The 54,385-nt window shown below is 67.0% G+C and carries 55 protein-coding genes and 1 tRNA gene (2 of these 56 running past the window's edge); 30 read left to right on the top strand and 26 right to left on the bottom strand.

Translation table 11 applies throughout. The features are described 5' to 3' along the window. Together ACOZ4N_RS18305 and ACOZ4N_RS18300 are read right to left on the bottom strand one after the other, a co-directional pair. Positions 1-74 carry the 5' end (the start) of an FxsA family protein gene (locus ACOZ4N_RS18305; protein ID WP_424017797.1) on the bottom strand. It extends 469 nt beyond the left edge of the window, so the window shows 74 of its 543 coding nt (coding positions 1-74); its start codon is at positions 72-74; its stop codon lies beyond the left edge, outside the window. A gap of 64 nt (positions 75-138) precedes the next feature. Next, on the bottom strand, positions 139-1,521 hold the full coding sequence (locus tag ACOZ4N_RS18300) for an MEDS domain-containing protein (RefSeq protein WP_424017796.1): 1,383 nt from the start codon (positions 1,519-1,521) through the stop codon (positions 139-141). A 122-nt stretch (positions 1,522-1,643) separates the two neighbouring features. On the opposite strand from ACOZ4N_RS18300, the gene ACOZ4N_RS18295 reads away from it, so the two are divergent. Both ACOZ4N_RS18295 and ACOZ4N_RS18290 read left to right on the top strand, forming a co-directional pair. After that, positions 1,644-3,269, top strand: coding sequence for a DUF255 domain-containing protein (locus ACOZ4N_RS18295; protein ID WP_424017795.1), 1,626 nt, complete (start codon positions 1,644-1,646; stop codon positions 3,267-3,269). A 57-nt stretch (positions 3,270-3,326) separates the two neighbouring features. After that, the gene (locus ACOZ4N_RS18290; protein ID WP_424017794.1) at positions 3,327-4,130 is read left to right on the top strand and encodes a TrmB family transcriptional regulator; all 804 of its coding nucleotides are present in this window, start codon (positions 3,327-3,329) and stop codon (positions 4,128-4,130) included. Between the two features lies 1 nt (position 4,131). Here the strand turns inward: ACOZ4N_RS18290 and ACOZ4N_RS18285 are convergent, their stop codons facing one another. Both ACOZ4N_RS18285 and mptA read right to left on the bottom strand, forming a co-directional pair. Further along, positions 4,132-4,644 (bottom strand): AN1-type zinc finger domain-containing protein, encoded by a 513-nt coding sequence (locus tag ACOZ4N_RS18285; RefSeq protein ID WP_424017793.1) that lies wholly within the window; start codon positions 4,642-4,644, stop codon positions 4,132-4,134. A gap of 547 nt (positions 4,645-5,191) precedes the next feature. Continuing rightward, the gene (gene mptA / locus ACOZ4N_RS18280; protein ID WP_424017792.1) at positions 5,192-6,124 is read right to left on the bottom strand and encodes a GTP cyclohydrolase MptA; all 933 of its coding nucleotides are present in this window, start codon (positions 6,122-6,124) and stop codon (positions 5,192-5,194) included. Between the two features lie 205 nt (positions 6,125-6,329). Between mptA and ACOZ4N_RS18275 the strand changes: the two genes are divergently transcribed. Beyond that, positions 6,330-8,615 carry a nitric-oxide reductase large subunit gene (locus ACOZ4N_RS18275; RefSeq protein ID WP_424017791.1) on the top strand — a complete coding sequence of 762 codons (2,286 nt, stop codon included), beginning with the start codon at positions 6,330-6,332 and terminating at the stop codon, positions 8,613-8,615. A gap of 14 nt (positions 8,616-8,629) precedes the next feature. Here ACOZ4N_RS18275 and ACOZ4N_RS18270 read toward each other — a convergent pair whose 3' ends face one another. From ACOZ4N_RS18270 to ACOZ4N_RS18255, 4 genes are all read right to left on the bottom strand, one after another. Beyond that, positions 8,630-10,453, bottom strand: a complete 1,824-nt coding sequence (locus ACOZ4N_RS18270) for a histidine kinase N-terminal 7TM domain-containing protein (RefSeq protein WP_424017790.1) — start codon at positions 10,451-10,453, stop codon at positions 8,630-8,632. Between the two features lie 12 nt (positions 10,454-10,465). Then, positions 10,466-11,065 carry a HalX domain-containing protein gene (locus tag ACOZ4N_RS18265; protein ID WP_424019971.1) on the bottom strand — a complete coding sequence of 200 codons (600 nt, stop codon included), beginning with the start codon at positions 11,063-11,065 and terminating at the stop codon, positions 10,466-10,468. Positions 11,066-11,241: 176 nt separating this feature from the next. Next, positions 11,242-11,835, bottom strand: a complete 594-nt coding sequence (locus ACOZ4N_RS18260) for a response regulator (RefSeq protein WP_424017789.1) — start codon at positions 11,833-11,835, stop codon at positions 11,242-11,244. 111 nt (positions 11,836-11,946) lie between these two features. After that, positions 11,947-12,984, bottom strand: a complete 1,038-nt coding sequence (locus ACOZ4N_RS18255) for an Lrp/AsnC family transcriptional regulator (protein WP_424017788.1) — start codon at positions 12,982-12,984, stop codon at positions 11,947-11,949. A gap of 85 nt (positions 12,985-13,069) precedes the next feature. Here ACOZ4N_RS18255 and ACOZ4N_RS18250 point away from each other — a divergent pair, with 85 nt between their 5' ends. Next, on the top strand, positions 13,070-13,522 hold the full coding sequence (locus ACOZ4N_RS18250) for a MaoC family dehydratase (RefSeq protein ID WP_092688704.1): 453 nt from the start codon (positions 13,070-13,072) through the stop codon (positions 13,520-13,522). A gap of 101 nt (positions 13,523-13,623) precedes the next feature. Beyond that, positions 13,624-14,691 (top strand): anthranilate phosphoribosyltransferase, encoded by a 1,068-nt coding sequence (locus ACOZ4N_RS18245; protein ID WP_424017787.1) that lies wholly within the window; start codon positions 13,624-13,626, stop codon positions 14,689-14,691. A 5-nt stretch (positions 14,692-14,696) separates the two neighbouring features. On the opposite strand, the gene ACOZ4N_RS18240 is transcribed toward ACOZ4N_RS18245, so the two are convergent. After that, entirely contained in the window at positions 14,697-15,083 is a 387-nt protein-coding gene (locus ACOZ4N_RS18240; RefSeq protein ID WP_424017786.1) for a hypothetical protein, read from the bottom strand. Between the two features lie 336 nt (positions 15,084-15,419). Between ACOZ4N_RS18240 and ACOZ4N_RS18235 the strand changes: the two genes are divergently transcribed. From ACOZ4N_RS18235 to ACOZ4N_RS18225, 3 genes are all read left to right on the top strand, one after another. After that, positions 15,420-16,067: an RAD55 family ATPase gene (locus tag ACOZ4N_RS18235; protein ID WP_424017785.1), complete on the top strand. Its 648-nt coding sequence runs from the start codon at positions 15,420-15,422 to the stop codon at positions 16,065-16,067. 37 nt (positions 16,068-16,104) lie between these two features. After that, the gene (locus tag ACOZ4N_RS18230; RefSeq protein WP_424017784.1) at positions 16,105-16,650 is read left to right on the top strand and encodes a peptidylprolyl isomerase; all 546 of its coding nucleotides are present in this window, start codon (positions 16,105-16,107) and stop codon (positions 16,648-16,650) included. Between the two features lie 83 nt (positions 16,651-16,733). Beyond that, positions 16,734-17,075: a ferredoxin gene (locus ACOZ4N_RS18225; protein WP_424017783.1), complete on the top strand. Its 342-nt coding sequence runs from the start codon at positions 16,734-16,736 to the stop codon at positions 17,073-17,075. Here the strand turns inward: ACOZ4N_RS18225 and ACOZ4N_RS18220 are convergent, their stop codons facing one another. Continuing rightward, positions 17,076-17,273: a hypothetical protein gene (locus ACOZ4N_RS18220; RefSeq protein WP_424017782.1), complete on the bottom strand. Its 198-nt coding sequence runs from the start codon at positions 17,271-17,273 to the stop codon at positions 17,076-17,078. It abuts the gene before it with no gap. A 104-nt stretch (positions 17,274-17,377) separates the two neighbouring features. Between ACOZ4N_RS18220 and ACOZ4N_RS18215 the strand changes: the two genes are divergently transcribed. The 4 genes from ACOZ4N_RS18215 (at position 17,378) to ACOZ4N_RS18200 (ending at position 22,694) form a co-directional block, all read left to right on the top strand. Continuing rightward, positions 17,378-17,461: transfer RNA gene (locus ACOZ4N_RS18215), tRNA-Leu, on the top strand. Between the two features lie 470 nt (positions 17,462-17,931). Further along, positions 17,932-20,391: a hypothetical protein gene (locus tag ACOZ4N_RS18210; RefSeq protein ID WP_424017781.1), complete on the top strand. Its 2,460-nt coding sequence runs from the start codon at positions 17,932-17,934 to the stop codon at positions 20,389-20,391. Positions 20,392-20,611: 220 nt separating this feature from the next. Continuing rightward, entirely contained in the window at positions 20,612-22,126 is a 1,515-nt protein-coding gene (locus ACOZ4N_RS18205) for a glycosyltransferase (RefSeq protein ID WP_424017780.1), read from the top strand. Positions 22,127-22,178: 52 nt separating this feature from the next. Next, on the top strand, positions 22,179-22,694 hold the full coding sequence (locus ACOZ4N_RS18200; RefSeq protein ID WP_424017779.1) for a DUF5813 family protein: 516 nt from the start codon (positions 22,179-22,181) through the stop codon (positions 22,692-22,694). Positions 22,695-22,701: 7 nt separating this feature from the next. Here ACOZ4N_RS18200 and ACOZ4N_RS18195 read toward each other — a convergent pair whose 3' ends face one another. The 3 genes from ACOZ4N_RS18195 to ACOZ4N_RS18185 form a co-directional block, all read right to left on the bottom strand. Beyond that, positions 22,702-23,121 carry a DUF1648 domain-containing protein gene (locus ACOZ4N_RS18195; protein WP_424017778.1) on the bottom strand — a complete coding sequence of 140 codons (420 nt, stop codon included), beginning with the start codon at positions 23,119-23,121 and terminating at the stop codon, positions 22,702-22,704. 204 nt (positions 23,122-23,325) lie between these two features. Next, positions 23,326-23,556 carry an Lrp/AsnC family transcriptional regulator gene (locus ACOZ4N_RS18190; RefSeq protein ID WP_424017777.1) on the bottom strand — a complete coding sequence of 77 codons (231 nt, stop codon included), beginning with the start codon at positions 23,554-23,556 and terminating at the stop codon, positions 23,326-23,328. Between the two features lie 2 nt (positions 23,557-23,558). Then, positions 23,559-24,248 carry a potassium channel family protein gene (locus ACOZ4N_RS18185; RefSeq protein ID WP_424017776.1) on the bottom strand — a complete coding sequence of 230 codons (690 nt, stop codon included), beginning with the start codon at positions 24,246-24,248 and terminating at the stop codon, positions 23,559-23,561. A 116-nt stretch (positions 24,249-24,364) separates the two neighbouring features. Between ACOZ4N_RS18185 and ACOZ4N_RS18180 the strand changes: the two genes are divergently transcribed. Beyond that, a complete protein-coding gene (locus tag ACOZ4N_RS18180) occupies positions 24,365-24,595 on the top strand; it encodes an Lrp/AsnC ligand binding domain-containing protein (RefSeq protein WP_424017775.1) in 231 nt (76 codons plus the stop codon). A gap of 31 nt (positions 24,596-24,626) precedes the next feature. Here ACOZ4N_RS18180 and ACOZ4N_RS18175 read toward each other — a convergent pair whose 3' ends face one another. Beyond that, positions 24,627-25,646, bottom strand: a complete 1,020-nt coding sequence (locus tag ACOZ4N_RS18175) for a thiamine pyrophosphate-dependent enzyme (RefSeq protein ID WP_424017774.1) — start codon at positions 25,644-25,646, stop codon at positions 24,627-24,629. 88 nt (positions 25,647-25,734) lie between these two features. Here ACOZ4N_RS18175 and ACOZ4N_RS18170 point away from each other — a divergent pair, with 88 nt between their 5' ends. Further along, the gene (locus ACOZ4N_RS18170) at positions 25,735-26,058 is read left to right on the top strand and encodes a hypothetical protein (RefSeq protein ID WP_092688667.1); all 324 of its coding nucleotides are present in this window, start codon (positions 25,735-25,737) and stop codon (positions 26,056-26,058) included. On the opposite strand, the gene tmk is transcribed toward ACOZ4N_RS18170, so the two are convergent. Both tmk and ACOZ4N_RS18160 read right to left on the bottom strand, forming a co-directional pair. Then, positions 26,055-26,636 carry a dTMP kinase gene (gene tmk, locus ACOZ4N_RS18165; RefSeq protein ID WP_424017773.1) on the bottom strand — a complete coding sequence of 194 codons (582 nt, stop codon included), beginning with the start codon at positions 26,634-26,636 and terminating at the stop codon, positions 26,055-26,057. The two genes, ACOZ4N_RS18170 and tmk, sit on opposite strands and share 4 nt — an antisense overlap. A 43-nt stretch (positions 26,637-26,679) precedes the next feature. Then, on the bottom strand, positions 26,680-27,189 hold the full coding sequence (locus tag ACOZ4N_RS18160; RefSeq protein WP_424017772.1) for a universal stress protein: 510 nt from the start codon (positions 27,187-27,189) through the stop codon (positions 26,680-26,682). 138 nt (positions 27,190-27,327) lie between these two features. Between ACOZ4N_RS18160 and ACOZ4N_RS18155 the strand changes: the two genes are divergently transcribed. The 6 genes from ACOZ4N_RS18155 (at position 27,328) to ACOZ4N_RS18130 (ending at position 34,345) form a co-directional block, all read left to right on the top strand. Next, positions 27,328-28,206: a complex I NDUFA9 subunit family protein gene (locus ACOZ4N_RS18155; protein WP_424017771.1), complete on the top strand. Its 879-nt coding sequence runs from the start codon at positions 27,328-27,330 to the stop codon at positions 28,204-28,206. 145 nt (positions 28,207-28,351) lie between these two features. Next, the gene (locus ACOZ4N_RS18150; protein WP_424017770.1) at positions 28,352-29,533 is read left to right on the top strand and encodes a tubulin/FtsZ family protein; all 1,182 of its coding nucleotides are present in this window, start codon (positions 28,352-28,354) and stop codon (positions 29,531-29,533) included. Between the two features lie 85 nt (positions 29,534-29,618). Beyond that, positions 29,619-30,296, top strand: a complete 678-nt coding sequence (locus tag ACOZ4N_RS18145; protein ID WP_424017769.1) for a hypothetical protein — start codon at positions 29,619-29,621, stop codon at positions 30,294-30,296. Then, positions 30,296-30,922 carry a 2-phospho-L-lactate guanylyltransferase gene (gene cofC / locus ACOZ4N_RS18140; RefSeq protein WP_424017768.1) on the top strand — a complete coding sequence of 209 codons (627 nt, stop codon included), beginning with the start codon at positions 30,296-30,298 and terminating at the stop codon, positions 30,920-30,922. Before ACOZ4N_RS18145 ends, cofC begins: the two co-directional genes overlap by 1 nt. A gap of 26 nt (positions 30,923-30,948) precedes the next feature. Further along, positions 30,949-32,064 carry a 7,8-didemethyl-8-hydroxy-5-deazariboflavin synthase subunit CofG gene (gene cofG, locus ACOZ4N_RS18135; protein WP_424017767.1) on the top strand — a complete coding sequence of 372 codons (1,116 nt, stop codon included), beginning with the start codon at positions 30,949-30,951 and terminating at the stop codon, positions 32,062-32,064. Positions 32,065-32,137: 73 nt separating this feature from the next. Beyond that, entirely contained in the window at positions 32,138-34,345 is a 2,208-nt protein-coding gene (locus tag ACOZ4N_RS18130; protein ID WP_424017766.1) for a histidine kinase N-terminal 7TM domain-containing protein, read from the top strand. 12 nt (positions 34,346-34,357) lie between these two features. Here the strand turns inward: ACOZ4N_RS18130 and ACOZ4N_RS18125 are convergent, their stop codons facing one another. From ACOZ4N_RS18125 to ACOZ4N_RS18105, 5 genes are all read right to left on the bottom strand, one after another. Then, positions 34,358-35,062: a helix-turn-helix domain-containing protein gene (locus tag ACOZ4N_RS18125; protein ID WP_424017765.1), complete on the bottom strand. Its 705-nt coding sequence runs from the start codon at positions 35,060-35,062 to the stop codon at positions 34,358-34,360. A 284-nt stretch (positions 35,063-35,346) separates the two neighbouring features. Next, on the bottom strand, positions 35,347-36,702 hold the full coding sequence (gene cofH / locus ACOZ4N_RS18120; RefSeq protein WP_424017764.1) for a 7,8-didemethyl-8-hydroxy-5-deazariboflavin synthase subunit CofH: 1,356 nt from the start codon (positions 36,700-36,702) through the stop codon (positions 35,347-35,349). Between the two features lie 124 nt (positions 36,703-36,826). Then, positions 36,827-37,831: a DUF3592 domain-containing protein gene (locus ACOZ4N_RS18115; protein ID WP_424017763.1), complete on the bottom strand. Its 1,005-nt coding sequence runs from the start codon at positions 37,829-37,831 to the stop codon at positions 36,827-36,829. A 298-nt stretch (positions 37,832-38,129) separates the two neighbouring features. After that, entirely contained in the window at positions 38,130-38,654 is a 525-nt protein-coding gene (locus ACOZ4N_RS18110; protein ID WP_424017762.1) for a hypothetical protein, read from the bottom strand. Positions 38,655-38,985: 331 nt separating this feature from the next. Beyond that, positions 38,986-40,785: a histidine kinase N-terminal 7TM domain-containing protein gene (locus ACOZ4N_RS18105; protein ID WP_424017761.1), complete on the bottom strand. Its 1,800-nt coding sequence runs from the start codon at positions 40,783-40,785 to the stop codon at positions 38,986-38,988. A gap of 232 nt (positions 40,786-41,017) precedes the next feature. Between ACOZ4N_RS18105 and ACOZ4N_RS18100 the strand changes: the two genes are divergently transcribed. Further along, a complete protein-coding gene (locus tag ACOZ4N_RS18100; RefSeq protein WP_424017760.1) occupies positions 41,018-42,037 on the top strand; it encodes a phosphoribosylaminoimidazolesuccinocarboxamide synthase in 1,020 nt (339 codons plus the stop codon). Here ACOZ4N_RS18100 and ACOZ4N_RS18095 read toward each other — a convergent pair. Both ACOZ4N_RS18095 and ACOZ4N_RS18090 read right to left on the bottom strand, forming a co-directional pair. Continuing rightward, positions 42,034-42,387, bottom strand: a complete 354-nt coding sequence (locus tag ACOZ4N_RS18095; RefSeq protein WP_424017759.1) for a hypothetical protein — start codon at positions 42,385-42,387, stop codon at positions 42,034-42,036. The genes ACOZ4N_RS18100 and ACOZ4N_RS18095 overlap by 4 nt on opposite strands. 272 nt (positions 42,388-42,659) lie before the next feature. Next, positions 42,660-43,643 carry a formyltetrahydrofolate deformylase gene (locus tag ACOZ4N_RS18090; RefSeq protein WP_424017758.1) on the bottom strand — a complete coding sequence of 328 codons (984 nt, stop codon included), beginning with the start codon at positions 43,641-43,643 and terminating at the stop codon, positions 42,660-42,662. A 175-nt stretch (positions 43,644-43,818) separates the two neighbouring features. Here ACOZ4N_RS18090 and ACOZ4N_RS18085 point away from each other — a divergent pair, with 175 nt between their 5' ends. Together ACOZ4N_RS18085 and ACOZ4N_RS18080 are read left to right on the top strand one after the other, a co-directional pair. Then, positions 43,819-44,712: a GAF domain-containing protein gene (locus ACOZ4N_RS18085; protein ID WP_424017757.1), complete on the top strand. Its 894-nt coding sequence runs from the start codon at positions 43,819-43,821 to the stop codon at positions 44,710-44,712. Next, complete coding sequence (locus ACOZ4N_RS18080; RefSeq protein ID WP_424017756.1) at positions 44,709-45,368, top strand: DUF7504 family protein; 660 nt, start codon at positions 44,709-44,711, stop codon at positions 45,366-45,368. The genes ACOZ4N_RS18085 and ACOZ4N_RS18080 overlap by 4 nt, the downstream gene beginning before the upstream one ends. Here the strand turns inward: ACOZ4N_RS18080 and ACOZ4N_RS18075 are convergent. Further along, a complete protein-coding gene (locus ACOZ4N_RS18075) occupies positions 45,365-46,321 on the bottom strand; it encodes a ribonucleoside-diphosphate reductase (protein ID WP_424017755.1) in 957 nt (318 codons plus the stop codon). The genes ACOZ4N_RS18080 and ACOZ4N_RS18075 overlap by 4 nt on opposite strands. Before the next feature lie 175 nt (positions 46,322-46,496). On the opposite strand from ACOZ4N_RS18075, the gene purS reads away from it, so the two are divergent. The 5 genes from purS (at position 46,497) to ACOZ4N_RS18050 (ending at position 49,707) form a co-directional block, all read left to right on the top strand. Further along, positions 46,497-46,754, top strand: a complete 258-nt coding sequence (purS, locus tag ACOZ4N_RS18070; RefSeq protein ID WP_092688615.1) for a phosphoribosylformylglycinamidine synthase subunit PurS — start codon at positions 46,497-46,499, stop codon at positions 46,752-46,754. Continuing rightward, entirely contained in the window at positions 46,751-47,428 is a 678-nt protein-coding gene (gene purQ, locus ACOZ4N_RS18065; protein ID WP_424017754.1) for a phosphoribosylformylglycinamidine synthase I, read from the top strand. The genes purS and purQ overlap by 4 nt, the downstream gene beginning before the upstream one ends. 89 nt (positions 47,429-47,517) lie before the next feature. Continuing rightward, positions 47,518-47,811: a hypothetical protein gene (locus ACOZ4N_RS18060; protein WP_424017753.1), complete on the top strand. Its 294-nt coding sequence runs from the start codon at positions 47,518-47,520 to the stop codon at positions 47,809-47,811. A gap of 294 nt (positions 47,812-48,105) precedes the next feature. Beyond that, the gene (locus tag ACOZ4N_RS18055) at positions 48,106-48,747 is read left to right on the top strand and encodes a hypothetical protein (RefSeq protein WP_424017752.1); all 642 of its coding nucleotides are present in this window, start codon (positions 48,106-48,108) and stop codon (positions 48,745-48,747) included. A gap of 159 nt (positions 48,748-48,906) precedes the next feature. After that, a complete protein-coding gene (locus ACOZ4N_RS18050) occupies positions 48,907-49,707 on the top strand; it encodes a BGTF surface domain-containing protein (RefSeq protein WP_424017751.1) in 801 nt (266 codons plus the stop codon). A gap of 67 nt (positions 49,708-49,774) precedes the next feature. Here the strand turns inward: ACOZ4N_RS18050 and ACOZ4N_RS18045 are convergent, their stop codons facing one another. Then, positions 49,775-50,851, bottom strand: a complete 1,077-nt coding sequence (locus tag ACOZ4N_RS18045; protein WP_424017750.1) for an archaeosine biosynthesis radical SAM protein RaSEA — start codon at positions 50,849-50,851, stop codon at positions 49,775-49,777. Between the two features lie 172 nt (positions 50,852-51,023). On the opposite strand from ACOZ4N_RS18045, the gene ACOZ4N_RS18040 reads away from it, so the two are divergent. Next, positions 51,024-52,391 carry an NAD-dependent succinate-semialdehyde dehydrogenase gene (locus tag ACOZ4N_RS18040; protein WP_424017749.1) on the top strand — a complete coding sequence of 456 codons (1,368 nt, stop codon included), beginning with the start codon at positions 51,024-51,026 and terminating at the stop codon, positions 52,389-52,391. A gap of 230 nt (positions 52,392-52,621) precedes the next feature. Then, positions 52,622-53,905 carry a glutamate dehydrogenase GdhB gene (gene gdhB / locus ACOZ4N_RS18035; protein WP_424017748.1) on the top strand — a complete coding sequence of 428 codons (1,284 nt, stop codon included), beginning with the start codon at positions 52,622-52,624 and terminating at the stop codon, positions 53,903-53,905. A 172-nt stretch (positions 53,906-54,077) separates the two neighbouring features. On the opposite strand, the gene ACOZ4N_RS18030 is transcribed toward gdhB, so the two are convergent. After that, on the bottom strand, positions 54,078-54,385 hold the 3' end of the coding sequence (locus ACOZ4N_RS18030; RefSeq protein ID WP_424017747.1) for an APC family permease. 1,096 nt of this gene lie beyond the right edge of the window; 308 of the gene's 1,404 nt are visible here — the last part of the coding sequence; the start codon falls outside the window, past its right edge; it ends in the stop codon at positions 54,078-54,080.

Here is a 54,385-nt window from a genome sequence, read left to right as displayed (position 1 = left end):
CAGCCCGCGATGGCCACCAGCAGGACGATGTCCAGCAGCGGGATGAGCAGGAGGAGCCCGATGATACGGAGCATGGGGGCAGTAGCGGGCCAGCACTCAAAATAGAACCGCTTCGAGAACAGAGCCGCGCCGAGCGGATCAGGGGTCGGCGAGCGGCGAGGGGAGGGAGACGCGGATCCGATTTCCGTCCGGCGTCTCGTCGTACAGGAGCGACCCGCGCGACATCTCGACGATCCACCGGGCGATCCAGACCGACAGGCCCTCGCAGTGCTGGAGTTTCGTCTCCCGGTCGCCCTCGATGGCGTGCCGCGTCCCCTCGGGGAGCAACCGCTGACTGCCGGTCACGTCTATATGCACCATCCGGTCGGGCGTGTCGGGGCGGACCGACACGGAGAGCGTCCGCTCACCGTCGGCTTCCGCGGCGGTGGCCGTGAGCAGCTCCTCGAGGGCGATCTCCACGTCCGGATCGGCGCTCACGGTCGCAGTCGTCGGCGCGTCGACCTGCACCGTCACGTTCGACGCGTTCGCCTCGGTCCGCTCGGCAACACGGTCGATCAGTTCGGTCACGTCGAGCCGCTGGGGGTCGAACTCGTCGAGCGTCCGCTCGACGTACCGGGCCTTCTCCGCGAGGTCGAGAAACTGCTCGGCCACGTCGGTGGCGGCCTCGACGGAGTCGGCCCCCACGTCGTCCACGTGATCGTCCTCGACGAGCAGTTCGAGGTGGCCGAGCAGCACGGACATGTCGTTGCGGATATTGTGCCGGAGGACGCGGTTGATGACCGACAGGCGCTGCTCGCGGGCCTCGATGTCCTGCCGGGACTGGGCGAGTTCCTGGAGTTGTTCGAGCATCAACCACGAGTTCTGGCGCGGGCCGTCACGCTCGAAATACTCCTCCGGGGGGACGTAGTACGGATTCTCACAGAGTGTCCCACGGTAGAGGATCTGTTCGTGGGTCTGGATCGCCTTGCCGATGGTCGCGTCGTCGAACCGCGCCAGCGAGTACTGACAGAGCGCCGTGACCGGCACGTCCCGACACCGTTCGTCGAAGGAGACCTCGAAGTCCAGCACCCGGTCGAACGCACCGTCGACCTCGAAGCTCCACGTGTTCTCCCCCAGCACCCGGACGCCGTCGTAGCCCGCCTCCATGCTGTCGTCGACGGCACGTTCGAACGCCTGCAGCGTCTCGTCGGCGTCGAATCCGTCCTCCAGGTACGTCTCGGTGGCGTTCTCGATCCGGAGCTGGCCGGTCCGCTGGCGGGCCTGCACGTCGATACCGGCCGCTTCGAAGTACTCCCGCACGGCGTCGGGCTCGTTGTCGTCGGCGAAGTACAGACAGTGTTCGCCCTGTTCCAGACCGAGCCTGATGAACGCCGTCGCGACCGCGAGCTGTTCGGCCTGTGTCCGGTAGAACGACGCCAGATGTCGGCCGAGATCCGCCGATTCCAGCTGTGTCCGTACCGCCCCCGGGAGAATATCCACCCCGTCTGACCCCCCGGCCCCCAGCGGGTCGTTGGTGGTCATGTCTATTGCCCATTTTTTCCGGTACAGACGTATAGATGTTCGCAAGGAATGACGTGGGCGAGCGCGGCCCGGACACGGACGTGGGACGCAGGATACTTGTTCGGGCACGGCTACCGCCCGGTATGGACGACTCCGCGGCGCGCACCAACGTCGAGTGGCGCGAGTGGGGCCAGGACGCCTTCGACGAGGCCGCACGGGCCAAAAAGCCCGTCCTCCTCTCGCTGTCGGCCCCCTGGTGTGCCCACTGCCACCAGATGGACGCCACCACCTACACCGAGCCACGCATCGCGGCCAACATCAACGACGGCTTCGTGCCGGTTCGGGTCGACGTGGACCGACACCCGCGGGTCCGCGAGCGCTACAACATGGGCGGGTTCCCCTCGACGGTCTTCTGTACGCCCGAGGGCGACATCCTGACCGGCGCGGGCTACCTCGGCGTCGACGGCTTCCGCGAGATTCTGGACTCCGTGCGGCGCACCTGGGACGGCAAGGGCGAGGAGGCCGGTCGGGTCCCCCGCGCGCTCCGGGACGGCACGCCCCCGAGCGGCGAGGTCCGCGCCCGCATCGAGGAACACATGGTCGAGCAGTTGCTGGGAGCCTTCGACGACGAGTTCGGCGGCTGGGGCTCGGACACCAAGTTCCCCCTCCCTCGAACCGTCGAGTTCGCGCTGGTCCGGGCCCGCGATCAGGCCACGCGGACCCTCGAAGCGATCCAGACCCACCTGCTGGACACATACGACGGCGGCTTCTACCGGTTCGCCACGGGGCGAGACTGGAGCGACCCCCACCGGGAGAAACTGCTCGACGAGAACGCCGCGCTGGTCCGGGCGTTCGCCCGCGCGTACCGCTACACGGGCGAGGACTCCTATCGGGAGAGCGCCGAGACGACCGTGGAGTACCTCACCACCGACCTCTGGACCGGCGAGGCGTTCGCCGCGAGTCAGGCCAGCGACGACGAGTACTACCGGATGAGTCCGACCGACCGCGAGGACGCCGAACCGCCGAACGTCGACGAGACAGTGCTGGCGGACCGCAACGGGATGGCCGCGGGCGCGTTGCTCGCGCTCCACGCGTACACGGACGACGAACCGGCGCGCCGCTACGCCGAGCGGGCGCTGGATCACGTCCTCGACGAACTGGTCGAAGACGGCGAGGTGACCCACTACCGGAGCGACGAGGAAGTCGGCGAGTCGGGCCTCCTGGCCGACCAGACCGGCGTGTTGCAGGGGCTGACCACGGCCTGGCAGGTCACCGGGGAGTACGGCGACGCGGCGACGGCGGTCGCCGACTACGCGCTCGCGGAACTCCAGGACGAGGACGGCGGCGCGTTCCGCGACGGAACCCCCGAGGGCCCGGGACTGCTGGACGAACCGCTCTATCCGCTGGACACCAACGTCGAACTCGCGGACGCGCTGGTCGACCTGGCGGCGCTCACGGGCGAGGACCGCTACCGCGAACGGGCCCGCGAAGCCATCGCGGCCTTCGCCGGCGCGGCCGAGCGCATGGGCGTCGAGGTGGCGAGTTACGCGACGGTCGCCTCACGGCTCCAGTCGCTCCGGGTCTTCCGGATCGGCGCGCCCGCCGGGAGCGACCTCCACCGGGCCGCGCTCCGGGTCGCGGACCACGAGGCCGTCGTCGTCCCCGCCGCCGCGGACCTCGACGGCGAGGCGGAAGTCGTCGACGACGGCACGGTGACCGGCACCGCGGAAACGCCGGACGGCCTCGCCGAACTGGCGACGAGTTCATAAAAACCACTGCGGTAAACCTGCGATGCGTTTATATCCCCGGCAGTCGACCGCCATACAATGGCAAGTCTGAGAGACCTCGGGTTGTCGGAGTACGAGGCACGCGCCTATCGCGCGTTGCTGAAGACGGGGCCCACAACGGCCAAAGAGTTGTCCCGCGTCAGCGACGTGCCGATGGGCCGCATCTACGACGTGCTCAACAGCATCGAGACCTACAACCTCGTGCGGAGTCAGAGCGCGAGCCGGCCCAAGAAGTACGTCGCCGTCGAACCCCAGACCGCGCTGGACCGCCTGCTCGAGGACAAGAAGCGCGAACTCGAGGAGAAGGCCCAGCAGTACGAGGGGATCGTCGACGAACTCGTCGGCGAACTCGAGAGCGCCGAACCGGTCGAGGAGACGTTCTGGACCGCGGCGGTCGGCCCCGACGAGACCGTCGACCTCCTCGTGGAGCGGCTCGCGGCCGCCGACGAGCGCATCATCATGGTCGCCTCGTCCTCGTCCCAGCAGTTCGACATGGACACCGTCGGCGACCTGATCGTCGAGGAACTCGGGAACGCACTGGACCGCGGCGTCGACGTGTCGCTGTTGATGCGCCCAGAGCTGGTCGACGAACTGCCCGAGAGCGTCGGCGAACGCTACCGCTCCCACCTGGCCCGCCACGAACAGTTCTCCGTCCGCACCTCGCCCAACGTCTCGGGTACCTTCGAACTCATCGACAACGCGGAGGTCTGTATCGAGGTGCCACACCCGCTCAACGCCGACGAGACGTTCGCCGTGATCGACCTGAAAGACCGGGAGTTCGCCGCCAACGTCCGCTCGGAGTTCGACCCGCGGTGGGACGAAGCCGAACCGCTCACCCTCTAGCTCAGCGCCCCCGCCGCCGGACCGCGTAGATCACCGTCGCCGGGAGCCCCCAGAAGTAGCCGAAGGCAGACACGACGACCCAGTGCGTGTCGATGCCCGGGAGCGACGGCCGCGACATCAACATCGTGACGCCGAACACCAGCAGCGGCACGTAGTACACGCGACTCGGCCGCCACGCGTACTCACTGGCGGCCACTCGCTCGTGGTAGACCTGGAACGCCAGGATCACCGTCGTGAGCGGGAACAGCACCACCGCGAGCGCCGCGTACACCCACCAGGGAAGCAGGCGCCAGACCGGCACGAGTACCGTAATCTCCGGCCCCGACGGCATCGACAGCGAGAGCCCCGGTTCCGCACCGGCCGCTGGCACTCCACCGTCGGCTTCGGCCTCGGCGTCGGCGTCACAGTCGTGCTCGTCGGGCAGTCGACAGTCCACACAGTACGCGTCCCCACAGTCCCGGCAGTCGTAGGTGTTCGACACCTCGGTCTCACACGACGGACAGACAGCCCCCATATACCACTCAATTCAGACTGACGAACAAGAAGTTTGCCCACCCACCTTTTTCCCGGTCGGGTTCGCGCAGAGCGCGAACCGCTCCCGGCAAAAACGTGGGCGAAAAAGGCGGGACCTCGCTTCGCTCGGTCCCGGGAACCGGCGGCCTTCGGCCGCCGGATGCTAGTTGTCCCCGTTCACTTCCGCCTTCAGGTCGCCGTACTCTGCTACCCGCTCGGCGTGAGCGTTGCACTCCACCTTTTTCCGCCTCGGGTCGCTTCGCGACCGCTCGGCGCAAAAACGTGGGCGAAAAAGGCGCGAGCGCCTCCGGCGCTCGCGAAGAACCGCGCTCGCTCCGCTCGCGCGGACGCTCGGTTCAGTCCTCCCCGTTCACTTCCGCCTTCAGCGTCTCGTACTCCGCCACCCGTTCGGCGTGGGCGTCGCACTCCACCTTTTTCTGCGTCGGGTGGCTCGCGTTGCTCGCCACCGCTCCTTGAAAAACGTGGGCGAAAAAAGGGGATCTCACGGCGTTCGATCCCGGGAACCGGCGGCGCTCGGCCGCCGGATGCTAATCGTCCCCGTTCACTTCCGCCTTCAGCGTCTCGTACTCCGCCACCCGTTCGGCGTGGGCGTTGTGCTGGTGGATGGACTCGTCGTTGGACTGTTTCATCGTCACGATGGCGTCGTCGGGCAGGTCGGGGAACTCCTCGACGACCCCTTCGGCCATCGCGCGCACGCAGTCCTCGACGAACTTGGCGTCCTTGTGGGACTCGTATGTCATGTGATCCTCGTCGGGTCGCTTCGCGAGGTTGTAGATGCGGGCGCTCATCGAGTCGCGCGCGACGCGGATGATATCGTTGAGGTCGGCCTCGGGCGCGCCCTCGCTCTCGACGGTCAGGGTCGCGTGGCCCCGCTGTGAGTGGCCCGGCTGGGGCACTTCTTCGAGGAACTCGTCGATGACCTCGTCTTCCACGTCGAGGCCGCGCAGCGTCTCGCGGGCGCGGGAGGTACTCATCCCCTGCGAGCAGGGACAGACGGTCATGCCGGTGACGCGGGCCCCGATCTCCTCGTGGGTCCCGTCCTCGGTCGCCGTGGCCGAGGCGATGATGTCGGCCGTCGACTGGGTCGGGCGGTCGGACTCGGGCGTCCGCTCGCGGGTGACGTACTCGGCCTCCATCCGGACCTCGGCCTTGGTGGTGTACTCGTGTTTGTCGATCAGCCGCTCGGCGGCGTCACCGCACACGTCCTCGACGCGGTGGACCTCCTGGGCGACCGCGGCTTCCAGCGTCTCGTCGACGACCTCCATGTTCCGGGACATGTCAGCACCCTTCCGCCAGGACGGCAGGTCGACGAACACGTCGAATTCGGCCATCAGTACGATGGGGCGTTCGTCGGTCCGGCCGAGCTTCACGAGCTTCTCGACGCCAGTGACCCCGACACGGTTCAGTCCGACGGACACGTCCGGACTGCTCGCCTGAACGTCCGGCAGTTGCTGACTCATTGGGACTTCCTTAGGACCGAACCTTCGTTAGGGCTTTCGAAAACGACCGTTGGTGCGAGACAAACCCCGAACCCGACCAGCGGTGCCTACGAGGAGTGAGTACGGCCGGCTCCGTCCCGCTTGTCCCGAACGCGTTCGGACGGGTTCGCAGTTTCTTGGAGCGCCGCCAACCCTTCATGCCGTCGCCGGAAAGACCGCCGTCTGTATGCAAGTCACGCGTAAACATCTCGCGACGGCACTGGTCGTCGCCTTCGTGTTCAACCTCGTCGTCATGGGTGCGGGCGCGTGGTACTCCACCACCAACGCGCCGCCCATCCCACAGGAAGTCGTCGGTCCCGACGGCGAGCGAATCACGACCAAAGACCAGGTCCAGGCGGGCAAGACCGTCTTCCAGTCGGACGGGCTGATGAACCACGGGTCGATCCTGGGCAACGGCGCGTACTACGGCCCCGACTACACCGCCGACGCGCTCGACCTGAAGGTCCACCACATGCGCGAGTACTACGCCCGGGAGGAGTACGACCGGTCCTACGCGAACCTCTCGGCCGGCGACCGGGCGTCGGTCAACGCCACGGTGCAGTCCGAACTGGAGGGCAGCCGGGCCGGCAACGTGGTCCAGTACTCCGCGGCGGAGGCCTACGCTCACCAGCAGGTCCGCCAGGAGTACGTCGAGCGGTACCACGAGGGTGAACCCCACCGCGGCGTCCCCGCGGACATGATCGACTCCGAGGAGCGCGCCCGGCAGTTCGCCGACTTCGCCATGTGGACCGCCTGGGTCGCCCACACCGACCGCCCGGGCGGCGAGAACTCCTTCACCAACGAGTGGCCCTACGCTCCCGGCGCTGGCAACCAGCCCCCGGCCAGCGCGATGACCTGGAGCGTCATCGCGATGGTGTTGCTCGTCGCCGGTGCCGGCGCGGGCATCTGGCTCTACCGGGCCGTCGACCTCACCGAACCCGAATCCGAGGGCGTCACGATCCCCGATCCCGACGACGTGACCATCCTGCCCAGCCAGATCGCCGCGAGCCGGTTCGTCGTCATCGGCGCGCTCCTGTTCATGGCGCAGGTGCTGCTGGGCGGCCTGCTCGCACACTTCTACATCGAGCGCGACGCCTTCTTCGGCCTCGGTGAGATCTTCGGCTTCGAGATCCTCCAGTGGCTCCCCTTCGCGCTGGCCAAGACCTGGCACATCGACCTGGGGATCCTCTGGATCGCGACGCTGTGGCTCGGTGCCGGCATCTTCCTGCCGGCGCTGCTGACCGGCTACGAGCCGTCGAACCAGGCCCGGTACGTCAACGGCCTGCTCGTGGCGCTCGTCGTGGTCGCCGTCGGCGGCCTCGCGGGCATCTGGCTCGGCGCGCAGGGTTACATCGACGGCGCGCTCTGGTGGATCGTCGGCAACGAGGGCCTGGAGTACCTCGAAGTCGGGCGGCTCTGGCAGGTCGGCCTGCTCGCCGGCTTCGGCATCTGGGCGGTGCTGGTCTGGCGCGGCTTCCGCCCGCTCTTGCGCCGCGAACAGCGCTTCGGGCTGGCACACATGATCCTCTACGCCGGCGGCTCCATCGCCCTGCTGTTCTGTGCCGGCATGCTGTACACCCCCCAGACCAACATCGTCGTCACGGAGTTCTGGCGCTGGTGGGTCGTCCACATGTGGGTCGAAGGAGCCTTCGAGTTCTTCATCGTCTCCATCGTCGGCCTCGTGCTGGTGTCGATGAACCTGCTCCGGAAGAAAAGCGCCGAGAAGGCGGTCATGTTCCAGGCCCTGTTCGTGATGGGCACGGGCGTCATCGGCGTCTCCCACCACTACTGGTGGGTCGGCCAGCCCGACATCTGGGTGCCGGTCGGGAGCGCCTTCTCCACGCTCGAACTCATCCCGCTGGTGTTCATCCTCTACGAGGCGCTGGGCCAGTACCGCGTGATGGCGAGCTCCGGCGAGGGCTTCCCCTACACGCTCCCGTTCATGTTCATCGTCGCCAGCGGCGTGTGGAACTTCGTCGGCGCGGGCGTGCTGGGCTTCTTCATCAACCTCCCGCTGATCAACTACTACGAACACGGCACCTACCTCACCGTCGGCCACGCGCACGCCGCGATGTTCGGTGCCTTCGGCTTCCTCGCCATCGGCATGGCCGTCTACATGCTCCGGCTCACCACCCGCTCGGGCGCGTGGTCCACCCGCCGGCTCCGCTGGTCGTTCTGGCTGTGGAACCTCGGCCTGGCGCTGATGGTGTTCGTCTCCGTCCTCCCGGTGGGCTTCCTCCAGCTGGAGGCGGTCTTCACGGCGAGCTACGACGCCGGCCGGAGTCTGGCCTTCTACGAGCAACCCATCGTGCAGGCGCTGTTCTGGGCGCGACTGCCGGGTGACACGATGATCATCCTGGGAACTGCCATCTTCGGCTACGACGTGGTGGCGAAACTCCGCAACCAGACGGGAGCCGAGACGCCCAGTGAAGGGGGCCAGCCCATCGCCGACCGCGTGCTGGGCGACGACTGACGGCCCCTGCGCCGTCAGCTGTGTACGTCCCGGGTCTGTGACTCGACCGTGGGCTCGGCGTCCTCGGCGTCCACGTCGCTTCCGTCGGCTTCGGCCGTGACGGCCTCGTCGGCTTCCTGTCCGTCGGGCTCGTCCTCGGCCACCGGCAACCGGATCGTCACGATGGAGCCCCGCGGGTCGTTCTCCTGGAACTGGACGGTGCCGCCGGACTCGGTGACGATCCAGTTGATGATCCACAGCCCGAGCCCGCTGATGTGCTGGAGCTGGGTCTCCCGACCGCGCAACAGGACGGCACGCTCCTCCTCGTGGATACCCGGCCCGTTGTCGAGGATCTCGATGGCCACCTCGTCGTCCTCGACCCACGCGGAGACGGCGACCTCGATGAGCGGTTCCGGGTTGTCGTTGTGTTCGATGGCGTTCTCGACCGCGTTGCCCACGGCGTCGGCGAAGAACTCGATGGCCGAGACGTGCGCCGTTTCGGGGAGATCGGTCTCGATCTCGACGTCCGGCCGGTCGGCCTCGAAGTCGTCGACGACGGTCTCGATCACGTCGACCGCATCGAGTCGGCGGGATTCGACGTGTTCGCTGTCCAGCGCCTGTTCGAGCTGGCGGGCCTTCTCGCTCAGGTCGATCAGGCCCGAGATGTGGCTCTCGATGGCGTCGACCCACTCGGCGTCGGGATTGTTCTGCTTGCCCAGTTCGGCGTACCCCAGCACGACGTTGGCCTCGTTGCGCAGGTCGTGCCGGAGCGCGCGGTTGAGGACGTTCAGCCGCTGTTCGCGCTGGCGTTGTTCGGTCACGTCACGGAGACTGACGAGGTGGCCCGTCAGCAGGCCGCCTGCCCGTCGCAACGCCGTCACTTGCACGTCGTAGTACCGGAGCTTCCCGTCCCGTCGAAGCGCCAGTTCCGTACTGACGGCTCCGGTCTCCGGGTCGGCGTCCGCGGCCTCGGCGACGACAGACTCCAGATCCGGGCACACCTCCGCGACCGGCCGGCCGACCAGCGACCCGTCGGTGTCGTCGACGATCCGCTCGGCGCGCTGGTTGTAGTCGATGACTCGCCGGTCGTCGTCAAGGACGAACACCGCCTCGACGAGGTTGTCCATCAGTTCGTCCCGGGCGACCTCGCGGGCGACCGGCACCATCTCCAGCAGTCGGTGGCGGTAGATGGCGACCACGAACGCCGCCGCGGTGACCGAGAAGGCGGCCGGCGTCGGGTCGAAGGGAAAGGAGACGACGTTCCCGAGATAGAGGGCGTTGGCGATCCAGGGCGTGAACGTCCCCACGAGGATGGCGATGGCCTGGCTCCGATAGACGTTCTCCGAGACGACGAGCATCCGAACGAGGAGATACGAGCCCACGACGAGCAAGGCGTAGGAGTAGGCCGTGTGGACGAGAAACCACGACCCGGACAGCGCCGGCGGCGTCGCGACGGCACCGGCCCGAAACAGCTGTGACCGCGCCCACATGAGGTGGTGGAACGGGTTGGTCCAGATGAGCAGTTGCGTGATCGCGGGCACGACCAGCAGCGGCCCCGGTCCGTACCGCGTCAGCGGCGTCTCCTGGCCGGAGTACGATTCGGCGAAGTAGAGAAACAGGACCGGCAGCGTCGCGATGGCCAGATAGGTGGCGTTCGCGAACACGCGCTGGCCGACCACGTCCGTCCGGGCGAATTCGAGGCCGGCACAGAACGTCCAGAAAGCGGTGGCGGCCAGCAGGCCGACCAGCGGTCGCGTTCCGGTCGTCATCCGATCCCGGTACACCCACGCAGCGAGCCCGGCAACGACTACGGCGACACCTGTATAAAGGAGTGCGAATGGTGTGTATTGCCAGGCCATGTGTGGGCCGCTCTACGGCTGCGACGGCGAATCCATCGAGTCGAGGTCGGGTTCCGGCATCCTGAACAGCGCGCCGAACTCGTCTTCTTCGAGATCGCCGACTGCGTCGTCGAGGTTGGCTTCGAGTTCTTCGATCTCGTCGGTCAGTTGCTGATACTCCTCGTTGGTTTCGAGTGCGGACCGGCTCTTCGAGGTTTCGAGCGCCGCGCGCTTCGAGACCAGCGAGAAGTACTCCTGGAACGTGTCGTCGTACGTCGAGTACGTCAGGAGCTGTTCGACCGTGTCGTAGAGGTCGTCCCGCGAGACTGGTTTGACGACGTACTCGTCGAAGCCCATATCGAGGATATCGAAGTCGGGATCGACCGCCGTCACCATCGCGACACGGCAGTCGTAGCCCTCCTCGCGGATGTGTTCGAGGACTTCGTCCCCCGACATCCCCGGCATTCTGCGGTCGAGCAACACGGCGTCGACATCGTCGTCGAGTTCCTCGAGCGCCTCCGATCCACTGTACGCCGTCCGGACGTCGTACTCATCCTGTAGGTGAGCCGCATACACGTCCGTGACGGCGGACTCGTCGTCGACGATGAGGACTGTTGTTTCGCCCAAACCTATCCACTCACTGTAGGAAGTGGTGAACAGTAGCAAAAAAGTTTCCGCCCGGTGTTCAGAAGTGAAAACCAGACACGGAACTGGAGATAGATCCGCAAACGAGTGGGGAGAACCGCCCCATCTCCAATTATCGAGTGCAGTAACGGGTGAAATGGCGGAAACGACCGGTTTCGGTCGTGTTACTCCTCGGTCACGGGACGCGATCCGTCGTGGAGTTCGCGGAACACCGTGGCGAACGCTTCGTCGTCGAAGCGTGCGACGGTGTCTTCGAGGTCCTGTCGAACGCGGTCGCGCTCCTCGCGGAGGTCGTGGAACTCGTCGCTGTTTTCCAGTTCCGTGTTGCTCTTGTTGGCCAACAGCGTCGCGTACTTCGAGGTCAGCGAGTAGTACCGCTGGAGTTTCTCCTCGTACTCGGCACAGACCAGCAGGCGCTCGATGGTGTCGAACAGGTCCTCACGGGAGACCGGCTTGATGACGTAGTCGTCGAACGGCATCTCGATGATGTCGAAGTCGGGATCGACCGCCGTCACCATCGCGACGCGGCAGTCGTACCCTTCCTCGCGGATCTCCTCGAGGACGTCGTCGCCCGACACGTCCGGCATCCGCCGGTCGAGCAAGACGACGTCGATGTCCGGTCCGAGCGCTGTCAGTGCCTCCTCACCGCTGTAGGCCGTCCTGACGTGGTACTCCTGTTTCAGCTGGGCGGCGTAGGCATCGGCCACGTCTGGTTCGTCGTCCACCACCAGCACGGTGGGGAGGTCACCTGTACTCATCCAATCGCTAGCCAATACACGCTAACAGAAGGATAAGACTTCCGGGCGTTTCGGCCCTGAGAAGCACACATCTGGTTGATAGTTCCCATCGCGTAACCGTCGCTGGCTTCCCTACTCTCCCACGATGTCGTCGTACCGCGCACCCGTCTGTTTCAGGGTCTCGGTCGAGTAGAGCCGTTCGTGATCGACGGGGAGGTACTCGTCGGCGAGTTCGTCGATCTTGGCGTCGACGGCCTCGGCCTCGCGGCCGTGGATCATCGTGAACAGGTTGTAGGGCCAGTCCTGCTCGGGGCGCCGTGGCCGGTGATAACAGAGCGTGACGTACGGGAGCGACCCGACGGTCTCGCCCCAGGAATCGAGGTTCTCGTCGGGCACGTCCCAGACGACCATGCAGTTGTTGTCGAACCCCGTCGTGACGTGGTTGACGACACAGCCGATGCGTTTGATACAGCCGTCTGCCCGCAGTGTCGCCACGCTGTCGAGTACGTCCTCGACCGACGCGTCGACCGCGGCCGCCACGTCCCGGTAGGGTGTCTCCGAGAGGGGGAAGCCGTCCTGAATTTCGAGCAGGAGTCGCCGGTCCAGCGCCGAGAGGTTGGCCGCGGCGTCCTCGCTGATCCGGGTCGCCGAGGCGTCGGTCTCCGAGATGCTCTCCCGCGCGAATCGATCCCCGTTCACGACGGGAAACTCCAGATCGATGTAGTAGTCGGTCAGCATCGGGAGGACGAGTACGTCGAGGCCGGTCCGGGCCTCGATGTCCTCGATGATGGCGTCGCGTCGCGCCCGGGAACCGGCGGTGACGACGAACCACATGTTCCACTCGTGTTCGCGGCGGTAATTGTGGTTGACCTGCCGGTGGTCGTTGATCACGTCGGCCACCTCGTCGAAGCGGTCGGCGGGGGCCGAGACGGCCGCCAGCGTGGACGAGCCGATCACCGGCGGGTTGAGAACGGCACCGAACCGGCGGAAGACGCCGGCTTCGCGGAGGTCCCGAACGCGAGCCAGCGCGTCGGTGGCCTCGATCCCCAGGTCGTCGCCGACGACCTCGAACGGGCGTTCGGTCACGGGGAACCCGCTCTGGTAGCCGTCGACGAGTGCCGCGTCCACGTCGTCCAGCGCCGCCCGCCAGTCACCCGACTGGAGACTCATTGGCCACTCTTTGGGCCGTTCCAGTGTAACGGTGTCGCTTCTCGGGCACGAAACCGCTAAGTCGCCGGCGCGTTTGGCCTCGGCAATGCCCACGTACTACGAAGATATCGAGGTCGGCGACACGGAGGCACACGGTAGCTACGAGGTCACCGAGGACGAGATCGTCGAGTTCGCGGAGCAGTACGATCCCCAGGAGTTCCACACGGACCCCGAGGCCGCCGAGGACACGATGTTCGGCGGACTCGCCGCGAGCGGCTGGCACACCGCCGCCGTTTGCATGCGCCTGCTGGTCGAGACCATGGAGAAAGCCGGGTGGGCCTCGCAGGGGGCCCGCGGCGTGGACGAACTCCGGTGGATCAAGCCGGTCCGACCGGGCGACGAACTCTCCATCGAGTACGAGGTCGTCGAGAAACGCGAGGGCGACCGCCCCGGCGTCGGCGAAGTCGACAGCCGGCTGACCGGCTACAATCAGGACGACGAACCGGTCATCACCTGGATCGGCCTCGGGATGATCGAGAAGCGAGCGGCCGGCGAGTAGGCAGTCGCTACCCGGATCGGACAGTTCGGAACGGGATTTTCGAACGGACCGGCAGCGACGGCTTCGTGAACTATTTCGCGCTGGCGTGCCGACTGTCGGGTATGGCACAAGCGAGCCAGCAGTTCGGCGAATGGCCGCTCAAACGGTTGATGACCGAGGTCGTCGGGTCCGGCCACAAGTCCGCCGAGGACATGGACCGCGACCAGGCCCGGGAGGCGTTCCAGCGGATCCTCGCCGGCGAGCCCGACCCCACGACGCTCGGGGCGTTCTGGCTGGCCAACCGCTGGAAGCGCAACAGCCCCGAGGAACTGGCGGCCTACACCGACGTGATGCGCGAGGAGTCCGTCGAAGTGGCCGCCCCCGACGCCGACCCCGTCGACTGCGGGGCCAACTACGACGGCAAACACTCCACGGCCATCCTGGGCGTCGCCGCGGGTGCCGTCGCCGCCGCCGCGGGGACGCCCGTCGTCGTCCACTCCGGGGATCGGGTCCCCACCCAGAAGCTCGACGCGTACAAGCACGTGCTGGACGAACTGGGCGTCCGCACGGAACTGGACCCCGAGGAGAGCGCCGACATGGTCGACGAGACCGGCTTCGGCTACTACTACCAGCCCGCGTTCAACCCCGGCGTCGACGACCTCTGGGAGCGCCGTGACATGATGGGCGTGCGGAGCTTCGTCAACACCATCGAGACGCTCGCGAACCCGGCCGACGCCGACGTGCATCTGGGCAGTTTCTACCACCTCGCGTTCGCCGAGAAGATCGTCGACACCTTCCGCGCGGTCCAGGCTCAGGACGTGTCCCGCGTGCTGATGTTCCAGGGCCAGGAGGGCTACGACGACATCCGGCCCGGGTCGACTGTGGTCGCAGAATGGTCCGAGGGTGAGGAGCTGGACGACTTCGAGATCGAGACGGCGAACTACGGGATGGACTTCAGCGGCGAGGATCTGGAGGTCGAGGACATCGCCGCGGAGTCGGCGACGATCACCGAGGAGGTCCTGGCGGGCGAGCGCGACGACCAGTTCGCCGACGCCGTGGCGGTCAACGCCGCCCTGCGCATGTACGCTCGCGAGGACGTGGACAGCCTCGAAGACGGGCTCGAAATCGCCCGCGAGACCATCGAGAGCGGTGACGCCGAAGCGGTGCTGGACGACCTCCGGGCGTTCTGACCCCCTCAGCGACCGATCACGAACCGGGCGATAGCGTAGTCGGCCGGGACGACGACGCCGAACGCCAGCAGGACGGCACCGTCGCCGCCCAGGGACGGTGCAGCGAGGAGGATCACGGCGAGCAGTTGTGCGGCGACGGCGATACCGGCGACGAGACCCCAGCCGACGGCACGGGGCAGATCGTAGCGGTTCGGCCAGTAGGCCCGGTAGACGAACGGCGGCATGAAGACGATGGCCAGCGTCGGGAAGATCGCGGGATACGTGATCGTCCCCAGTCGCTCGGTCAGGACGTAGACGACCGGGAGTGCGATGGCGGCGCAGACGGTGATGATGGCCTTCTCCGGCGTCAGCCACTCCGTCGGCCCGGACGCGTCGGCCTCTCGGTTGCTCATGTCGGGCACGTCGGGGCAGGCACGTAAAACAGGCACTGTCTGGGTTGGGCAGGTGCGGTGGCGGAGTCGGTGCGGGTGCGGTGCAGTTGCGGAGGGCACGAGCATCCGCGGCGCGAAGTCGTTCGAAAGGCGCGGAGCGCCTTTCGTGATCACGAGAGAGCGTTGCTCTCTCGGACGACGCCGCGGTTCACCGCGAGCGCGCCGTCGGCGCGACTCGCGGGAGGTTTTTCGCCCACGTTTTTGCGAGGAGTGGTTGCGCGCCGCAGGCGTGCAACCCGACGAATTAAAAAGGTGGTGGACGGCAGGTTTATCGGTCCCAATCGCATGGGTGGGGCCATGAGCGACGACGCGACACCGAGCGGGCGGCTCTCGACGGGCGTGGACCTGCTCGACAGCGGGCTCGGCGGGGGCGTACCGGCGGGGAGTCTCGTCGCGGTGTCGGCACTGCCGCGCGCACAGAGCGAGCCGCTCCTGTACGCGATGGCGGCCGCGAACTCGACGCGGTACCTCTCGGCGCTCCGGCCGGCGGAGGAGGTGGCCGACGCGCTGACGACCGCGGTCCCGATGGGGAAGGCGGCGCTGGACGTGGACGTGCGTACCGTCGACGGCGACGACGTGCTGGGGTCGCCCGAGGAGTTCCTGGGTGGGCTGGACGCGGGCTCGCTGCTGGTCGTCGATCCGACGACGGAACTGGAGCAGGGCGACCGGCATCGGTACAGCGAGTTTCTCGATACCTGCAAGCGGGCCTTGCGGATGACCGACAGCGTCGGGCTCTTTCACTGCCACGAGAACACGCCGTCGGTCCTGCGGCGGGACATGACGCTGGCCCGGGCCGATCAGGTGTGGGACGTGCGGATGGACGTGGTGGACCGGTCGGTCAAGACCTGTCTGGCGGTCACGAAGGTCCGGGGCGGGACGCCGTTCGGGCTGGTCGAACTCACCTTCGACGAGGGGGGCGTGACCGCGACCGTGGGTCGGGACTAACACCAGACTTTTCTCCCGACCGCGCGGAGTGGAGGTCATGAGTGACCTTGCAGTGACGCTGTCCACGAACCACGGCGACATCGAGATCGACCTGTTCGACGAGCGCGCGCCCAAGACGGTCGAGAACTTCGTCAACCTCGCGGAACACGACCCGGCGGCCGACGACGAACCCGCGCCGGAGACGACGACGTGGGAGGACCCCGAGACCGGCGAGATCCGCGGTGACTCGCTGTACGAGGGCGTCACCTTCCACCGGATCATCGACGGCTTCATGATCCAGGGTGGGGACCCGACCGGCACCGGCCGCGGCGGCCCCGGCTACCAGTTCGACGACGAGTTCCACGACGAACTGACACACGACGGCCCCGGCAAGCTCTCGATGGCCAACAGCGGCCCCGACACGAACGGTTCGCAGTTCTTCATCACGCTGGACGCCCAGCCCCACCTGGACGGCAAACACGCCGTCTTCGGCGAAGTCACCGACGGCATGGACGTGGTCGAGGAGATCGGCAACGTACCGACCGACGGGCAGGACAAGCCCCACGATCCCGTCGAGATCGAGAGCGTCACGATCCACCGATAGATCGCCGTTCGTCCACTTCTGACGAATCTTTCTGCCGGATCGAAAGCGACAACGGAAAGACCGACTAGGGCCAAGCCAGAGATATGAGCGACGCGGACGGACCGGTGGACCCCAGCGAGATCGGCGAGCAGGATGCGCCGCCGGTCGCGGAGAAGCCGTACAAGATCATCTTCGAGGCGAACAAGTGCTTCGGCGCGGGCAAGTGCGCCGAGTACTCGGACAACTGGAACCTGGACATCTCGACGGGGATCGCCAAGCCAGAGACGTACTTCTTCGGCGAGGAGGACCTCGATCACAACATCGCCGCCGCGGAGGCCTGTCCGGCGAAAAAAGACAAGGGGATCATCCACGTCGTCGACCGCCGGACGAACGAGGAGATCGCGCCCGATCCCGAGGGCGACGGGACGCTCAGCGTCGACTGGTAGTCACTTCTGGGTGGTCTCGTCGCGGAGCCCTGCTGCGTCTGCGGCGCGGTACACCCCGGCGTTGCGGTGCTGGTCGGCGTCCTCGACGAGGCGGCCGTTCTCGCGCTGGCGTTCGATCAGTGCGACGAGGTCGGTCGTGGTCATCGCTTCGCCCTCGTGTTTGACCTCGGCGACGACTGTGTCGGAGATATCGGGCATGGGCGGGTAGGGAGCAGTGGTGGATAAGCCGCTGGCCGGCGAGTGCAAGCAGGGCTGTGGCGGACCGAAACCGACAAACCCCTCACGGATGGAGGGACGGATGTGCGAGGGTAGCCAAGCCTGGAAACGGCGGCGGACTTAAGATCCGCTCCCGTAGGGGTCCAGGGGTTCAAATCCCCTCCCTCGCATGGAGTCGCGGCGCAGTTCGCGCCGCGACGGAATCGTCGGTTGGATTTGAACCCGGGGAGTCGCAGCACCCGAGCGGAGTGAGGGTGATCGTCTCCACTCGGTTCAAATCCCCTCCCTCGCATGAGATCGCGCCACACTTCGTGGCGCGACGGAATCGTCGGTTGGATTTGAATCAGGGAGTGAGAGGTGAGTGAGCGGAGCGAGCGAACGGGAACGACCGTGGTTCAAATCCCCTCCCTCGCATGAGGCCGCGCCACACTCCGTGGCGCGACGGAATCGTCGAGTGGATTTGAACGAGGCCAGTCGCACGCTCGACCGAAGGGAGAGACCGTCTGGACGTTGTTCAAATCCCCGCCCTCGCATGCGGCCGTGCCGGCTGAATCGGAATTTTTCGGCGCACGAGAACGCGATTTTTCGTGTTGATATCAGCGGAGTAACCATTATCGGGGTCGAACCGAGTGGGTCGGATATGGAACGGAGAGCCCCGAGCAGACGGACGGTGCTTCGCTGGGGTGGACTCGTGGGGACGGGGGCGGTGGCGGGTTGTGGTGAGGTCGTGCCGGACGATCTGGGAGGTGGTGACGGCGCGGGGGGCGACGGAACAGGGACGGCGGGTCGGGACGTCGAGGTGAGTGGGGAGTTGCCGGTGTCGCTGTCGGTGCGGACGACACAGCCGTTGCTCGCCGGTGACGAGACCGGGCAGTTTGCGGGGTACGTCGTGGTCGAAGCGACGCCGGACGCCGACATCGAGAATCCGTCGTTCGACGTGCGTCTGGAGGGTGGGCGGATCGAGCGACCGCTCCCCGGGAACTTTCCCGCCGGCGTGACCAGCACGGCGCGGGCGGCGGCGGGGGCCGGGACGGACTGGGGCGGACCGGGGACGCGGACGTTCGGCGTCGCGGTCGAGCCGGATCCGGACGCGGATTCGGTGGCGGTGACCGCGCGGGTGACGGGGGTCACGGACGACGATTACGAGCGGACGGCGGAATTCACGATTCCGGTGACGACGCCGTCGACGAGCGTCTCGCGCGAGCGCCTGGCCGAGGCGGCGGACAACCGCGCGACGGTGGCCCGGAACTTCGCGCGAGCGCTGGACGAGCGCGGGGACGATCCGTACCGGGAGGAGTTGCGCGACGCGATGACGGCGGTCTGTCTCGGGAGCGCACAGCTGGTCGGCGAGGCGATGCTCGGGTCGGCGGTCGGGGCGGCCGGTGGCGCGGTCGGGCAGGTCACCGGCGACGTCGCCGGTGCCGTCTGGGACGTCGTCACGTTCTACAAGTCCCCCTTCGAGTTCCTGATCGAGGGGCGGGTGCCACGGGACCTCACCGACGTCGACCGAAACGAGATCGCCGCCGAACGGTTCACGCCGCCGTTTTACTCGACGTTGCTCGATCAGGGGACGGCCGTGTTCGAGACGTTCGAGGCGCAGTTCGCGACCGGGTCTCGGCCACAGCGAGCGGGGCGACTCGGGGCGCTCCTGTTGCACGCGGTCGCGGACCTGGCCGAACGGGAGGCCAGCGGCTGGCGCGCCGGGCGCGACGACGAAGCGACGGCGCTGATGCGCCAGCAGGCGAGCCTCCTCGGGCCGACCGGTCGAGTGCCGGAGCTGGACGAAAACGAACTGTTCGGATCGCACACCGAGGATGGCGAATCGCTGCCGTCGGAACTGGCTGAACTCGACCACGACGACAACTTCGCCAACCGGGTCTTTCCGCTGTCGGACAGCAGCGGCGCACGGCGGTACTATCCCCGGACTGCGGCGGTCGCGCACACGATGCGGCAGTTCATGCAGGGGGAGAAGAAGCGACTCGAACGGCTCCGGGAGGCCGTCGAGAACGGGCTGTTCGAGGCGGCGGACGACGAGCCGGCGGCGACGGGGTACGCCACGGAGTTCACCGACGGGCTGGACGGCTGGACGGTCGGGTTACATCCGAACGCGGACGACCGCGTCACGGCGGGCGACGCGAACTGGTCGGACCGCCACGGCGGGAGCGTCGCGCTCCACGTGGATGGTGGGCCGAACCACGTCGGCGTCTACCGTGCGTTCGACGGACTCGGCGAGGGGGATCGGATCGTCGCCACCTACGAGAGCCCGAATCTGGACGGCGAGCCCGGCGGGCCGCGGATTCTCCTGCACGAGGGGGACGGGAGCACCCAGCTCGACCGGGACAACGGGGGCGGTGACGCGCGGGAGTCCCCGCCAGACGGCCGTCTGGAGGGTGTCGTGCCCCGTGACATGGCCGACGGGACGGACGTGGAGATCAGGCTCGGCGTCTGGCCGGGCGAGATCGACTGCTACGTCACCCGCATCGGGATCGACGGCGACGTGACACCGAGCAGTGAGACCAGCGAGGACGAGGACACTGCAGTGGCGACCCGGTTCCGCGACGAGTTCGAGGACGGGACGTATACGGACACCTGGCGTCCGGGGGAAATCGACGACGACACGATCACCGAGACGGACGGGCATCTGTTGATCGCCTCGCCCAAGGAGTACAACGACGGACCGAAGCCGACGACCCGGAAATCGTTCGAGACGACCGGCCGATACCGGATCACGGTTCGGATGCGGACCGACATCACCGACTACTGGGGGTACGGGTTCGCGTTGCGTTTCGACGACGGCTGGGTGCTCTGTAAGGAACACCGCTGGGCACGCAACGACAGGCTGTTTCTCGGCGTCCGGGGCCGAGACGTGTCCAGCCGCACCCGGAAACTGGCCCGGGCGACCCGCTCGACCGACTGGCAGCGCTACAGCATGACCGTGGACTTCGACGCCCAGCGCGTCGTCGAGGTCACCCGTGACGGGGAGACGTTCGACGTGGATATCCCGTTCGACGGGCTCGACGACGACAGTGTCAGTCTGACGCTCGGTCGCGGTCGGGGCAATCGCGCCCGCTACGACTCCGTCTCCGTCGAGCGACTCTGACGGAAATATTTCTGCCATCCGATAGGTTTTCCGGACCGTCTGACACAGAGTCGGGGGTCGAAAAGACGCCGTATATCAGTGTTGTGGCCGGTTTTCTATCGGGAGATTTAATCGAAACCTTCGAACGGCCAGTAAATTGAAATAGAACGTGTAGTGTAAATTAGTACGAATGCACCGTCGGGGGACCAGGGGATGAGAGAGACATCTATCGGGGTCGAGCATGGGGAATAGAGAGCGAGTAGAGTACGGGGTTCTGGTCGTCGCGATCTTCGCGTCGTTCGGGATTCTGTACCGGTTGATCCCGCGGGACGTGTTCCTGCTCTGTGGGGTGGTCGGGGTCGGCGGGGCGCTCGCCAGCGTGGTCCCGATCTACCTGCGGGGCAAGCCGGGGCGGCGGACGAGTCTCAGAGTCGCCAGACTCTGCCTGGTCGGCGTGCTGGCGGTACCGTACGCGTACGCGGTCACGAACGCGACGGGCGGGCCGCTGTCGCTGTTCTCGGCGCTTTTGATCTGTGCGCTGGCGACGGTGTTTTTCTACTACGCGTTTACCCTGCCGCTGGTACTCGTGAGTTACGACGGGGCAGAGGCTCCGGAAGCGGAGCCGCCCTATCCGTCGGTGAGCGTCATCGTGCCGGCGTACAACGAGGCGGGGTGTATCGGGCCGTCGGTCGAGGCGCTCTGTGACTGTGACTACCCGGCGGAGAAGACCGAGATCATCGTCGTCGACGACGGGAGTACCGACGCGACGGCGTTCGAGGCGAACGTGTACGCCGACGAGCAGGTGACGCTGCTCCGGAAGGAAAACGGGGGGAAACACTCGGCGCTGAATCACGGCCTCGACCACGCCAGCGGGGAGATCGTGGTCACCGTCGACGCCGACAGCCTGCTGGAACCGTCGGGACTGAGACGGATCGCGGGGGCGTTCCAGGCCGACCCGGCGGTCGGGGCGGTGGCGGGCAACATCACCATCGCCAATCGCGGGCAGTTCATCACGGAGCTACAGGAACTGGAGTACGTCGTCGGCATCCAGTTGTTCCGGCGGGCGTTCGACCTCTGTGACACCGTCACCATCGTCCCGGGCGCGTTCGGGGCCTACCGGCGGAGCGCACTCGAAGACGTGGGTCGGTTCGACGACGACACGCTGACCGAGGACTTCGACGCGACGATCAAGGTGCTCAAATCCGGACGGATCACCAGGGCGAACGAAGCACTCTGTCTCACGGAGGCCCCCGAGACGTGGCGGGACCTCTACAACCAGCGCCTGCGGTGGTACCGCGGGCGGACCCAGACCCTGCTGAAACACCGCGACGTGTTCGGGTCGCCGCGCCACGGTATCCTCTACAGCCTGGCCTTTCCCATCGAGTTGTTCTCGAACGCGTTGCTCCCGTTCGTCGGCATCCTGATCGTCGTCTCCATCGTCGGGGAGCTTCTGTTCGGGTCGGTGATGCAGGTGCTGGCGCTGTTTGCCTTCTTTACGCTGTTGCAGTTACTGGTCTCGGCGCTCGCGGTCCGGATCGGTGACGGTGACCTGCGGCTGGCCGCGTTCGCGCCGCTGTTCGTGCTGGGCTACCGGCAGTTCCTCGACGCGGTCATGCTGAAGAGCGTCCTCGACGTACTCGCCGGGCGCGAGATGGGCTGGACCGGGCCCGAGCGGTCGGGGGAACTCGCGGCCGCGCTGGACCGCGGGGAGGACGAGGATCCGGGCGAGACCGTCGAGGGACCGACGGGGGACTGAACGGCGGCCCGACACAACGGGCTTTTGCCGCCCGCTCGCGTACGAGCCTGTAATGACCGACGCGATTCCGGAGCGGGCCGAGCGGGCGTTCGAGGGCCACGACGCCTTCGAGCGCGACGGCGACGGCTACCGGGTGACGACGACGCGATTCGACGGGCACGTGACGGCCGAGGAGACCGACGACTGGGCACTCGCCTACCGGCTCGTGGTCCGGACGCCGATGCTCTCGGCGGCCGTCGACGGCGACGTCGGCGACGCGGTGGAATCGGGCTGGTTCGACACCTTCGAGCGCCGGCTGGAAGACGCACCGTCGGTGACGCGGGCGGACGTGGACCTCGACGCGGTGACGCTCGCCGAGGAGGCGGACGAGGCCGTCGCCGCGTTCGAGTTCGAGTTCGGGAACGCAGACCGCGCGCCGGACGTGGCGAAGGCCTTCGCGGAGTACGTCGAGGGCACCTACGTCGAGGGCGTCGTCCCGGGGTACGACTACGAGGGCGTCGTCGCGGACCTCATGGGCAAGGCGGCGAGTCAGGGCGGGGACGGCAGTCGCGGCGGCACGCCGCTCTGACGGGGGCTCAGATCCCGAGCCCGTACTCGCGGACGATGCCGTAGCCAGCCACCAGCGCACCCCACACCAGGACACCGACCAGTACGAGGTCGAACGGGACGGCGTAGCCGAGGTTCCACGCGAGGACGAGCCCCTGGACCGCCGCGAGCAGGAGCATCGTCGCGACCGTGATCCCCGTCATCGTTCGCGGATCGGTGGGTGGGTCGACTCGCGCCGCCCACTGCATCACGAGGTGGGTGAGGATCATCACGACCGGTATGGCCGCCACCGCGACGGGTTTCGGGGCGAAGTTGTCGGGCTGTCCAGTGGCCGAGAAGTGAATCGCCATCTCGGCGGGGAGGCGGGGGTAGACGACGACACCGGCTAGCGCGGTGAGCAGCGCCAGTCCGCCGGTGATGGCATCGAGGCGGGTCAGGGACCGGGCCATGTCGGACGGTGTCGGCTGGCAGGAACAAGTGCGTACCGGAGGGGTGGCGGTGCGGTTGCAGTGCGGTCGCGGTGGCGGTGCGGTCGCTGCCAGCATCCGGCGCGCGGAGCGCGCCGCAGGCGCGACTCGCGGGGAGTTTTTCACGCACGTTTTTGCGAGGAGTGGTGCCGCGCAAAGCGCGGCACCCGACGAAGTAAAAAGGTGCTAGTCCATCGCGATGTAGGTCTGCGTACTCTCCACGCCGTCGATCTCCTGGATGCCGGAGGCGGCCACGTCCTTGACGGCGGCGGGGGAGTCGACCTCGACTTTGGCGATGAAGTCCACGTCGCCGGCGACGATGGAGGACTCGACGACGCCGTCGACGGCGTCGATGTCGGCCTTGATGCGGTCGGCGTCACCGGCGTGGGCCTTGACCATGACGTAGGCGACGACCACGGTCAGACACCTCCGGCGGCCGCGGCGCGGCCCTGACTGTCACCGACGACGATGCGGCGCACGTCGTCCAGCACGCCGAAGTCCGCGAGGACGACCAGTCGGTCGCCGGCCTCCAGCGAGGCGTCGGCGTCGGGGAGGCCGTAGGCGGCGTCCTGCTTGCCGAAGGCCAGGACGCGGGACTTGGCGGGCAGTTCGAGTTCGCTGAGGGTGTACCCCTGCATCGGCGAGTCGGCGGTGACGGTCAACTCGACCATCTGGAGGTTGCGAGCGATGTCGGCGACGGCGCGGATCGACCCGCCCATCAGCGCGTTCTTGGCGGCGATGGCACCCAGCCGCTCGGGGTAGATCACCTCGTCGACCTCGGAGGCGTACTTCCGGTAGATGTCCTCGCGGTAGTCCTCGTCGATGCGCAAGACCGTGCGACAGCCGTGGTGTTTGGCGATCATGCAGGCGATGAAGTTGTCGTTCAGGTCGCCCGAGAGCGCGCCCAGGGCGTCCGCGGTCGCGAGGTCGGCCTTCGCGAGCACTTCCTCGGTCGAGCCGTCGCCCTCGATCACGTCGAACCCTTCCTTGCGGGCGCGGTCGACCGAGGTCGGGTCGCTCTCCACGACGACGACCTCGTGGCCGCTCTCCTGTAAGACGCGGGCGGTCCGGAGCCCGACGCGACCGGCACCCACGATAACGAATCTCATATGGGACATTCTGCCACGGGACGGCTTAAAGCTATCCCGGCGACCCGTCGATTCGGGGACGTGGCGGCGTCGCGTCCGGATAAAAGCTTTTGATGTGTGGTAGAGTAGCAAGGGCCATGGTCCGGGCCTACATCATGGTGAAGACGGCGGCGGGCAAATCGGAGGCGCTCCTGGAAGCGACGCGGTCGCTCTCTGGAGTCACCGAGGCACACATCGTCGCCGGGAAGTACGACATCATCATCGAGGCCCAGGGCGAGGAGGTCTACGACGTGATGCACTCGGTCGCGACGGACGTGCGCGACCTCGACGGCGTCGCGGACACGCGGACCTACATCTGTCTGGAGTAGTCGGTCGGCGGTGATCGCCGGGGACGGCCCGTCACTCGCCGCCGTGTCGGTCGCGGACTGCCTCGCGCTGGGACGCCAGCCGCGGCGGCAGTGTCCCGTACGCGAACTCGAACACGTCGCTCGGATCGGGGGCCGGTACTGCTTCGGCGGCCGCGACCGCCCGGTCGACCGCCCGCTCGGCACCCTCGCGAGCGCGGTCGCGGAATCGCTCGTCGACGACGCCTTCGTCCAGACAGAACTCGGCAAAGCGGTCGATGGGGTCCCGGGTGCGCCAGTCGGGCAGGGCCGGCTCGTCCCGGTAGCGGTCGGGGTCGTCGCTGGTCGTGTGTGGCCCCTGCCGGTAGGTCAGGCTCTCGACGAGGAGCGGCCCCTCGCTCGTGACGCGGTCGAGCGCGTCGGCGACGACCGCCCGGACCGCCAGCGGGTCGTTGCCGTCGACCTGTCGCCCCTCGAAGCCGTAGGCCTCGGCCTTCGCGGCGATGGAGGGGGCGGCGGTCTGGCGCTCCCGGGGCGTGCTGATCGCCCAGCCGTTGTTCTCGCAGAAGAACAGGACCGGCGCGTCGAACACGCCCGCGACGTTCATCGCCTCGTGGAAGTCGCCCTCGCTGGTCGCGCCGTCGCCGAGATAGGCGAGGACGGCGTGGTCGGCGTCGCGGTAGTCCGCGGCCATCCCGACCCCGACGGCGTGGGGGAGTTGCGTGGCGATGGGCACGGCCTGGGGAAAGACCGGCAGGTCGTGGTTCGAGTGGAACTCGGGGTGGCCCCGCCGAAAGCGGAGGAGATCGGTCGCCGGGACGCCACGGGCCAGCTGGAGGGCGTTGGCCCGGTAGGTCGGAAAGAGCCAGTCGTCGGCGGCCATCGCACGGGCGGCACCGACCTGCGAGGCCTCCTGCCCGCGGAACGGGGGGTAGCCGCTCATCCAGCCCCGGCGCTGGAGGGCCAAGGCCCGGTCGTCGAAGACGCGGGCGCGGATCAGCTCCGCGAGGAGCGTGCGGGCGGTGTCGGCCTCGCTCGGGCCCGCGATGGATCGCTCACCGACGACCCGGTGCATGGCCTCACACAGGACGCGACGGCGCTTAAACGCGGGGGCCGGCTCGGGAATCCGACACCCCCAAGGCGTCCCGGGCCGTACGCGGGGTATGGTCTCGGCCGTCGACATCGCCGGGTTGCTGGTCATCGTGGGACTCAACACTGCCATCGCGGCGCTGGCGACCCGGTTTTTCCGCGTCCGGCTGAACACGCAGTGGGGCAGTGCGCTCTACGCCGTCGTCCTCACGCCCGTCCCGCTGGTCGGGACGACGATCCTGCTCGGGTCGGTGCTGGGCCCGAACCTCGGGAGCGCCAGCACCGTGCTGGCGTTGACGGTGCTGGTGCCCCTCGCGGTCGGCATCGCCTTCGACTTCTTCTGGATGCCGGCCCCCGACGACGTGAGCGTTCCGGACAACCGGCGGCAGCGAACCTAGCGCCGGCGCTCGATCTCGTCGCGCGCGGTCGCGAGGACCGCCTCGGGTGACCGGGTGGCGTCGATCCGGACGAACCGGTCCGGGTCGGCCTCGATCAATCGTTCGTAGTTGTCCTGCACCCGGGCGAGATAGTCCGCGGCCTCGAACTTGTTGGTCGCGCCGCTCCGGTCGGCACCCGTCTCGGGGTCCACGTCGAAGTAAAGCGTCAGATCGGGCGCGCGCGTGAACGGTTCGTGGACGCGCTGGACGTAGGCCATCGGGTCGTGGATGGTCCCGTCGAGGGTCGCGCCCTGGTAGGCGTACCGCGAATCCGAGTAGCGGTCGGAGATCACCAGATCGCCGGCCTCCAGCGCGGGCCGGACGACCCGCGAGAGGTGGTCGGCGTGGTCGGCGGTGTAGAGGAACAGTTCCGCGAGCGGGTCGGCGTCGTCGTCGCCGATGGACCGGGCGACGGCCTCGCCGTACCAGGAGTCGGTGGGCTCGCGCGTGAAGGTGACCCCGCCGTCGAGTTCGTCGTGCAGGCCCTCCCAGACGGTGGTCTTGCCGCTGCCGTCGATCCCCTCCAGCGTGATGAGCATACGAGTGCTGGGCGGTCGGTGCTTGTAAATCGGCCGTTCCCGGTCAGTCCGGGAGGTAGAAGTCGGATTTGCCCTTCCGGTGGGGCGAGGCGTCTTTGAGCTTCGCGATCTTGGCGGGGCTGCGGTCCCGGACGATGACCACGTCGTAGGACTCCTCGGCGGCGACGCTACTGCCGACGCTTGACAGCGAGGTGACCAGGTGGCCCGCGTTCTCGCTGCCGATGAACACCATCGAGGCGTCCTCGTGCTCGGCGACCTTCCGCAGGCGGTTCGCGATCTCACCGGAGGGTGCGCGCTTGTCGACGACGCGGTGCCGGAAGTTCGCGGTCGGGCACAGGTCGGTCACCTGTCGGTGGAGCCGCGAGACGACGGTCTTCAGCTCCGGGTCCTCGTTGGCCTCGATCCAGTCGTGGTCGCGCGCGTACTCGGCGTTCCCCTTCGGGATCACGCTGACGGCCAGCACGTTCTCCTCGAAGACGATCCCGAACTCCGTGGCGCGAACCAGCGCCGCCTCGGCCAGCGGCGACCCGTCGAACGGAACGACCAGTGTCATACCCGAAATCCCTCGGCGGACCTGATATACCTGCGGACGGTTCTCGGCCCCTGAAAACACCGCCTCGTCCGCCCATCGTCGGGTACCTGACCAGTCGCACGATACTTTTAAACATATATAAAACGAACAGTAGCCCGTATGAACGTTCTCGTCGTCGGCGGCAGTGGTTTCATCGGGACGAACCTGAGCAGGGAGCTAGACGACCGCGGCCACGACGTGACGGTCCTCTCCCGGGACCCGTCCGGGGAGGGCCTCCCAGCCGGGGTCGACACGGTGTCGGGCGACGTGACGGCCTACGACTCCATCGAAGGGGCCTTCGAGGGCATGGACGCGGTGGTGTACCTGGTCGCGCTCTCGCCGCTGTTCAAGCCCAAGGGCGGCAACGAGAAGCACTTCGAGATCCACACGGAGGGGGCGCGCCACGTCGTCCAGGCGGCCGAGGAACACGGCGTCGACCGACTCGTCCACATGAGCGCGCTGGGTGCCGATCCGGACGGGCCGACGGCGTACATCCAGGCGAAAGGCCAGGCCGAGGATATCGTCACCGCCTCGGAACTCGACTGGGTGATCTTCCGTCCCTCGGTCGTGTTCGGCGAGGGCGGCGAGTTCGTCTCGTTCACGAAGAAACTCACGCCGCCGGGGCTCGCGCCGCTGCCCGGCGGCGGCAAGAAGACGAACTTCCAGCCGGTCTGGGTCGGCGACCTCGTGCCGATGCTGGCCGATGCGGTCGAGGACGACGAGCACGTCGGCGAGACCTACGAGATCGGCGGGCCCGAAGTGCTGTCGCTCCGGGAGATCGCCAAGATGGTTCGCGGGAGCGTCATCCTCCCCGTCCCGATGGGGCTGGCTGGCGTCGGCCTCAAAGTCGCGGGCTCGCTGCCCGGGTTCCCGATGGGCGGCGATCAGTACCGGTCGCTGAAGTTCGACAACACGACCAGCGACAACGACGTGGCGGCGTTCGGTGTCGACGGCCAGGACCTGACCACACTGGGAGAATACCTGGACACACGGGCGTAAGCACCCATTTTTCGGGACGCTAAGCCCCGATTAACCGGGCTGCTTTCAGGCGGTTGTGTGTTGAACTCGGCATTCTATTTGCTGATATTTGGGGGTAAAACTTATAGCCGTAATGTGACTGTTTCCTCTCACACGGAGACGAGTCATGAAACTCGCGATGATCGGTTTCGGCCAGGCGGGCGGGAAAATCGTCGACAAGTTCCTGGAGTACGACGAGCGAACCGGGAGCGGGATCGTCCGCTCCGCGGTCGCCGTCAATACCGCTAAAGCCGACCTACTTGGACTGGAGCGCGTACCGGAAGACAACCGGGTGTTGATCGGACAGGCCCGGGTGAAAGGACACGGTGTCGGTGCCGACAACGAACTCGGTGCCGAGATCGCGGAGGAAGACATCGACGAGATCCAGGGTGCAATCGACAACATCCCGGTTCACGAAGTCGACGCCTTCCTCATCGTCGCCGGTCTCGGCGGCGGGACCGGGTCGGGGGGCTCCCCCGTCCTGGCGAAACATCTCAAACGCATCTACACCGAGCCGGTGTACGGACTGGGCGTGTTGCCCGGCGGCGACGAGGGTGGTATCTACACGCTCAACGCCGCGCGATCCTTCCAGACGTTCGTCCGGGAGGTCGACAACCTGCTGGTGTTCGACAACGACGCCTGGCGGAAATCCGGCGAGTCCGTCCAGGGCGGTTACGACGAGATCAACGACGAGATCGTCAAGCGCTTCGGCATCCTCTTTGGCGCTGGGGAGGTCGAACAGGGCGGTGCAGTCGCCGAAAGCGTCGTCGACTCCAGCGAGATCATCAACACGCTCGCGGGCGGCGGCGTCTCCACTGTCGGGTACGCCGCCGAGGAAGTCGAACCCGAGCAGGGCGGCGGCGGGTTGCTCTCGCGGTTCAAGGGCGACGACTCCGACGACGGGATGGACACCGCAAACACCACGAACCGCATCACCAGCCTCGTCCGCAAGGCGGCGCTGGGGCGGTTGACGCTGCCCTGTGAGATCGACGGGGCCGAACGGGCACTGCTCGTGTTGAGTGGCCCGCCGAAACACCTCAACCGGAAAGGCATCGAGCGCGGCCGGAAGTGGCTCGAAGAGCAGACCGGCAGCATGGAGGTCCGCGGTGGCGACTACCCGGTCCCCGAATCGGGCTACGTCGCCAGTGTGATCTTGCTGTCGGGCGTCCACAACGTGCCTCGCATCAAGGAACTCCAGCAGGTGGCCATCGAGGCCCAGGACAACATCGACGAAATCCGGCAGGAAAGCAAAGCGAATTTAGAGGAGTTAGTCGAGGACGATGATGATGAACTCGATCCCCTGTTCTAAACGGAGTATCGTATTCGTACTACTCGCGGTCGCGGTCGTGGGCGCGGTGGGGACAGCGGCGGCTGTCACGGTCACGGAGGACAACGTGCCCAGCGAAGTCAAAGCCGAAACGGGCACGAGCGTGACGGTGACGCTGGACGATCCCTACGAGGGTGCGCCCAGCGAGTGGACGCTCCGGGCCGAGACGAACCTGACCGGCGAGCGCACCTGGCAGATCAGCAAACGGAAGTTCGGTTCCGGGAGCATCGAGAACGAGTCGGGGTCGGGCGGGAGTATCGAGACCACGGTGAGCCAGAGCAACGACGACGAGTCGATCACGCTCACCATCACCGGCACGATGCCCAACCGGTCGGTGTACAACTACGACCCCCAGCAGAACCTCTCTGCGATCACGCTCTACCGCGTGACCGACAGCGGTGAGACGAAGGTCGACACGATCAACGTCCCCTACTACACCGCAAAGAGCAAGGAGGCGCGCAAGCAGATCGACCAGGCCAAGCAGGCCATCGACGAGGCCGGGAGCGTCCCGGATTCGGCCCGGACCGACTACCAGAGCGCAATCGAGTTCTACAACAGCGGGCAGTTCGCGAGCGCGATCCGGGAGGCAAACAGCGCACAGGAGGCGGCCCAGCAGGCCGAGCAGTCCCAGCAGACGACCCAGTTGCTCATCTACGGCGGCGTGGGCATCCTCGTGCTGGCGCTGATCGGCGGCGGCGTCTGGTACTGGCGCAACCAGCAGGACGACTACGACAAACTGCGCTGATGGACGTTCTCGTCCCCCTGGCTGTCGACGAGCCGAAAACCCGGCTCGCGGGGACACTCACTGCTGCCGAACGGACGGCGTTTGCTCGCGCGATGTGTGCGGACGTACTCGACGCGATTCGCGAGAGTGGCCACGACCCCGAGGTCCTCGCGACGGCGGCCGTCGACGTGGACGCCCCCGTCAGGATCGACGACCGACCCCTGACCGAGGCCGTGAACGCCGCGCTCGACGATGCCGTCGACGGCGGTGCCGAGCGCGTGGGGATCGTCATGGCCGATCTGGCGCTGGCGACGCCGGCCGCGCTCGACCGACTGTTCGCGACCGAGGGCGACGTGGTGCTGGCCCCGGGTCGTGGCGGCGGGACCAACGCCATCGTGACTCGCCACCCCGAGTTCCGGACGGACTACCACGGCGCGTCGATCCGCGACCACCGGCGAGCGGCCCGGGCGGTCGGTGCCGACGTGACCGAGGTCGACAGTTTCCGGCTCGGGACCGACGTGGACGAGCCCGACGACCTCGTGGAGGTGCTGTTGCACGGCGAGGGACGGGCCCGGGAGTGGCTGGTCGAGGCGGGGTTCGTGGTCGACGCGGACGGGCGCGCGACCGCGACGCGCGCACAAGAGTGAAGGGGCGGGGACCCCGACTGGGATCTGTGATTCCGGGGACCGACGAGTACGGCGTCGACGTGACCGTTGCCGACGAGGACATCGAGCGACTGCTCGACGTGACGCCCGCGGACGTGGACCCGGCCCCCGAACTCTCGTTCTGCCGGAACGTGTTCGTGCCGCTGACGACGGCCTGTCGGTACACCTGCACGTACTGCACCTACTACGACCCGCCGGGGCAGGCCACGCTCCTGAGTAAAGAGGAGATCCGGGAGACGGTCCGGCGCGGGGCCGACGCCGGCTGTACGGAGGCGCTCTTTACCTTCGGCGACGACCCCGACGACCGGTACACCGAGATCCACGACCGGCTCGCGGAGTGGGGCCACGACTCGATCCACACGTACCTCCGGGAGGCCTGCGAGATCGCGCTGGAGGAGGGACTGCTCCCCCACGCCAATCCGGGCGACCAGACCCGCGAGCAGATGGCCGAGGTCGCGGACCTGAACGCCTCGATGGGCGTCATGCTGGAGACCACGGCCGAGGTACAGGCCCACGGCGGCCCTCGTGCAAAGAACCCGGGGCAGCGGCTCCGGACCATCCGGACGGCGGGGGAACTCGGCGTGCCCTTCACTACGGGCATCCTCGTCGGGATCGGCGAGGACTGGGCGGACAGGGCGGAGTCGCTGCTCGCGATCCGCGAGCTCGACGAGCGCTACGGGCATATTCAGGAGGTGATCGTCCAGCCGGTCGTCGACAACGAGCGCTGGCGCGGCGGCTCACCGACCGTCGACACGCTCCGGCGCACGGTCGCGATGGCCCGGGACTGCCTGCCCGAGTCCGTGAGCGTGCAGGTGCCCCCGAACCTCGCGCCCGCCCGCGAGGTGGTCGACTGCGGGATCGACGACCTCGGCGGGGTGTCGCCGGTCACCGTCGATCACGTCAACCCAGACTACGAGTGGCCGGGGCTGGACGAACTCCGGGCGGTCGCCGACCACGCGGGCGTGCCCCTGCGGGAGCGCCTGCCCGTCTACGACCGCTACGCGACCGACGAGTGGCTCTCGGGTCGGATCGCCGACGCCATCGACGCCCCCGACACGGCGGGCGAGCGGTTCCGGGCCGTCCGTGACCGCGGGACGAACCCGACGAGCGTTTCGTCCGATTGATACTGGTCCGACGTTTTCGGCTCCCCTCCCCGATATCTGCGATTATCAGCATCGGAAACGGAACACGAAGTTGATGCTTGCGCAGTCGAAAGTGGGGGTACTCAGCGGTCGGTCGCTGGCACCGAAGATGGCCTGGGAATTCACGCCGTACACGATCCCGTTCGCAGTGACGGTACTGTGTAGTCTCGTATTCGGCGGGTACCTGGTGTACGACGCGCGCCGCCGGGGCTGGGACACGAGCGTGGGTTCGCTCGCCGTCGTCAGCCTCGGGACGCTCGTGTGGGCGGGCGCCGCGCTGGTGCAGGTGTCGGCGACCTCGTTTTCGGTGATGGTCGTCGCCGAGCAGTGGACCTACGTCGGGACCCCTATCGTCGTGATCGGCTGGTTCGTGTTCACCGCCAGCTACACCGACTACGACGACCTGCTGACGGTGCCGGTGGTCGGGTCGCTCACGGTGGTCCTCGGTGTCGGGACGGTTCTCGCGCTCACGAACGGCCTGCACCAGCTCATGTGGGCGGCACCGGCCGTCGTCGACCACGGCTCGTTCAGTTCGCTGACCTACGAGAAGACGGTGGCCTACTACCTGTTCATCGGCGTCGCGTTCGGTGTCGCCCTGCTCGGCGTCGCCCTGCTCGGGCGCTTCATGCTCACCTCGCCGACGCTCTACCGGAGCCAGATGGCGGCGCTGATCGTCGCGGCTGCCGCACCCATCGTCGTGAGCCTCTGGGTCGTCCTCGGACTGGGGCCCCACGCCACGGTCGAACTCTCGCCCATCGCGTTTACCTTCTCCGTCGCCGCGTTCATCTTCGCGATCAAACGCTACCAGTTGCTCGACCTGGAGCCCATCGCCCGGACGCGCGTCGTCGAGAGCATGCGCGAGGGGTACGTCGTCCTCGGCGACGACGAGCGGATCGTCGACCTGAACCCCTCCGCCCAGTGGCTCCTGGAAACCGACGAGCGCGTGATCGGGGCCGACGTGCGGACCGTCCTTCCCGAGATCGAACCGCTCCTCGACGGCGACGACGCGACCGGGACGGAACTGTCGGTCGAGGTGGCCGGCGAGCGCCGCTACCTGGCGGCCAACCGCTCGGCGCTGTCCGAGACCGACGAGGGACTGGGGAGTCTGGTCCTCCTGCGGGACGTGACCGAGCGCCGTCAGGTCGAGAAACGCTATCAGGAGCTCATCGAGCACTCGATGGACGTGATCGCCGTCCTCGACGAGGACTGGACGGTCACCTACGCCAGTCCCTCCCACGAGACGGTGCTGGGGATCGACCCCGACACGATCACCGGCGAACGCGTCGCCGACCACATCCACCCCGACGACCGGCCACAGCTTCGCGAGCGGTTCGCGTCGCTCGCCGAGGACCCCGGCGCGACCCTGCGCTTCGAGTTCCGGATCGTCGACGCCGACGGCGAGTGGCACGTCCTCGAAGGGATGGCGCGGAACCTGCTCGACAACGCCGTCGTCAGAGGCATCGTCGTCAACTCCCGGGACATCACCGACCGGAAGCGCCGCGAACGGGAACTCGAACGCCAGAACGAACGGCTCGAAGACTTCGCGAACGTCGTCTCCCACGATCTCCGGAACCCCCTCCAGATCGCCGAGGGCTACCTCGACGAGGCCCGCCGCACCGGCGACGAGGACGCCTTCGACCGGGTCGAGACCGCCCACGACCGCATGGAGACGATCATCGACGACGTGCTGGAGTTGGCCCGACAGGGACGGACCGTCGGGGAGACCGAACCCGTCTCGCTGGCGACCGTCGCCGACGAGGCGTGGGCGACGGTCCGGACCGACCGGGCGACGCTCACGGTCGCCGACGACGCCCGCGTCGAGGCCGACCCCGACCGACTGCGCCGGCTGTTCGAGAACCTGTTTCGGAACAGCGTGGAACACGGCGGCCCCGGTGTGAGCGTCACGGTCGGACCGATCCGGGCCGAGAGTCCGGATGAAAGCGAGAGGCAGCGAGTGGACGGCGACACCGGGTTCTACGTCGAAGACGACGGCGTGGGGATCCCCGAGTCCGAGCGCGAGACCGTCTTCGAGTCCGGTTTCACGACCGAGACGGGCGGGACGGGATTCGGCCTCACCATCGTCAGGGAGATCGCCGAAGCCCACGGCTGGGACGTGTCGGTGGCCGACAGCACGGTCGAGAACGCGACTGCGGTGGCCGACGGCAGGTCGGCGACGAACGAGGACACCGAGCGAGACGGTGACCGCGGCGGTGCCCGGTTCGAGTTCCGACCGCGGGAGGACGCGGCGGCCGACGTGCCGTAGTTCGACCCGCGTTCAGAGATCGCTCACGGAGCTGGCCGCGTCGTCCCTGTCGAGGTCCGGGGTGCCGTCCAGCGCGCGGAGTTCGCGGAACACGGTCGCCTCGATCTTCCGGAGGTGTTCGCCGACGTTGGCGGCCGAACAGTCCAGTTCGTCGGCCAGTTCCTGGTGGGTCGCTCGCCGCGGGTCCGCGTAGTAGCCCTGCTCGACGGCGACCGTGAAGATCTCGCGCTGGCGCTCGGTCAACTTCTCCAGCAGTTGCGCGGCGTCGGGGTAGGAGGTGCCGGTCCGGACGATCTCCACGTCGATGGCCTCGGGCAACTCCGCGAGTTTCTCGCGGAACCCGCTGTCGTGTCCGACGTAGGTCACCTCGACGGTCTTCTGATCGACGATACTGATGGGCCACTTGACGAACACGTCGGAGGAGCGGCGGGTCTGCATCAGCGTCCGCGCGAACTCCGTCGGATCGATGGAGAGGTAGGCGTACCACGTGCGCTCCCCGGAGAGACTGCACTCACGAACCGGGTCCGCGGCGCCGACGATGGACTCGAACCGCTCCCGATCACCGTTCCCCTCCGCGAGGACCACGAGGGTCCCGTCGTCGAGGAGATCCGCCCGGTGGACCCGCTGGACTGACACCACGGGGTCGGCCAGCAACTCCCCCACGAACGGGTGGAACTGCGGCGCCTCCAGCGAGAGCCGAACCGTTACGTGTCGCATCGTGGCATCGTACTACCAACTGTGAGATATTTCTTTTGCCGGTGCAAAGTGGAGAAGGGGGGGATGGGGAATCGATCGGCGGCGACAGCCACCGAATCAGGGATTCCTGGGCCGTACACTCCAATTGGCCCGTCCGCACCTCCCGGATAGAGGTGGATCTCTATTGGATTTTGACCCGCCTATCCAAAGTGGATTTATATGCATTCGTTCCTGAAGGAATGTGCTTATAAAAGAGTGCGATGTGCGAGCGGTCTCCCGTTCGTGGTCGGATCGCCGACGATCAATCAGTGGTCCGGGACGAGTGGCGTGCCGTCGGCCTGGGGACCGAGCCTGGGGCCGAGCTGGTCGGCACCGGGGTCGACGCGGCGGCGCTGTTCGTAGTCCGTCGAGCGTTCGACGGGGATGCGGCCGATGGCGGCGATCATGTCGGCGTACTCCCGGACGGAGCGACACTCGCCGAAGCCGCCGCCGGCGCGTTTGGTGATCTCCTCGGAGAGGATCGTCCCCATGAAGTCGTCGGCCCCGCAGGTGAGCATCTTCAGCCCCTGAGCGTCGCCGTACTTGACCCACGAGGACTGGACGTGTTCGATGTTGTCAAGGTAGAGCCGCGAGACGGCGATCATCAACTCGTCCTCGTGTCTCGTCGCACCGTCGGTCACCATCCCGCGCTCGGCCAGGGGCGTCTCCTCGTGGACGAAGGAGAGGGGGACGAACTCCGTGATCGCCCCGGTCCGATCCTGGAGGTCCCGGACCCGATCCAGATGCAGGGCGCGGTGAGCCTCGTTCTCGACGTGGCCGTACATGATCGTCGCCGTCGTGTCGAGGCCGACGGTGGCGGCCGCCTCCATGGCTTCCAGCCACTCGTCGGTCCCGATCTTCCCCGGACAGATGACCTCCCGCACCTCGTCCACCAGGATCTCCGCGGCAGTCCCCGGCACCGAGTCCAGTCCGGCCGCTTTCAGCCGACGGAACACCTCCTCGTAGGACCAGTCGGTGCCCCGGCGGGCGTGGTAGGCCTCCTCGGGCGTCATGGAGTGGACGTGGACGCCGTCGACGCTCATCGCCGCGATCTGGTCGACGTAGTTTCCCGGGTCTTTCTCGTACTCGGCTGGTGGGCGGTAGTTCAGATCGCCCCGGTCGCTCGATTCGAGGATCTCGCGGTGTTCGGAATCGAGCGCGAAGGCGGGGTGGAGGCCGGAGACGGAAGTCACCTCGTAGATGCCGCGTTCGACGGCGTCGGCGACGATCTCGCGGGATTCGGCGGGCGTCTTCGTGAACCCGCCGTGATCTTCCTGATAGCTCGTCCGGAATTGTTCGGAGCGGTCCTTGAAGTTACAGAACAGACAGCCGGTGTTGCAGGCGGTGGTGACGTTGTTGTTCAGGTTGGCGACGAAGGTGACTTCCTCGCCGACCACCTCGGCGCGGCGGCGGTCGGCGGCTTCGAGGACGCGCTCTTTGCGTGCCCGGTCGATCCCCGACCGGTCGGTGCCGGTAGTGAGGAGTTCGATGGCGTCGGCGACGGCGAGCCGGTCGCCGGCCCGGGCCTTCGCGAGCGCGTTCTCGAACGACTGGTCGGTCTCCGGGCGGTGTTCGAAGTCGAACTCGCCCCGCGGGACCGACGGCGTGACCGCATCAGGCATTGACTCGTGGCAGGGGCGGAACCCCCATATACGTGGCGGGAGCGGTAAGGCACCCCTCCGGACCCCGCCTGGGATGCCGCGTTCCCGTGCCGGGATCCGAACCCACCCCACGGTTCGGTCGGCCTCAGACGACCCCGAGCAACCGAAGCACGGGGACCGAGAGGATCGCCGCGGTGAGCACCGTCGCCGCGGTTACCCTGATCCGGTTCCCGTACTGGTCGAGGTCGTCGCCGTCGGCGGTGACGATGGCGAACAGCACGAGCGGGTGCCGGAACGGGCTCGGTGGCCTGGCACCGACGATCCGCTCGCGCAGGTACCGGTACTCCCGATACGACCACCAGCCGTAACAGAGCAGGCTCGCGACGAGCCCGACCCACGACACGAACAGCACGAGGAAGGGAAAGCCCACCGGACCCAGCAGGTCGGCCTGGATCGACACTGGCGGGCCGAACACACGTCCTTTCACCGCCAGGAACGCCCCGACGCCGGCGAGGACCGAGAGGGCTCCCAGGCCGGCCAGGCCCGCCAGCAGGCGCTTCAGGAGCCCCTGGAGGCGGTCGTGGTCGATCCCCAGCACCGGGCCCGGACGCGCGGGTGCGTCGGCGGCGTCCGGCGAGCGGAGGTCGGTCCCGCGGCCCGGCGTCAGGTTCGCCGTCGCGGCCGAGAGCAGGATCCAGAGGAGGGCGAACCCACCGATGCCGAGAAAGAGCAGCGGCGTCTCTGTCGTCCGCCGTTCGAGAAAGGCCTCGTCGGGCGACTCGGGCGGGACGTAGGCGGTCGTCGACGCACCGACCGTGTAGGGGTCGAGCACCGCCCGGGCCTTCGCTCGGTCGGCGTAATCCTGTGCGAAACCTGGGAAGAGGTTCGTGCTGGTGTAGTTGGTGCCCTCGTACCGGTACTCGAAGGTGACGCCCGGTTCCCACTTGTCCTGGCCCTGATCGTACTCGACTTCGTGGAGCGACGTGTTCGTGACCGTCGCCGTCACCGGTTGCGAGTTCGCGATGGTCCGGGACTGTTCGGCGTAGGTGTATCCGCCGTAGCCGGCGACCGCGGCCCAGAAGACGGCCGCGACGAGGAGGCCGCGGCTGAACTCCAGGTCACGGTCACCGACCGAGAGCGTCAGAGACATGGCCGGCGCAGTGCGGTGCGGGCGGAGGTGGAGGGCTGATCGGCGCGGAGACGATACCACGGCCGCGACCATATCCGGTCGCGTGGTCGTGCGCTGGTATCGGACGGGGACCCGACAGTCAGCATATCAGGAGCATACGAGAACGCGGATTTAGTCGCTTCGGTGGGACGGTCGGCGTTGCGCGGCGGGTGCTGGTGTTTAGTACAAGACGAACGGTGTACCACTATAGCCAATAATTTATATAGACTCTGTCAAGGCAACCGCTCGAAATATAGAGGATGAGTTTAGCAGAGTGAGATCAGAGTTGCCCGTGGTTAGCCTCTATCGAGACACCATCAATGTCTAATGTCGCTTCCGCCTCCACTTCGTAAGGGGTTGACCCATCTTCAACCAATACAGTATACTGGAATGTCATCGCAGAATAATTCGTTACGTAATCATGAATCCCTTTGCTGGCCGGCAGTTTATGCATGATGCGAATTTTATCGTTTGACAGCGCAACCACTTTGTTCTCATTTTTCTCTCGGTATTCTAGCCGGACATTACCGCTCCCAATCTCCGACGGATTAACCGTCTCAGTCCTACCACCAGCTGTTGTGAACTCAGCGTGTTGAAGAACCGGTTTAGCAAGGTGCCCGTCACGCCGACCATCATTTAATGCGGTGAAATCCCAATTGACCACGACTATTCGATCTTCATTTTTTATACTTCCTAGATCGTTGGCATGTCGTTCGATACGGATGTCTGACCGGGGAGTTTGGAATTGCTCGATGATGGGTTTGAGCAGGCGGAGAACTGACCCGAAAAGTGGCAGCGACGACATTACATAGTTTTGACTGAGTGGTGACTTGTCTCCTTCGGCAAACCGTTTTCTTAGAATTCGGCTTTGGTAACCACACGATTAGTCTCTCTAGAAGATTCGTACATTATATTCATCGGATTTATATAAATATCAACAAAATCTGGCAAAACCCACAGCGGTACGTTGGCACTCCAACTCTATCGGCAGTTGCACACTATTCCCGGTCTAGCATCCGCGCGCCTACGGCGCGCGGTTCTCGCGAGCGCGGCATCGCCGCGCTCGCGCCTTTTTCGCCCACGTTTTTGCCGCGAGTGGTTCGCGCTTCGCGCGAACCCGAGCGGGAAAAAGGTGGTTAGTCGTCGTCAGCCCCGATCCCGAGGTTCAGATCGGTCGCCTCCTCGTCGTCCACGTCGGCGTCGGGGATGGCGGCCTCCAGTTCGATGGTGACGGTACAGCCCCGGTCGGTGTTCTCGAACTCGATGGTGCCCTGCGAGAGGTCGACGATCCAGTCGACCAGCCAGAGGCCCACGCTGGAGCCGTGTTCGAGGGCGGTCTCCTCGCGGCGTTCGAGGACTTCGATCTCCTTGTAGGGGATGCCGGGACCGTTGTCGGCGACGCGGAGGGTGGCGTGGTCGTCGCCGCAGTCGGCGGTGACGACGACCTGTGGATCGTCGGCGTCGTTGTGCATCGCGGCGTTCTCGATGACGTTCTCGACGGCGTGGGAGACGGCCCAGTGGGCGTGGACGGGGCAGGCGTCGGGGAGGTCGGTCTCGAAGGAGACGCCGGGGAACTCCCGGCGGGTGGTCTCGATGGCGTCGGTGGCCATCTCGGCCACGTCGAATTCGCTGCGGGTGCGCTCGCCCGAGAGGAGTTTCTCGACGGTTCGGGCCTTCTCACTGGCGTCGAGTAAGTTGTCGCTCTTGTCCATGATCGTCTGGAGCCGCTCGGCCTGCAGGCCGGAGGTCTCCTCGGCGAGCATCTGGGCGTTGGCCTTGACCACCGAGAGGTCGTTGCGGACGTTGTGCCGGAGGACGCGGGAGAGGACCTGCTTGAGCAGGTCGAGTTCCTGCTGTTTCTGCCGGAGGTCGGTCACGTCGTAACACAGCACCGTCCAGCCCAGGTGGTCGCCGTCGTCGTCCAGTCGGGAGACACGGACGACGAAGGTGCGGGAGACACCGTTGATCGCGGTCGTGAACTCGTGGCCGTCGAGCAGGTCGGCGACCCCGGCGGGCGAGGCGGCGGTGCCGGCCGTCCCGCCGCGGACGCCGGGGAGCGACTCGGAGAGTTCGACCACGCCGACGATGCCGCGGCCGACGGCTTCGTCGGTCAGGCCGAGGACGAGTTTCGCCGCCTCGTTCAACTCGATGACGGTCCCGTCGACGCTGTAGACGAGGATGGCCCCGTCGATGGCCTCGATGAGGCTGTTCTCGGGCAGGGACACCACGTCGTAGTTGCCGAAGCGGACCACCCCGAGGACGACGAAACTGTTGGTCAGGACGTACACCAGCGGATGGGGCTCGTACGGAAGGTCGAGGAAGGCGAAGCCGACGGCAAAGAGGAGCCCGGCCGTGCCGCCCAGGACGAGCATCGTGTTGCGCCAGCGGTAGAGTCGCTGATCCGAGCGCAACGTGAAGGCGACGAGCAGGCCGACGCTGACGACCAGCAGGCCCAGCGAGTAGAGGCTCTGGGCGAGCGCGGCCGGCCCGGTCGTGAAGACGATGGGCGAGAGGAACGCGTCCGTGGCTCCGACCGACGCCGACGACCAGTACAGCGAGTGCAGTCCCGGCACCGCCGGCGCGGTGTTGGTCACGAGCAGGCCGACGCTGACCGCCAGCGGCCCGCCGGCCAGCGCGAGCGTCGACCGACGGGCCAGCACCGCCCGTTCGGTCCAGGCGACCACGAACACGTACCAGAGGAAGACGACGACCGCCGCGAGGACGCCGAACAGCTTCCAGAAGATCACCTTCGTCGTCACCGTGGGCGCGACCAGCGAGAGCAGGTACAGCAGTGACTGGAGACTGCCAAGCACTGCGGCGGCGAGCAAGTACTCCAGCCCCCGGACGTTCCGGTTCGTCCAGTACACGTACGCGAAAGCCGCCATCACCACCATACTGAACAGGTACCAACCCGCCCACAGCGCGTTCGCCAGCATCCGTGCTATCGACCATCGGCCACAAACCACCTTGTAGGTTCGCCCCGAATTTTCAGTTTTGATTCCACACCGGAACCGCGTGCAATCACGACGGCCGGTCGGCGAGTCGGCGTCGATGCGGCCCCAGGAAGCCGGCGATAGTAACCCCTTAGTGACGCCGCGGGGACCTCCAGATAATGACTCCTGTATCAGCCACGCCCGCGGTCGGCCGCGGACCGACGGGGTGGGACCGATGACGAGCGTCAAGGACTTCCGCGTCGACCAGCCCGCCACGGCCACCGACCTGGGCCGGGGCGCGTTCGTGTTCACCGACGACTACTCCGTGTTCGACTGGGGGAAGATGCCCGACGACATCCCGAACAAGGGGGCCAGTCTCTGCGCGATGGGCGCGTACAACTTCGAGTTACTCGAAGACGCGGGCATCCCGACCCACTACGAGGGCGTCGTCAGCGGCGGCGAGGCCGTCCCGCTCGCCGAGGTCGCCGAGCCGCCCCGCGAGATGGCCATCGAACTCACGCAGGTCCCGGACCTGCCCCACGACGGCCGCGAGTACGACTACGACGCCTACTACGCCGAGGCGGGCGAGAACCACCTGATCCCCCTCGAAATCGTCTTCCGCAACACCGTCCCCGTCGGATCGAGCCTGCGGTCCCGCGCCGACCCCGCCGACTTCGGCCTGGACCACGACGAGTGGCCCGACGAGGTGGTCGACCTCCCCGAGCCGGTGGTGGAGTTCTCGACGAAACTCGAGGAGTCCGACCGGTACCTCGACCGCCAGGAGGCCGACCGGATCGCCGGCCCGGTCGACATCGACGAACTGGACGCCCTCGCGCGTTCCGTCAACGAAGTCGTCACCGAGCGCGCCGACGAGGTGGGCCTGATCCACGAGGACGGCAAGATCGAGTGTTTCCACTACGACGGCGAGATCCGGGTCGCCGACGTGGTCGGCACCTTCGACGAGAACCGCTTCTCCTACGACGGCCAGGAAGTCTCCAAGGAGGTCATCCGACAGTACCACAAGCGGACCCAGCCCGAGTGGGTCGAGGCCGTCGCCGCGGCCAAAGATCAGGCCAAAGCCGAGGACGTGGCCGACTGGAAGGCGCTCTGTGAGCGCGAACCCGAACCACTCCCGGATCACGTCGTCGACGCCGCCAGAGACCTCTACACGGCCGGAACGAACGCCTACATCGGTCGAGAACTGTTCGACGCGCCGCCACTCTCCGCGGCCGTCGAGACCGTCCAGCGCCTCTAGGAACCCGATCCGGACCCGGACACCCGGGGTCTGAAGAACCGTGCGGAGATCGGACCGGCGATACAGAGGACCCCGCCGATCGCCGTCGGAACGATCCACAGCGGTGCGCTCCAGATCAGGTGGAACGTCGTGACCGACAGCGCTATCGCGACGACGCCCCCGACCGGCGCGAGTTTCGGCTTCGAGAGCGCGAGCAGCCCCATCCCGGAGATGCCGACCCCCATGTTCATCACGAACAGGAGCGGCACGATGAACCCGAATCTGTCGTCCTGCGTCAGATAGCCCACGGTCAACATCCCGGCGAAGATGAGGACGACACCCCCCAGTTCGGTCAATTTGTTCGACACCATCGTTCCTGTAGTTTTTACACCCGACTTAATAAATGCACCCGATAAAATGCGGTATTTAATTATGGAGCAGATGCGGTTCAGCGTCCGGCGGTTCGCCGCTCGCCCGTTCGGAGGCCGCCCTGCGGTCGGCCGACCGTCGTTCCCGGCTCGCTACCGCTCGCCGTTCCACTTCGAGGCTGACTCATTCACTGCGTTCAACATCGTCAGCCTCGCCGCTCACGGGTCACTTCGTTCCCCGTTCGCGATTCCGAGGCCGCCTCTTTCGCTAGCGCTCAATCGTCGGCCTCACTCTCCTCTCCACCCTGACTCGCCACGATCTCGCCGAGTCCGTCGATAGGCCGGTCGGGATTGGCGTCGTCGAGCACCTCCGGCGACCCCAGTTGCACGTCGTCGGTGTCGAGGTCGTCGCGGAGCGTCGTCCGGCCGCGGTGGACGGAGACGGCGTCGTTGAGGTGGAGTTTGATCGCCTCGATGAGCGCCTCGGCCTCCAGCGGCTGGCCGATGCGCTGGAGGTCCTCCTCGCTGGCGTCGTCGGGGACGTTGAACGCCCGCTGGGTGATGATCGGCCCCTGGTCGAGGTCGGTCGTGACGTAGTGGGCGGTGACGCCCGCGATGCGGACGCCCTCCTCGATGGCCTGCATGTACGCCGACGCGCCGGGGAACGCGGGGAGCAGGGAGGGGTGGACGTTGATGATCCTGTTCTCGTAACGAAAGACCACGTCCGGGCTGAGAATGCGCATGTACCGGGCCAGCACGACGAGGTCGACCTCGTACTCCTGGAGGAGGTCGAGCAGGTGGTCCTCGTCGGGCGTCCCCTTCTCGTCGCCGATGTCGTGGAAGGGCACGTCGTACTTCTCGGCCAGCGGCCGCAGGTCGGGGTGGTTCCCGATGACGACGCTCACGTCCGCGCCCAGGTCACCGTTGGCCCAGGACTCGAAGATTGCCTCCAGACAGTGTGACTCCTTGGTCACGAGGACGGCCATGGTCTGGGTCTCGCGCTCGGCGGGGAACCGCACCTGGATGTCGACGCCGAGTTCGTCGCCGAGTTCGTCGGCGTCCTCCCGGAGTTTCTCCTCGGTACAGACCATCTCGGAGGTGTCGACGTGCATGGTCATCCGGAAGACGCCCTCCCGGACGGCCTGGTCGAGGTCCTCGATGTTGATGCCCCGCTCGAACAGCAGCGAGGTGACGTTCGCGATGAGGCCGGTGTCGTCTTCGCCGACGACGGTAATCTCAGTCAGTTTGTGTTTCTTCACGGTGACCACCTGCTAGCGTTGGCGACGACTGCAGTCATGCTCTCTCTCGGCAACGCCCGGCGAAAAAAGTTGTTTTTCGCGGTACTGTCGGCCCAGACACACAACGGTCGTCTCGGGAGCGTGAGGGGTGCCATAGACATTTGTACGTGGCGCAGTTAGCTCTGTCCAGTAGGGTATGCCGGTCACTGTGCTGTACGCCGACGGCGACGAGGAGAGCCGAACGGCCACAGCGAAGGCACTGTCGACGGCCGGGCTCGACGTTCACGAGGCCGCGACCCTCGACGCGGCGACGGAGACGCTGGCGACGACTGCCGTGGACTGCGTCGTCACGGCGTACGACCTCTCCGACGGACACGGGCTGGAACTGTTCGCGACGGTCCGGGAGACGACGCCGGACACGCCCTGTATCCTCTTTACCGACGTGACGACGAGCGAGATCGACACGACGGCCTTCGAGGGACTGGTCGCGGAGTACCTCCCGAGCGGGACTCCGAACGCGGCCGAGCGGTTGCGGGAGTTGATCGACGAACTCGTCACGCGCCGGAGTCAGGTCGGGTACCCGCTGCCCGACGACGAGGACGCACGGCTGGCGGCGCTCGAACGGTACGACGTGGAGGACGCTGCGACCCAGGCGGCGCTCGACCGCCTGACGAAACTGGCGGCCCACCACGTCGACGTGGACAAGGTGTTCATCGGCGTCGTCGGCGAGCACGAAGAACGGTTCATCTCCTGCCAGGGCGCGGATCTCGACCCACTGGAACGGGAGAACACGATGTGTACCCACGCGATCATCGAACCGGACGTGATGGTCGTCGAGGACACCCACGAGGACGCGCGGTTCGAGCACAACGACGCGCTGGACCGGCTGGACATCCGCTCGTACGTCGGGGCACCGCTGCACAGCCCCGACGGCGCGGCACTGGGGAGTTTCTGTCTCACCGACGACGAGCCGCGGGAGTTCACGGACGACGAGATCAGCTTCATCAGATTGCTGGCCGACGAGGCGGCCGAACAGCTCAATCTCAGACGGAAGCTCCGAGCGGCCCAGAGGGAGGTCGAGGACGGATGAGCCAGGACGCACAGCAACGCTATCAGTTCGAGGAGTTGCCGATCGAATCGGTTCGACCGGGGACGAACCTGCTGGTCGCAGGCCCGCCGTTCGCCGGGACGAAAGCGGTCGCGCTGCGGATGCTGGCGGCCGGCGAGCTGGCCGACGAGGGGCTCGTCCTGGTCGCCGCCGACGACACGGCCGAGACGATGCTGGAGGACTACACCGCGGTCGGCGGCACGTTCGACCGGGGGCGGATGGCCGTCATCGAGTGTGGCTCGCCGGGCGGCGACAGCGACGACGAGAACGTCCGGACCGTGCGCTCGCCGAGCGATCTGACCGGCATCGGCATCGAGTTCTCCTCGCTGTACGAGGGGCTGTACACGGAAGGTGTCGAGCGCGTGCGGATCGGGCTGTTCTCGATCTCGACGCTGTTGATGTACGCCGACGAACTCCAGCCGGTCTACCGGTTCCTCCACACGATCACCGGCCGCGTCCGGTCGGCCGAGGGGCTGGCGACCTGCGTGATCGACCCGACCGCACAGGACGAACAGACGATCAGTTCGGTCGAACAGACGTTCGACGGTCGCGTCGACGTGCGCCAGACCGACGACGGCGACCACCAGCTCCGCGTCCGTGGCCTCCCCGACCAGCCCGACGGCTGGCGAACCTTCTAGTCGGCGCTCGTACCACCGCGGTCCTCTTCCAGGGTCACCAGCTGTTCGACCGGCGGCAGTTCGGCGTCCTCCTCGGTCAGCACGTCGATCCGGCGACGCACCTTGTCGGTCGCGTACTCGACCAGCGGCGTCGGGTCCACCTCCTCGGTCCGCGTCGCCTCGACGGCCTCGGAGACGAACGGCAGGAGGTCCATGAGCGTGTCCTGCACGACGGCCTCGTCGACACCCTCCTCGTGGATGAGGTGCCGGACTTTGTGCATCCCGAAGCCGACGTGGCGGCCCTCGTCACTGCGAATGTAGTTGATCCCCTCGACCAGCCCCTCCAGTTCCGGCGTGTCGACGCCGTCGTCGTAGACGTCCGGGCCATCCTCGCTGAACCGCGCCGAGATACCGTAGTAGCCGGTCTGGGCCAGCACGCTCTCGACGGTGAGGTGGTAGTGACAGTAGGCTTTCGCGCGGTTCTCGGGCGTGTCGTCGGTCAGGAGCCGCTCCATCGCGTCCTCGGTCCGGTCGAACAACTCGACGTAGCCCTCGGGGAAGTACCGCTGGTCGGTCGGCTGGGTGACCTCGGCGTCGTCCTCCTGTTCGGCGACGGGGTTGATCACCTCGCGCCAGTAGCGGTCGAAAAACTGCGTGTGTTTGGCCTCCTCGTAGATCTGCGTGGAGAGGAACATCTGGTCGTCGATGTCTTCGAGGACCATCCCGAGCGGCATCAGGTCCTCCGTGACGGCCTCCTCGCCCGCGCCGAACAGCGCGAGCGTCGTCCGCAGTGCCTCGAAGCCCTCCTCGTCGCCGTCGAACGCCAGCAGGCGCTCGCGGTCCTGTTCGAGCAGTTCCTGCGGGATGTCCTCGTAGGGGTCCCAGTGTCGGTAGACGGCGTTGCGGAAGTACCCCCCGGCAAAGGAGTCCGGATCGATGCGCATGTCGCGACTGGTGTCCCTGATCTGTGTCATGGGATGGTACTTGCCCACACGACACTCGGGGTTAACCCTGGTGCCCCAGTGACGAGGACGTTTTAAACAGACCGACACTCGGTGAGTTTCTTTTGGACCGGTCTGCCGGGAAAGGAACACAGTCGGCCGGCGGAGATAACAAGCGTTAACGTCGGTGGTCACGGCACTCCCGACAATGACTGCGTACACCGCGACCGTGACGGTCCGGCTGAAACGCGGGGTGCTCGATCCGGAGGCCGAGACGACACAGCGCCAGCTCGAACGGCTCGGGTTCGATCTGGCGGACCTCCGGTCGGCCGACCAGTTCGAGATCGACGTGGATGCGAGCGACGCCGACGCGGCCGCCGAACGCGCCGACGAGATGGCCGAACGCCTGCTCGCGAACCCGACCATCCACGACTACGAGATCGACGTAACCGAACGGGACGCATGACGGTATCGGTCATCCAGTTCGGCGGGTCGAACTGCGACCGCGACGCCGTCCGCGCGCTCGACGAAATCGGCGTCGACGCCGAACTCGTCTGGCACGAGGACGGCCTCCCCGAAGACACCAGCGGCGTCGTCTTCCCCGGCGGCTTCTCCTACGGCGACTACCTCCGGGCCGGCGCGATGGCCGCCCGCTCGCCCATCGTCGAGGAGGTCCGCGACGTTGCCCGCGAGGGCACGCCAGTGCTGGGCGTCTGCAACGGCGCACAGATCGGCTCCGAGTCCGGTCTGACCCCGGGCGCGTTCACCACCAACCGGAGCGCGCGCTTCCAGTGTGAACACGTCCACCTCCGCGTCGAGAACGCCGACACCCCCTGGACCGCCGCCTACGACGAGGGCGAGGTCATCGAACTCCCCATCGCCCACGGCGAGGGGCGCTTCGAGGTCGCGGACGAACGGCTGGACGAACTCGAAGAAGCGGATCGGATCCTGTTCCGGTACTGCGACGAAGCCGGCGAGGTCACCGAGGACGCCAACCCCAACGGGTCGAAACACAACGTCGCGGGCGTGCTGGGCGAGCGCGACTCCGTCGCCGTGCTGATGCCCCACCCCGAACGGGCCGCACTGCCCGACATCGGCCCCACGGACGGCCAGGGCGTACTGGAAGGCTTCGCGGAATAGGCGCTCTCGGCGGCCGAGAATCCGTCGTTCGTTCTCTTTTTCCGGGAATCCACGGCAGACTGAAACCTCCACGACCCCCAGTTTCGAGTATGGCGACGACAGACGAGACCGTCGAGACCGAGCGCGTCTGGCTGGTCGAACGCACCTACGGGGACGACGAGCAGAACATGATCATCCTGACCTACGCCACGCCGGACGGCCGGCGGGACTACCGGAAGGAGCGGGCGCTCCCGAGTTTCACCGGCCCCGGCCGGTCGACGCAGGTGTCACTGGTCGTCGAACCGGGCAACCTCGGGACCGTCGACGACCCCGACACCAGAGCGCGGTACGCCGGCGAAGTCGAACGGATGCGCGAGAAACACGACCCCGACGACACGCTGTAAGGCGGCCGCTCGGCCGTCCGGAGGCCTCCCTGCGGTCGGCCTCCCGGCTCGCGGGTCGTCCCTCCCCGTTCGCCCAGTCCGAGATTCTCCCTGCGGTCGAATCTCCCGCCTCACGGGTCGTCCCTCCCCGTTCGGCCGCCGCCTCACGGCTCGCGTTCCTCCCCGTTCGGCCGCCGCCTCGCGGGTCACGATGCTCCCCGTTCGCCCTCCGCCTCGCGGGTCGTTCCTCCCCGCTCGGCCGCCGCCCAGCACACTTATCCGTCGGCTGACCGACATACCGACAGGTGACTCCCCGTGTCGAACATCGCACTCACAGCCGTCCTGTTGCTCGTCGGAATCGCGCTGACCGTCGGCGGCGTCTTCATCTACCGAACGGGACTGAAGCTGTTCGGGTTCCTGCTGGGCGGCGGCGGGGGCTTCTTCGCGGCCAGTACCGCCAGCCTGGGACCGATCCCCACCATCGCCGTAATCCTCCTGCTGGGCTTCGTCGGCCTCGCCATCGCCAACAAGGTGTACCTCGTCATGCTCGTCGTCCCCGGTGCGGTGACGGGGTTCGGCGCGGCGCTCGCGCTGACGGGGACCTCGATGAACCCGCTGACGAACCTGCTCGACCCCGTGATCCTCGCCGGGCCGGTCATCGGAGCGGTCCTCGCAGTGATCCTCCAGAAGGTCGTCGTCGTGTTCGTCAGCGCGGCCTGGGGCGCGGTGCTGATCTGGGCCGGCCTCGACGCGAGTGCGATCGTCGACCCGCTGGCGAACCTCTCGGTGCCGACACCTCCGACCTGGACCGGCGCGCTGATCGCCGTCGGCGTCGTCGTCCAGATCGCCACCTGGGCACTGCTGCGCCACTACGACGACGACGAACTCAAAGCGAAGATCAAGGGCCTGCTCGGTCGTGGCTCCGGCGGCAGTAGTCAGCCCGAAGGCGGCCTCTGACTGCGGTACGGGCCGACGCCGTTCGAGAGTTCGGAACAGTTTTCATCACTCATACTGAACGTCGGTTTGAATGACTCGTCGCCCTGAACGACGCGTCCGGCGGGCCTCCACCCGCTTCGAGTACCGCCAGTCGACCACCGTGGTCCGGAAGGTGCAACTGTGACGGACCGCCGTCTCGCCGCCGTCGCCGTCGTGATCGTCGCCGTCACGGCCGTCGGCACTGGCATGGCGCTCGGCGTGTTCGACGGTGGCCCAGCGGACGACGCCACCGACGGGACCGGGCCGAACGAATCAACCGTCGGCGACGACCCTGAAGTCGCACTCGTCACCGGTGACGACGACCGAATCCAGGTCGTCGGGACCGGTGGGCAGACGATACGTGGAACCACGGACCTCCCGCCAGGGAGGGCAGTCGAGTTCCGCGTCACGTCGACGGGACCCCAGCCGTGGGCCCGGACCGAGACGGTGAACGTGAGCGAGAACGGCACGTTCGCCGCGGAGATCGGCCTCTCGCTGGCCGACTGGAACGAGACGTTCCAGGTCGAAGTGGTCGACGCCGAGAACGGAACGCGACTGGCGAACGCGACCGGCGTCGTCGTCGCCGACGAGTACATGTCAGGGAGTCCAGCCGTCGCGCTCGGGCGGTCGAGTGGGAGCGTCATCCGCGTCGACGCGGCCCGGAATCGGTCGATGCGCGGCAAGACCGACCTCCCGGCAGGCACGGAGCTGGAGGTCGATTTCCGGTCGACCGGGTCCAACCCGTTCCTCGAGGACTTCGAGGCGACCGTCGACGCGGAGGGGACCTTCGGCGGGACCGTCGACTTCGGCGACGTGCCCGCGAACACGAGTTTCATCACCACCGTCTCGTACGCCGAGAACGGCACCGAGATCGTCGACACGCCCGGCGTGACGGTGCCACCGGGCATGTCGCACCCACGTCAGCGTTCAGAGACCAACTAGCGAGGCCTGCGGTCGGAGCTGTCGTTCGCGGAGACGAGCACGCGTTTCCCCGACGAGTGTGCTCGACTCACCGCACGAGCGGCTGGTTGTAGCCAGTCTCCCGCTCCAGCACGAGTTCCCAGGTTCGCTCGCACGCACAGGAGACCTGCTCGAACACCGACGGGTCCTGCCGGAGGTCGAAGTCCTTGATCGCCTTCTGGACGCGGTCGTCACACTCGCCGCAGTTGTGGGCGCCGCGGTCGCTCCCGTGGCCGACCGGGTCCGAGACGACGATGACGTCCTCGTCTGCGGTCGATTCCAGCACCTCGGCGACCGACCAGAGCCACGGCGGGCGATAGCCGCCCTCGTGGTAGAGGTCCTCGACCATCGTGTGGCGCTGGACGTTCGTGGGGTTCATCGAAACGGTGTGACAGCCCTCGACGGCGGCGCACTTCCGCACCGAGCGTTTCATGTCTTCGAGGGCATCCGGTTCCGAGAGGAAGGGCGGCTTCATCAGGAGGTAGGCCTTGATCCCCGCACCGGCCTCGCGGGCGTCGGCCGCGGCGCGTTCGAACTCGGAGAACTCGAAGTACTTGTTCACGCAGTCGCGGCGGACGCGGTCGGTCGCCGTTTCGAGGCCGACCGCGATGTCGGTCTCCAGGCCCTGGTCGGTGAAGTCCTCGATCTTCCCCCGGTCGACGAAATCGGGCAGGGACTCGACGACGATGCGGTCTCGATCCGAGAAGGTCTCCGCGATAGCCCGGCGGGTCTCGGCGGGGACCTCCCGCTCGTCGAGGAAGGAACCGGAGGTGTAGATCTTGATGAGGCCCGACGGATCGTCCGCGTTGTCGGCCTCGTGTTCGAGACACACGTCGATCTGGGCCATGAGGTCCTCGTGGGCGACGGAGCCGCCTTCGACGGATTCGGCGACGTAGCCACACATCGTACAGCCGCCGGCGCGGGCCCACCGACAGCCGCCGGTGTTGAGGATGATCGTCAGCGACTGGTAGACGCCGTCGGGCGTGTTGTCCTCGTCGATCCAGACCCGCGTGGGCTCGCGCGGGTCGTAGGTCTCGTCCTTGCGGGACCGGATCTCCCGCATCGCCTTGTTGTGGGCGTCCATCCCCTTGCCCTGCTCGTAGACCTCGGGGCTCGGCTTGCTCATTGCCACCGAGTAGCCGGTCGACGGGTAAATGCCCACCGTCCTGCCGGTCGATCACGACTGGCGACGTGGACGACGGTCGAGGTTCCACCGACACCAGCCTGTGCTAGATTCAGTCCAACTATATCTTATTCAGCGAAATTTTATACAAGAAACCACCGGAGTAGGAGACACGATGCAGAGCGTCGACCCAGCGACCGAGACACGGATAGACAGTTTCGACCGACACGACGGGGCGGCGGTCGAGGAGCGACTCGACCGGGCCCAGCGCGGATTCGAGGCCTGGCGGGAACGGCCCATCACGGATCGACAGGCGTTGCTCGCGGGTGTGAGCGACGTACTCGAAGCCAACGAGTCGGAGTACGCGCGAACGATGACCGCGGAGATGGGCAAACCGATCGGGCAGGCTCGCGCCGAGGTACAGAAGTGTGCGCGGGTCTGTGAGTACTACGCGGAGCGGGCCGGAACCTTTCTCCAGGACGACCGGGTGGCCGTCGAACCGGACGCGAAGACGTTCGTCGCCTACGAACCGCTCGGCCCGGTGCTGGCCGTGATGCCCTGGAACTACCCGTTCTGGCAGGTCTTCCGGTTCGCAGCGCCGGCCCTGGCGGCGGGGAACGTCTGCCTGCTCAAACACGCGCCGAACGTCCAGGGCTGTGCCGAAGCCATCGCCGACGTGTTCGAGGCCGCGGGCTTCCCGGAGTACGCGCTCCAGACGCTCCGCGTGGCCGACGAGACCGTCGCCGATGTCATCGCCGACGACCGCGTTCGCGCCGTCACACTCACGGGGAGCGTGGCCGCCGGCCGCGCCGTCGCGAGCGAGGCCGGCGCTCAGTTGAAAAAGACCGTGCTGGAACTGGGCGGGTCCGATCCGTTCGTGGTCCTCGACGACGCCGACCTCGACCGCGCCGCGGCAGTCGGATGTCAGTCCCGCACGTACAACTCCGGCCAGTCCTGCATCGCGGCGAAACGGTTCGTGGTCCACACCGAAGTGTACGACGAGTTCGTCGACCGACTCCGGACGGAGATGGCCGCCCTGACCGTGGGCGACCCCACCGACGAGGAGACCGATGTCGGACCGATGGCTCGCGCGGACCTCCGGGACGACCTCCACGACCAGGTCGAGCGCAGCGTCGCGGCCGGAGCGACGGTCGAACTCGGCGGGGAGCCACTCGACCGGGACGGATACTTCTACCAGCCGACCATCCTGACCGACGTGCCGTCCGACGCGCCCGCGGCGACGGAGGAACTGTTCGGCCCGGTCGCGGCCGTCTTCGAGGTCGAGTCCGAGGCGGCGGCGGTCACCCTCGCCAACGACACGGAGTACGGGCTCGGAGCGACGGTCTGGACGGACGACCGCCAGCGTGGCGAAGCCGTCGCACGGAAGATCGAGGCCGGCTGTGTCTTCGTCAACGAGTTCGTCACCTCACACCTCGAACTCCCGTTCGGTGGGGTCAAAGACTCCGGCTACGGGCGGGAACTCTCCGAGGCGGGCATCCGCGAATTCGTGAACCGGAAGTCCGTCTGGGTGTCCGATCCCTGACTGCCCGAGGCACCGCCGCACGTCGGTTCCGTGCCGGTGTCGAGACGGATCAGGTGAGACGCACCCCACACGACCCTCACCGGAGGATCTAGGTACAGTCTCCAGGTACGGCTTTTTATCGTATTCAATTCAACTTTGAACAGTTTTCTCGTACACAAAAGAACTAAATGAGATATTGTTGAACTAGGTCGCGTCCGTCGAGTGGGCGACCACTCCGGACAGGAGACACGATGGCAGAGTCAGCACACGCGGATACGACGACGGACAGGGACCCGGAATCGGCGCTGGAGACGGCTCGACACCAACTCGAACGGGCGGCGGCACACGTCGACGTCGACGAGGGCGTCGTCGAGCGACTGAAACACCCCACCAAGGTGCTCAGCGGGTCGATCCCGCTGGAGCGCGACGACGGCACCGTCGAGGTGTTCACGGGGTACCGGGCACAGCACGACGACGTGCGCGGGCCGTACAAGGGCGGTCTGCGGTATCATCCGGACGTGAGCGAAGACGAGTGCGTTGGACTGGCGATGTGGATGACCTGGAAGTGCGCGGTCATGGACCTCCCGTTCGGCGGTGCGAAAGGCGGCATCGTGGCCGATCCGAAGGAGTTGAGCGAGGACGAGCGCGAACGACTCACCCGCCGGTTCGCCGAGGAGATCCGCGATTTCGTCGGCCCGACCAGGGACATCCCCGCTCCGGACATGGGGACCGACGCCCAGACGATGGCCTGGTTCATGGACGCGTACAGCATGCAGGAAGGCGAGACGGTTCCCGGCGTGGTCACCGGCAAACCGCCGCTGATCGGCGGCAGTTACGGCCGTGCGGAAGCGCCGGGGCGGAGCGTCGCCATCGTCGCCCGTGAAGCGGCGAACTACTACGATCTGGCGCTCGACGACGCGACGGTCGCCGTCCAAGGCTTCGGGAGCGTCGGCGCGAACGCCGCGCGACTCCTCGACGAGTGGAACGCGACCGTCGTCGCGGCCAGCGACGTGAACGGCGGCGTCTACGATCCGGACGGGCTGGACACACAGGAGATCAGCGCCCACGAAGAACAACCGGAGGCCGTGACGCGCGTGGACGCGGCGTCGGCGATCACGAACGCCGAGTTGCTGGAACTCGACGTCGACATCCTCGTTCCGGCGGCCGTCGGGAACGTGCTCACCGAGGCCAACGCCGACGCCGTCGCGGCCGACATCGTCGTCGAGGGAGCCAACGGCCCAACGACGACGGCGGCCGACCGGATCTTCGCCGAGCGTGACGTTGCCGTAATTCCGGACATCATCGCGAACGCCGGCGGCGTCACCGTGAGTTACTTCGAGTGGTTACAGGACATCAACCGTCGCCAGTGGACGGTCGAACGCGTCCGGGAAGAACTGGAGTCGGAGATGCTCTCGGCGTGGGCCGACGTTCGTCGCGAGTTCGAGGCCCGCGACGTGACCTGGCGCGACGCGGCGTACATCGTGGCCCTCGCCCGTGTCGCACAGGCAAAGAGTACGCGCGGCCTCTGGCCCTGATCGCCGAGTCGCCGCCCGCCGGCCGTCGCCGGTTATCGGCGCGGTTCGGCGCTGTCGTCCGCGGACTGTGCCCGTTCTGACGGAGATGTCGGCCAGATTCTGCCCGCCCATAGCCGTGCGTCTCGAATTGACGGGTGATGGCCGGAACCCGAAGCGCCGCGGTTCGTGCCGATCAGTCGCCGTCGAAGCCGTGAGCCTCGACGTGTGTCTGGCCACCGGAGAGACGCGACTGGACGACCAACCCGGCACCCAGCAGGACCCACAGGAGGACGATGCCCCACTCGAAGGGCCACTGGAGCGCCGACGGCGCACCCGGCAGGTACATGCCGACGAATCCGAGCGTGAGCGCCAGTGCGAGGACGCCGACGGCTTTCCCGGCCGGGAGTTTCAGCGGCCGATCCATGTCGGGTTCGCGGACGCGCAAGACGAGGAAGGAGACGACGACCATCACCCACGCGACGACGATCCCGAAGCCGCCGG

This window comes from Halorientalis pallida, assembly GCF_049605515.1.
GTDB lineage: Archaea > Halobacteriota > Halobacteria > Halobacteriales > Haloarculaceae > Halorientalis > Halorientalis pallida_A.
This window is presented reverse-complemented; position numbering and strand designations above follow the sequence as displayed.

Excerpts from the sequence above, each read along its gene's own strand:
- ACOZ4N_RS18285 (WP_424017793.1), bottom strand. The coding sequence starts at position 4,644 with ATGGGGGCTGTCTGTCCGTCGTGTGAGACCGAGGTGTCGAACACCTAC.
- ACOZ4N_RS18300 (WP_424017796.1), bottom strand. The coding sequence starts at position 1,521 with ATGACCACCAACGACCCGCTGGGGGCCGGGGGGTCAGACGGGGTGGAT.
- mptA (WP_424017792.1), bottom strand. The coding sequence starts at position 6,124 with ATGAGTCAGCAACTGCCGGACGTTCAGGCGAGCAGTCCGGACGTGTCC.
- ACOZ4N_RS18235 (WP_424017785.1), top strand. The coding sequence starts at position 15,420 with ATGAGCGACGACGCGACACCGAGCGGGCGGCTCTCGACGGGCGTGGAC.
- ACOZ4N_RS18150 (WP_424017770.1), top strand. The coding sequence starts at position 28,352 with ATGAAACTCGCGATGATCGGTTTCGGCCAGGCGGGCGGGAAAATCGTC.
- cofH (WP_424017764.1), bottom strand. The coding sequence starts at position 36,702 with ATGCCTGATGCGGTCACGCCGTCGGTCCCGCGGGGCGAGTTCGACTTC.
- ACOZ4N_RS18250 (WP_092688704.1), top strand. The coding sequence starts at position 13,070 with ATGCCCACGTACTACGAAGATATCGAGGTCGGCGACACGGAGGCACAC.
- purQ (WP_424017754.1), top strand. The coding sequence starts at position 46,751 with ATGACGGTATCGGTCATCCAGTTCGGCGGGTCGAACTGCGACCGCGAC.
- ACOZ4N_RS18095 (WP_424017759.1), bottom strand. The coding sequence starts at position 42,387 with ATGGTGTCGAACAAATTGACCGAACTGGGGGGTGTCGTCCTCATCTTC.
- ACOZ4N_RS18205 (WP_424017780.1), top strand. The coding sequence starts at position 20,612 with ATGGGGAATAGAGAGCGAGTAGAGTACGGGGTTCTGGTCGTCGCGATC.
- cofC (WP_424017768.1), top strand. The coding sequence starts at position 30,296 with ATGGACGTTCTCGTCCCCCTGGCTGTCGACGAGCCGAAAACCCGGCTC.
- ACOZ4N_RS18170 (WP_092688667.1), top strand. The coding sequence starts at position 25,735 with ATGGTCTCGGCCGTCGACATCGCCGGGTTGCTGGTCATCGTGGGACTC.
- tmk (WP_424017773.1), bottom strand. The coding sequence starts at position 26,636 with ATGCTCATCACGCTGGAGGGGATCGACGGCAGCGGCAAGACCACCGTC.
- ACOZ4N_RS18040 (WP_424017749.1), top strand. The coding sequence starts at position 51,024 with ATGCAGAGCGTCGACCCAGCGACCGAGACACGGATAGACAGTTTCGAC.
- ACOZ4N_RS18255 (WP_424017788.1), bottom strand. The coding sequence starts at position 12,984 with ATGAGTCTCCAGTCGGGTGACTGGCGGGCGGCGCTGGACGACGTGGAC.
- ACOZ4N_RS18080 (WP_424017756.1), top strand. The coding sequence starts at position 44,709 with ATGAGCCAGGACGCACAGCAACGCTATCAGTTCGAGGAGTTGCCGATC.
- ACOZ4N_RS18100 (WP_424017760.1), top strand. The coding sequence starts at position 41,018 with ATGACGAGCGTCAAGGACTTCCGCGTCGACCAGCCCGCCACGGCCACC.
- ACOZ4N_RS18245 (WP_424017787.1), top strand. The coding sequence starts at position 13,624 with ATGGCACAAGCGAGCCAGCAGTTCGGCGAATGGCCGCTCAAACGGTTG.
- ACOZ4N_RS18075 (WP_424017755.1), bottom strand. The coding sequence starts at position 46,321 with ATGACACAGATCAGGGACACCAGTCGCGACATGCGCATCGATCCGGAC.
- ACOZ4N_RS18060 (WP_424017753.1), top strand. The coding sequence starts at position 47,518 with ATGGCGACGACAGACGAGACCGTCGAGACCGAGCGCGTCTGGCTGGTC.
- ACOZ4N_RS18260 (WP_424017789.1), bottom strand. The coding sequence starts at position 11,835 with ATGAGTACAGGTGACCTCCCCACCGTGCTGGTGGTGGACGACGAACCA.
- ACOZ4N_RS18110 (WP_424017762.1), bottom strand. The coding sequence starts at position 38,654 with ATGTCGTCGCTGCCACTTTTCGGGTCAGTTCTCCGCCTGCTCAAACCC.
- ACOZ4N_RS18125 (WP_424017765.1), bottom strand. The coding sequence starts at position 35,062 with ATGCGACACGTAACGGTTCGGCTCTCGCTGGAGGCGCCGCAGTTCCAC.
- ACOZ4N_RS18275 (WP_424017791.1), top strand. The coding sequence starts at position 6,330 with ATGCAAGTCACGCGTAAACATCTCGCGACGGCACTGGTCGTCGCCTTC.
- ACOZ4N_RS18220 (WP_424017782.1), bottom strand. The coding sequence starts at position 17,273 with ATGCCCGATATCTCCGACACAGTCGTCGCCGAGGTCAAACACGAGGGC.
- ACOZ4N_RS18270 (WP_424017790.1), bottom strand. The coding sequence starts at position 10,453 with ATGGCCTGGCAATACACACCATTCGCACTCCTTTATACAGGTGTCGCC.
- ACOZ4N_RS18130 (WP_424017766.1), top strand. The coding sequence starts at position 32,138 with ATGCTTGCGCAGTCGAAAGTGGGGGTACTCAGCGGTCGGTCGCTGGCA.
- ACOZ4N_RS18290 (WP_424017794.1), top strand. The coding sequence starts at position 3,327 with ATGGCAAGTCTGAGAGACCTCGGGTTGTCGGAGTACGAGGCACGCGCC.
- ACOZ4N_RS18105 (WP_424017761.1), bottom strand. The coding sequence starts at position 40,785 with ATGCTGGCGAACGCGCTGTGGGCGGGTTGGTACCTGTTCAGTATGGTG.
- ACOZ4N_RS18115 (WP_424017763.1), bottom strand. The coding sequence starts at position 37,831 with ATGTCTCTGACGCTCTCGGTCGGTGACCGTGACCTGGAGTTCAGCCGC.
- gdhB (WP_424017748.1), top strand. The coding sequence starts at position 52,622 with ATGGCAGAGTCAGCACACGCGGATACGACGACGGACAGGGACCCGGAA.
- ACOZ4N_RS18240 (WP_424017786.1), bottom strand. The coding sequence starts at position 15,083 with ATGAGCAACCGAGAGGCCGACGCGTCCGGGCCGACGGAGTGGCTGACG.
- ACOZ4N_RS18155 (WP_424017771.1), top strand. The coding sequence starts at position 27,328 with ATGAACGTTCTCGTCGTCGGCGGCAGTGGTTTCATCGGGACGAACCTG.
- ACOZ4N_RS18160 (WP_424017772.1), bottom strand. The coding sequence starts at position 27,189 with ATGACACTGGTCGTTCCGTTCGACGGGTCGCCGCTGGCCGAGGCGGCG.
- ACOZ4N_RS18225 (WP_424017783.1), top strand. The coding sequence starts at position 16,734 with ATGAGCGACGCGGACGGACCGGTGGACCCCAGCGAGATCGGCGAGCAG.
- ACOZ4N_RS18210 (WP_424017781.1), top strand. The coding sequence starts at position 17,932 with ATGGAACGGAGAGCCCCGAGCAGACGGACGGTGCTTCGCTGGGGTGGA.
- purS (WP_092688615.1), top strand. The coding sequence starts at position 46,497 with ATGACTGCGTACACCGCGACCGTGACGGTCCGGCTGAAACGCGGGGTG.
- ACOZ4N_RS18230 (WP_424017784.1), top strand. The coding sequence starts at position 16,105 with ATGAGTGACCTTGCAGTGACGCTGTCCACGAACCACGGCGACATCGAG.
- ACOZ4N_RS18045 (WP_424017750.1), bottom strand. The coding sequence starts at position 50,851 with ATGAGCAAGCCGAGCCCCGAGGTCTACGAGCAGGGCAAGGGGATGGAC.
- ACOZ4N_RS18200 (WP_424017779.1), top strand. The coding sequence starts at position 22,179 with ATGACCGACGCGATTCCGGAGCGGGCCGAGCGGGCGTTCGAGGGCCAC.
- ACOZ4N_RS18185 (WP_424017776.1), bottom strand. The coding sequence starts at position 24,248 with ATGAGATTCGTTATCGTGGGTGCCGGTCGCGTCGGGCTCCGGACCGCC.
- ACOZ4N_RS18195 (WP_424017778.1), bottom strand. The coding sequence starts at position 23,121 with ATGGCCCGGTCCCTGACCCGCCTCGATGCCATCACCGGCGGACTGGCG.
- ACOZ4N_RS18295 (WP_424017795.1), top strand. The coding sequence starts at position 1,644 with ATGGACGACTCCGCGGCGCGCACCAACGTCGAGTGGCGCGAGTGGGGC.
- ACOZ4N_RS18085 (WP_424017757.1), top strand. The coding sequence starts at position 43,819 with ATGCCGGTCACTGTGCTGTACGCCGACGGCGACGAGGAGAGCCGAACG.
- ACOZ4N_RS18180 (WP_424017775.1), top strand. The coding sequence starts at position 24,365 with ATGGTCCGGGCCTACATCATGGTGAAGACGGCGGCGGGCAAATCGGAG.
- ACOZ4N_RS18175 (WP_424017774.1), bottom strand. The coding sequence starts at position 25,646 with ATGCACCGGGTCGTCGGTGAGCGATCCATCGCGGGCCCGAGCGAGGCC.